Raw genomic sequence first — 56,439 nt, forward strand, 5'->3', positions numbered from 1 at the left:
ATGATCGAGGGCCATTCCCCCCTTTCTGCTGCCAGCGACGCCTCGTCGCTCTGGCTGTCCTGCGTCGACCGTCTCGCCCAGGAAATCCCCGAGCAGCAGTTCAACACCTGGATCCGTCCGCTCTCGGCCACGGTCGCGCCCGACGGGTCGCGCGTCACCGTGGCGGTCGCCAACCGCTTCAAGATGGACTGGATCCGGGCGCAGTACGCGGCCCGGATCACCGCCTTGCTGGAGGGCATCCAGGGTGCTCCCGTGGTACTGGAGTTAGCGCTTGCTCCTCGCGAAGCCACCATCCGAAGCACTCCATCGTCGCGCACCGTGCAGGAACAGGTGCTGGCCGAGCTGCCCGATGTGGCGCCCGCCGAGCCCACCGCAGCCACCGGACCGCGCAGCCGCCTGAACCCGGCGCTGACCTTCGCCACGCTGGTTGAAGGCTCGGCCAACCGCATGGCGCGCGCCGCCGCGATGCACGTGGCCGGCAGCCTGGGTCAGCTCTACAACCCGCTGTTCATCTATGGCGGCGTCGGTCTGGGCAAGACCCACCTGGTGCACGCCATCGGCAACCAGTTGCTGGCCGACAAGCCGCAGGCCAAGGTTCTGTACATCCACGCCGAGCAGTTCGTCTCGGATGTGGTCAAGTCCTACCAGCGCAAGACGTTTGACGAGTTCAAGGAGCGGTACCACTCGCTCGATCTGCTGCTGATCGACGACGTGCAGTTCTTCGCCAACAAGGAACGCACGCAGGAAGAGTTCTTCAACGCGTTCGAGGCGCTGCTGGCCCGCAAGAGCCACATCGTGCTGACCAGCGACACCTATCCCAAGGGTCTGGCCGACATCCACGAGCGTCTGGTTTCGCGTTTCGATTCCGGCCTGACGGTGGCCATCGAGCCGCCCGAGCTGGAAATGCGCGTGGCGATCCTGATCAACAAGGCCGCGGCCGAGAATGCCGTGATGCCCGAGGAGGTCGCCTTCTTCGTCGCCAAGAACGTGCGCTCGAACGTGCGCGAACTCGAAGGCGCGCTGCGCAAGATCCTGGCTTACAGCCGCTTCAACCAGAAAGAGATATCGATCCAGCTGGCTCGCGATGCACTCAAGGACCTGCTGTCGATCCAGAACCGCCAGATCTCGGTCGAGAACATCCAGAAGACGGTGGCCGACTACTACAAGATCAAGGTCGCAGACATGTACAGCAAGAAGCGCCCGGCCAGCATCGCCCGGCCGCGCCAGATCGCGATGTTCCTGGCCAAGGAGCTGACCCAGAAAAGCCTGCCCGAGATCGGCGAGCTGTTCGGCGGCCGGGACCACACGACAGTGCTGCACGCAGTGCGCAAGATCGCGGCCGAGCGCCAGACCAACACGGAGCTGAACCAGCAGCTGCACGTGCTGGAGCAGACCCTGAAAGGCTGACCGGGGGCACCCGGAGCGGTCTGTAAAAACAGGTGAAAATAGCTACGTTTTGGGTTTCGAGGGGGCTGAGAGGCATGCCCGAGGAGAGCGCCGCGACAGAGCGCCAGTCAACCAGTGACGAAAGAGTCTGACATGATCGTTTTGAAGTCTTCCCAGGCCCAGGTGCTGGCCGCGCTGCAGTCGGTCGCCGGCATCGTCGAGCGGCGTCACACGCTGCCCATCCTGGCCAACGTGCTGCTGCGCAAGACCGGAGGCCAGGTGCAGCTGACCACCAGCGACCTGGAAATCCAGATCCGCACCACGGCCGAACTGGGCGGCGACGACGGCAGCTTCGCCACCACGATCGGCGCGCGCAAGCTGATCGACATCCTGCGCACCATGCCGGCCGACCAGGCTGTGAGCCTGGAGCACACCGGTGGCAAGACCATTCTCAAGGGCGGCAAGAGCCGCTTCACCCTGCAGAGCATGCCGCCCGAGGACTTCCCACTGGTGCAGGAGTCGGCCAGCTTCGGCCCCGTGTTCTCGGTGCCGCAAAAGACGCTCAAGAGCCTGCTGGGCCAGGTGTCGTTTGCGATGGCGGTGCACGACATCCGCTACTACCTCAACGGCATCCTGTTCGTGGCCGAGGGTACGAAGCTCTCGCTGGTCGCCACCGATGGCCACCGCCTCGCGTTTGCCAGTGCCGAGCTGGACGTGGAAGTGCCCAAGCAGGAAGTGATCCTGCCGCGCAAGACCGTGCTGGAACTGCAGCGCCTGCTGTCCGACAAGGAAGGCGCGATCGAGATGCAGTTCGCCGCCAACCAGGCCAAGTTCAGCTTCGACGGCATGGAGTTCGTCACCAAGCTGGTAGAGGGCAAGTTCCCCGACTACAACCGCGTCATTCCGAAGAACCACAAGAACATCGTCACGCTGGGCCGCCAGCCGCTGCTGGCCAGCCTGCAACGCACCGCCATCATGACGAGCGAGAAGTTCAAGGGCGTGCGCCTGAACGTCGAGCCGGGCACGCTGCGCGTGGCGTCCAGCAACGCCGAACAGGAAGAGGCGGTCGACGAGCTCGACATCGACTACGGCGGCGACGCCATCGAAATCGGCTTCAACGTCACCTACCTGATCGATGCGCTGCAGAACATGGGCCAGGAAATGGTCCGCATCGAACTGCAGGACGGCAACAGCTCCGCGCTGATCACCAACCCCGAAGACAACGCGTTCAAGTACGTGGTCATGCCCATGCGGATCTGATCCGCAACACCCGCAGCCACCTTGCATGCCAACCCGCTGATCAGCGGGTTTGGCGTTTCTAGAAGTCAGAGAAATTCACCATGTCCGAAGCCAACAAGCCCGCCGATTCCGGAAAAGACGCCGTTCACACCGGTGAAGCAGGCGCCGACAGCTCCAATTTCCAGCCCAAGATCGACGCGAACCAGGCCGGCGCCAGTGAAGGCTATGGCGAGGGGGCGATCCAGATCCTGGAAGGCCTGGAGGCCGTTCGCAAGCGCCCGGGCATGTACATCGGCGACACGTCCGACGGCACCGGCCTGCACCACCTCGTCTTCGAAGTGGTGGACAACTCCATCGACGAAGCCCTGGCCGGCCACTGCGACGACATCGTCGTCACCATCCACACCGACAACTCGATCAGCGTGACCGACAACGGCCGCGGCATCCCGACCGGTGTGAAGATGGACGACAAGCACGAGCCCAGGCGCTCGGCCGCCGAAATCGCGCTGACCGAGCTGCACGCGGGCGGCAAGTTCAACCAGAACAGCTACAAGGTCTCGGGCGGCCTGCACGGCGTGGGCGTGTCCTGCGTGAACGCACTGTCGGTGTGGCTGCGCCTGACGGTGCGCCGCGAAGGCCAGGTCCACCAGATCGAGTTCGCGCGCGGTTTCGTGCAGAACCGCATCGTCGAGATGCGCGACGGCGTCGAGGTCTCGCCGATGAAGGTGATCGGCGCGACCGAGAAGCGCGGCACCGAGGTGCACTTCCTGCCCGACACCGAGATCTTCAAAGAGAACAACGACTTCCACTACGACATCCTGGCCAAGCGCCTGCGCGAACTCTCGTTCCTGAACAACGGCGTGCGCATCCGCCTGAAGGACGAGCGCAGCGGCAAGGAAGACGACTTTTCCGGTGCCGGCGGCGTCAAGGGCTTTGTGGAGTTCATCAACAAGGGCAAGCAGGTCCTGCACCCCAACTGCTTCCACGCCATCGGCGACCGCCAGAGCGACCAGGGCACCAACATCGGTGTCGAGGTGGCCATGCAGTGGAACAGCGGCTACAACGAGCAGGTGCTCTGCTTCACCAACAACATCCCGCAGCGCGACGGCGGCACCCACCTGACCGGCCTGCGCGCCGCGATGACGCGCGTCATCAACAAGTACATCGAAGAGAACGACCTGGCCAAAAAGGCCAAGGTGGAAGTGACCGGCGACGACATGCGCGAAGGCCTGTGCTGCGTGCTGTCGGTCAAGGTGCCCGAACCCAAGTTCTCCAGCCAGACCAAGGACAAGCTGGTGTCCAGCGAAGTGCGCGGCCCGGTGGAAGACGTGGTGGCCCGACTGCTGACCGACTACCTGCAGGAAAAGCCCAACGACGCCAAGATCATCTGCGGCAAGATCGTCGAGGCCGCCAAGGCCCGCGAAGCCGCGCGCAAGGCGCGCGAGATGACGCGCCGCAAGGGCGTGCTCGACGGCATGGGCCTGCCCGGCAAGCTGGCCGACTGCCAGGAGAAAGACCCCGCCCTGTGCGAGATCTACATCGTCGAGGGCGACTCCGCTGGCGGCTCGGCCAAGCAGGGCCGAGACCGCAAATTCCAGGCGATCCTGCCGCTGCGCGGCAAGATCCTGAACGTGGAAAAGGCGCGCTACGAGAAGCTGCTGAGCTCCAACGAAATCCTGACCCTCATCACCGCGCTGGGCACCGGCATCGGCAAGGCCGGCGGCGAGGGGTCGGGCGGGGAAGGCAAGGACGACTTCGACGTCGCCAAGCTGCGCTACCACCGCATCATCATCATGACCGACGCCGACGTCGATGGCGCCCACATCCGCACCCTGCTGCTGACCTTCTTCTACCGCCAGATGCCCGAACTGGTCGAGCGCGGCCACATCTACATCGCGCAGCCGCCGCTGTACAAGGTGAAGAACGGCAAGGAAGAGCTGTACCTGAAGGATGCGCCCGCGCTGGACCAGTACCTGCTGCGCATCGCCCTGAACGGCGCCAAGGTGCAGACCGGTGGCGCCGCCAACACCGTGCTCGAGGGCGACACCCTGGCCGAACTGGCGCGCAAGCACCAGGCGGCCGAGCGCGTGATCGAGCGCCTCTCCAACTTCATGGACGCCGAAGCGCTGCGCGCGATTGCCGACGGCGTGAGCGTCAAGCTCGACACCGTGGAAGAGGCCGAAGCCAGCGCCGTCGCCATGCAGGCCAAGCTGGCCGAGCTGAGCACCACAGGCGTGCCGCCCGAAGTGGCCGGCGAATTCGATGCGCGCAGCGACAAACCCATCCTGCGCATCAGCCGCCGCCACCACGGCAACGTCAAGAGCAGCATCCTCACGCAGGACTTCGTGCACGGCGCCGACTACGCCGCCCTGGCCACCGCGGCCGACACCTTCCGCGGCCTGCTGGGCGAAGGCGCCAAGGCGCAGCGCGGCGAAGGCGACAAGCAGAAGGAAGAAAAGGTCGGCGACTTCCGCCAGGCCATGCAGTGGCTCATCAGCGAAGCCGAACGCACCACCAGCCGCCAGCGCTACAAAGGCCTGGGCGAAATGAACCCCGAGCAGCTGTGGGAAACCACCATGGACCCGCAGGTGCGCCGCCTGCTGCGCGTGCAGATCGACGACGCGATCGAAGCCGACCGCGTGTTCACCATGTTGATGGGGGATGAGGTGGAGCCGCGGCGGGATTTCATCGAAACCAACGCGCTCAGAGCCGGCAACATTGACGTTTAATGTCAGTTGCAACTTGCATTCAGGTCTTCAAATGACAAAAATGCAAGCCATGACTGACAAAATACGGCTTCCCGACGAGTTGGGTGCCCAGTTGCGCTTGCGGCGCGAGGCCTTGGGATTGAGCAAGTCAGAGCTGGCCGCCAAGGCCGGCAAGGTGCGCGAAGTCGTCTATCGGCTGGAGGCTGGTGAGGACACCACAGTCTCCTCCTTGCTGGCGGTCATGGCTGCCCTTGGCCTGTCGTTGAGGCTTGAAAATGCCGGCCTGCCGTCGGCCGCCGAGGTCGCCCGCCGCTTCCAGATGGACGACGAAGACGCGCCAGAGGGCGGGAGCTCCGGCCATGACCCAGCTGCCTGAAAAGTTGCGTCAACTGCAGGTCGCCATTGGCGACCACGCGCAGGCGGGTCAGTTGCTCAAGGGCTCCACCTACGAATTCCGCTACCTCGACGCTGACCCGTCGCAGCTGTCGGTGGCCTTGCTCATGCCCGCCAGCGAACGCCTGACCTGGCAAGACGGCGACCTGTTCCCGCCCATGGACCAGAACCTGCCCGAGGGCGATCTGTTCATGAAGATCCGGCAGCTGTTTCCCAAGCAGCCCATGACGCCCATGCACCTGCTGGCGCTGGTGGGCCGCAATGGCATCGGCCGGCTCGGCTACAGCCTGCCCGACACGCCCGAGCCAGCAACGCCGAGGACGCTGAGCAAAGCCGAACTGCTGCAGACCCGCTACACGCCCGAGCTGTTCAACGATCTCATGGCAGCCTACCTCAGCACCGGCGCCGGCATTGCCGGCATGCAACCCAAGATCATGGTGCCCGACCGGCCCACGGTGCCCATTCCCTCTCTCATCGTCAAAGCCGCCAGCCCCGCCTATCCGGGCCTTGCCGCCAACGAATACCTGTGCCTGAGCGCCGCCCGCCGCGCCGGCATCGAGACGCCGGGCTTCGATCTTTCGCACGACGGGCAGATGCTGATCCTGGACCGCTTCGACCTGGTTCACCACACCGACGGACACATCGAACGTCTGGGCTTCGAAGACATCGCGGCGCTGGCCGGTCTGAGGGTGCGAGATGTGCTGTCGGACCGCAAATACCAGGGCAGCTACCAGCGCGTGGCCGAGCTGCTGCGCCAGCTGCAGCTGCCGGCCCGCGAACTGCACCGCTTCTTCGAGCAGGTGGCCCTGTCCGTGATGGTCCGCAACGGCGACGCCCACCTCAAGAACTTCGGCGTTCTTTACCGCTCCGCCACCGACATCCGCCTCGCCCCGCTGTTCGACGTGGTCACCACCGCCATCTACACCTACACCCAGTACCCCGGCGGGCCAGAGCTGACCGACCGCACGCTGGCCCTGAAGCTGTTCGCCGGCAGGCACCACAGCAAGGCCTACCCCACACGCGACGAACTCATCGACTTCGGGCGCCGCATCTGCGGCGTGAGCCAGCCCGCGCAGACGTTGCAGCGCATTGCCGAGGCGATGCGCGCGACGCTGGAGGAGGCGCGGGGCGATCAGCGGGTGCCGGCGGAGTTGCTGGGGAAGTTGGGGCAGGTGTGGGAAGAAGGGTTCGGGTATGGTCAGTGAACTGCCGCTCCTCAAGGAGCGTCCTCAGCTGAGGGTGCTCCTACCGTCGGCATGATCTGCAACCCAGTAACGCCATGACCAGCCAAGATTGGAACCGCCTCGAAGTTGAAGCCATCGTCGCTGATTACTTGAAAATGCTCAGCCTTGAACTGGCGGGACAGGCGTTCAGCAAGACAGCCCATCGCAGAGCGCTTCAACAAAAGCTCCAGGGGCGCACTGACGGTTCCATTGAGTTCAAACACTGCAACATCAGTGCAGTGATGAGGGATCTCGGATTCCCCACTGTTCGAGGGTATCAACCGCGGTCCAACTACCAGAGCTTGTTGCGCGAAGTCGTTGAAGCGCAAGTCACTCGCCAGACCTCACTCGATTCACTGGCGCTCGCCGCTGTCGAGCAACCGGCTGTAAGCCCGGAGCTGATCGATTTCTCCAAAGTGGTCGCCAATGCACCCAAGCGTCAGCACGTCGCAACGGACGCCGCGCCCTACAGAGACTACGCACCCGTTAAACGTGACTACATCGCCCGAGAGGCCCGCAACACCAGCCTTGGAATTGCCGGAGAAGAGTTTGTGGTTCGTTTCGAGCACTGGCGATTGAATCAGCTCGGCATGACCACGCTGGCAGACCGCGTCGAGCATGTCTCACAAACCAAAGGTGATGGTCTTGGCTACGACGTGCTGTCGTTCGACGCCAGTGGAAGGGAGCGCTTCATCGAGGTGAAGACGACCGCCTTTGGCAAAGAGACGCCCTTCTTTGTGACCCGAAACGAACTGGACTTTTCAAAAGACGCCAAAGACCACTTCGTCCTTTGCCGCCTGTTCGAGTTTCGCCAGGCACCACGTTTGTTTGCCCTCAATGGAGCACTCGATCAGCACTGCGCGCTGGACCCTGTGACCTACCGAGCGAGCTTCGCGTAACTACGCGAGACGCCCTTGCGCAAGGGCTGAACTCAGTCGGCGGCGCCGGTCAACCGCACCTGGTTGGGCTGCTTCTCCGGCTTCAGCTCAAAACTCTGCGGAAACCGTTTGAAGAGGCGCGCACTGGAGGCGCTCTTGCTCAGCAGCTTCTTGTCGTGCAACGCCTTGGCCGCATCCGATATCGGAATCCACTCACCGGTCTTCAGCTTGGGGATGGCCTCCAGCACCATGTCCTTGGTGACCCGGTCAGCGGGTGTGACGGATGCAGCGGTTGCGGCTTTCGCGGCCACCTTTTTGATGGTGGGCGCCTTCTTGGCAGGCGCCTTCTTGGCGGTAGGTGCTGGAGCGGCGGCCTTCTTGGCCGGGGGCGGCGCCTTGGGGGTCGCGGTCGCGTGGGCGGCAGCGGTTCGGCCCACGTAGATCACGCCGTCATAGGCCTTCAGTGCTTCGGGTGCCATCTTGCGGTATTCGGACACGCAAAGAACCTTGATGCCCCGCTCGCGCAAACGCACGACCAGGGGCACGAAGTCCGCGTCGCCCGAACCGACCACCACGGTGTGCGGAGCCGGTGTCTGACAGGCCAGCTCCATGGCGTCCACGGCGAGCGCCATGTCGGTGGTGTTCTTGGTGAGGTAGACGTTCAGGAACGGGCGAATGGCCCAGTCACGCAACGGTTCGGCCAGGCCCTTGAGGTTCTCCGCGCTGCCGTAGGCTCGCCGGACGGCGATGGGGCCTTCGGTGGCTTCGATAGAGTTGATGGCTTCGTTCACCCAGGCGGGCGAACTCAGGTTGTCGGCATCGATCAGGAAAACGATCACGGTAGGCTCTCCCAAGGGCGGGTGTCCATCTTATGCGGGAGCAACGCCTACGCCGTCTCCCGCTGCTCCAACCCGGTCAGCGCCCCCCACGCTCCCGTCCCGCCGATTGCGCACACGGCCGGTGATGCGCAGGTGGTGGGTAACGACGGCTTCGGCATTCATGGGGTTTCGGGCAGCGGCAGCGCCGACGCGGGCAGGCCGAACACCTTGTCGAACGCCCAGTTGAAGACGAAGGTGTAGAGCAGGAAGAACATGGCCAGCCCGATCTCCAGCACCAGCGCGTGCTCCAGGCTGATGCCGAGCCACCAGGCGAACAGCGGCACCAGCAGCACCAGAAAGCCCAGCTCGAAACCGACGGCGTGCGCCACACGGCGCCCGACGCTGCGGCCGCGCACGCTCTGGCGCGACTCCCAGCGCTCGAACAGGGTGTTGTAGACCAGGTTCCACACCACGGCGATCACCGCCGAGACCACCGCGACCACACCGGCGCGCTCCAGGCTGGCGCCGGAACCGGCGGCCAGACCGGTGCTGCTGATGGCGATGGCGAACAGTTCGTAGAGCGTGACGTAGACGATTTTTCGGCGGGCGCCTTGCATGGGAATGGGAGGTGTGGGGTTACTGGAGCCGCGGGGGCGCGGCTATGCTCCCCCGATTGTGATGTCTGGGCTGGAGCGCGCGATGCTGGATGTGGTCTGTCTGTGTGCCGAGTGGTGCAGTGCCTGCCGGGCCTGGCGGCCCGACTGGGACGTGGTCATCGCGCGCCACCCGGAGCACCGCTGGCAGTGGCTGGACATCGAGGACGAGCCGGACCTGATGGACGAGGTGGGGCTGGACATCGAGACCTTCCCCACAGTGCTGATCGCCCGCGGTGGCCAGGCCCTGTTCCTCAGTGCGATCCCGCCGCAGCCGGCGTTTCTGGACCACCTGCTGGCCCACCTGGGCGCCAAAGATGCCGCCCCGCAGAGCGTGGCGCCCGAGGCGGTGGCGCTGGCGCAGCGCCTGGCCGCGCGCCACCGCGCCTGAACACCATTCCTTTCACCGAAGCACCGGAGCACCGGAGCCGGGCGTCGATACACTGCGCGGCGTCGGCTTCAGGCGGTCAGCCCGAGGAAGCTGTCGAGGATGTGGAAGTGGTCGTCGTGGAAGCGGTCTTCCATCGCCGCGAGGTCGGCGATGGGCACCCACTGCGCCGAGCGCGCGTCGTCGCTGCCCTGCACCTCGGGCAGCGGACGCTGGCCCAGGTCGAAGTGGTGGGCGTGGGTGATGACGCGGCCGCGCGCGCTGCGGTCGGGGTGGTCGAACACGCGCACGCCCTTGAGCGCGTGCGCGATGTCGGCCGGCAGCAGGTGCAGGCCGGTCTCTTCGTGCAGTTCGCGCAGGGCCGACTGGTAGACCGTCTCGCGCGGCTCCAGAAAGCCGCCGGGCAGGGCGAACAGGCCCTGGCCGGGCGCACGGTCGCGCACGATCAGCAGCACGTGGCCGGCGCACTGGATCAGCGCGTCGACCGTGACGAACACCGGCGGGTAGGGCGCGCTGGCCCACAAGGCCTTCTCGGCGCGCAGGCTGGCCCACTCCGTCCCCAGTTCGCGGTAGCAAGGCAGCTGGGCCCAGGCGCGCAGGAAGTCGATAGTTGAAGGCGGCACCTGGCTGACCAGGGCCGCGAGCGCGGGCTCCAGCGGGTGTCCGGCGGCGCCGAACAGCGCGTCGCGCACGGCGCTCGAATGCAGCGCGCCCTGCGAGCCCACGTCGTCCAGCAGCCAGCCGGGAAAGTCGTCGAGGTAGGTGCTGGTCGCGTCCTTGTGGTGGCCCACCAGCACGGTCTGGCCCGGCGGCAGGGTGCCCAGCTGCGCCTGCACGCCTTCGCGCACCGCCTGCACCCAGCGCTGGCCGTCGTAGTGGTCGCGCACCGGCAGAAAGCCCACACGCGCCGCCTCGTCGGCGCTCAGTGCCAGGCGGATCATCTCGACGCGCTCGGCCCAGGTGAAGGGGTTCTTGGGGCTGCGCGCCTGGAAGGCGGAACCGATGACGACCACCACGCGCGGTGCAAGCGCGAGGGCGCGGCGGATCACGGCGAGCTGCCCCAGGTGCAGGCCCTGGAAGCGGCCGATGCAGACGGCGGCGGCGAAGGTCGGGGTAGTGGCGTTCATGGTGATCAGAAGTGTTGGGCGGCGATGGGCATCTGGCGGCCGGAGCCGAAGGCACGGGCGCGCACACGGATGACGGGCGGGGCCTGGCGGCGCTTGTATTCACTGCGCGCGACCATGCGGCGCACACGGTCCACCAGCGCCGGGCCCTCGGGCTGCTGCAGCAGACGGGCCACGAAGGTCTCGACCTCGACACGCTCCTCGCGCGCCAGACCGTGGCCTTCGATCAGGTGCTTGAGCACTTCGTCGAGCACCTCGTAGGGTGGCAGGCTGTCGGTGTCCTTCTGGTCGGGCGCGAGTTCGGCCGAGGGGGGCTTCTCGATGATGGCCTGCGGAATGATCTCGCGGCCGGCGGCGTCGTTCAGGTGGCGCGCGAGCGCGAACACCTCGGTCTTGTAGAGGTCGCCGATCAGGCCCAGGCCGCCGTTGGTGTCGCCGTAGAGCGTGCAGTAGCCGACCGACATCTCCGACTTGTTGCCGGTGGTCAGCAGCAGGTGGCCCCAGGTGTTGGAGTACTCCATGAGGACGGTGCCGCGGATGCGGGCCTGCAGGTTCTCCAGCGCCAGGCCTTGCAGCGGCGCGCCGAAAGCTGCCTCGAAGCCGGTGCGGTAGCCCTGCACCAGATCGGCGATGGGGTGGCGGTGCAGGCGCACGCCCAGGCCGTCGCACAGTGCCTGCGAGTCGTCCACCGAGCCCGCCGACGAGAACACCGAGGGCATGGTGATGGCCGTCACACGGTCTGGCCCGAAGGCTTCGGCCGCGAGCGCGATGGTGATGGCCGAGTCGATGCCGCCGGAGGAGCCGATCACTGCCTGTGTGAAGCCGCAGCGGCGCGCGTAGTCGCGCAGGCCGAGCACGATGTGCTCGCGGTAGAAGGCCAGAGTGGACAAGCCCTCGGCGGGCACGGCAGGCAGTGCGCCACCCCGCGCGTCGCGGAAGCCGCTGGCCTCGAAGCGCAGCGTGGTGACGTCCTCGGCAAAGCGCTGCGCCTCGAACACCACGCCGGCTTTCGGCTCCACCGCGAAGGAGGCGCCGTCGTAGACCAGCTGGTCGTGGCCGCCAACCTGGTTGACATAGAGGATGGGCAGGCCGTGGCGGCGGCTGGCGGCCGCGAAGATCTGGTGGCGCTGTTCGCGCTTGCCGATGTGGGACGGGCTGGCGTTGATGGACACCACCAGGTCGGGCGCGGCGTCGCGCAGCCGCTCGAACGGGTTGACCGTGTAGCCGCTGCCGCCGTCGTTCCAGCCGTCTTCGCAAATCAGGAAGCCAACCTGCGCAGTGCCGATGCGCAGCACCTTGGCCACGTCGGGGCCGGGCTCGAAGTGGCGGCGCTCGCTGAAGACGTTGTAAGTGGGCAGCAGCTGCTTGGCGTATTCGAGCAGCACTTCGCCCGCACGCACCACACGCAGCACGTTGCGCAGCGGCTTGCCCGGCCCTTGGTGGGCCGCCGGCATGCCGATCACCCAGTGCAGCGCGGGCATCTGGCGCGAGGCCAGCAGCAGCGCCTCGAAGCCTGCGTCCACGCGGGCCATGAAGTGCGGTTCGTCGAGCAGGTCGCCCGGGTAGTAGCCGGTAAGCGAGAGTTCGGAGAAGACCACCAGCTCAGCGCCCTCGTCGCGCGCACGCTGCGCGGCCGCCACCATCTTGCGCACGTTGCCGTCCATGTCACCCACAGTGACGTTGAGCTGGGCCAGGGTGATGGTGATCATGTGGCCTCCGCAGGCACGTTGAACACCTGGCGCAGGTAGGCCAGGAAGGTGGCGTCGTCGCACAGGGTCTTGCCGGGCGAGTCCGACAGCTTGGCCACCGGCTGGCCATTGGCGCTGGTGAGCTTCATGACGATGTTGAGCGTCTGCAATCCGACGTCGTTGGACAGATGGGTGCCGATGCCGAAGCCCAGCTGCGTGCGGTCGCCCAGCGCGCGGTAGAGGGCGATGGCCTTGTCCACGGTCAGACCGTCGGAGAACACCAGGCGCTTGGTGTGCGGGTCGATGCGCAGCTTGGCGTAGTGGGCCAGGGCCTTTTCGGCCCAGACCAGCGGGTCGCCCGAGTCGTGGCGCAGACCGTCGAACAGCTTGGCGAAATAGAGGTCGAAGTCGGCCAGGAAAGCGTCCATGCCGACCACGTCGGTCAGCGCGATGCCGAGGTCGCCGCGGTACTCCTGCACCCAGTCCTCCAGCGCGGCCTTCTGCGAATCGCGCAGGCGCACGCCCAGCGCCTGGTAGGTCTGCAGGTACTCGTGCGCCATGGTGCCGATGGGCACCAGACCGAGGTCGCACGCCAGCCGCACATTGGAGGTGCCCTTGAACACCTGGGGCAGGCGCGCGCTGAAGGCCTGCACCACCTCGCGCTGCCAGGGCCGCGAGAAGCGGCGGCGCACGCCGAAGTCGAACAGCTCGAAGGGGTGGCGCAGGGCGGGCTGCTGCACGAAGGCCTCGATGGTGGCGATCTTGGCCTCCAGCCGGCGGCGACCCTCGGCCTCGGCCGAGGCGCGGTCGAAGCGGCGGAAGTACAGCTCGTTGACGATGGCCAGCACGAAGATCTCGAAGGCCATGACGTGCACCTGCGGCCCCTTCGCCACGATGCGCAGCTGGTCGCCCTCGGCGAAGGCCTGGATGAAGCCGCGCTGGAAACGGAAGATGCGCAGGAAGTCGACGAAGTCGCTCTTGATGTAGCGCAGGCCGCCGAGGTAGCGCAGCTCGTCCTCGGTGAACGAGAGGGCGCACAGCGCGTCCAGTTCGGCGTTGACCTCGTCCAGCAGTTCGGTCAGCGGGTAGGCCGACTGGTTGCGGCAGACAAAGCGGTACTCCGCCTGCGTCTGCGGATGCCGGTGCAGCATGGTCTGCCACATCGTGAACTTGTAGAGGTCGGTGTCCAGCAGGCTGGTGATGACGGGTTCCATGGCGGCTCCGGGTTCAGGCGCTGGCCTGAAGAAGGGGAAGGACCTCGGCGCAGGTGGCCAGGCGCGCGCCCTGGCGCTGCAGATCCGACAGGAAAGCGGCGGCCTGTGCCTCGAACCCGCTGACCGGGCTCATCGCGTCGGTCAGCAGCACCAGCTTGTCGAGCCGGCGCGAGGGCAGGTGCTGCGCCAGGTGTTCGACCGTGGCCTTGACGCAGTGGCTGCTGGCCTCGCCCGCGATGACGATGCGCTCGGCCTCGTCCAGTCTGGCGATCAGCGCGGTGTTGAGCTGCGTGTCCTCGTCGGCCGCATCGGGCACCTCGGCCTGCAGGGCGCTGTAGTGCTCGGTCCAGGGGTTGCTGCCCTTGGTGACCTTCTGCACCACGCCCAGGCGCCGGTCTTCCCAGCGGTTGTAGGCGGCCTTGACGGCGGGGTGCACGTTGTGGCCCCAGCTGCCGATCTCGCAGTGCACGGGCCAGACCATCAGCGTGTAGCGGCCGGCCTGCTCCAGCGCGTCGAGGTAGGCGAGCGTGCGGGGCAGGGCGCTCGCATCGCGCGGCCGGTACTCGCCTGCGCGGACCTGGGCCGCGGTGATGGCGGTGAACGGCGCCACGGCCGCGCCTTCGCCGGTCTGCCAGAAGGTGGGGTGGGCGATGTCGTAGCGCTGGTGCGAATCGAGGGTGACGACGATGCGGTGAATGCCACCACCCCCGGCGTCGATCAGCGCGGCCAGGCGCAGCATGTCGGCGTGGGCGCCGCTGACCGGCAGCGCAGGTGCGGCGGGGGTCTGGCGCAGCGGGTCCACGGCGCGCCATTCCTCGGGCAGGTCACAGAAGTCGTTCTGCGGGTCGATGACCAACAAAGTGGTGCAGCTGCTCATGGTGTCCTCCTGGGTCGATGGTAGGTGAGGGCGCGCCTTTCCCCGGGCGCTGAGCCCTGCCCGGCGGTTTGTCGACGTGCTCCAGGGCGCCTCGCCGCAAGCCTGCGCGGGTGATCGGCGGCGGCAGAATGAGCCATTTTTAAAACCAGTAAAAATAAAAAACTGGCTTTTTATTTACATAAGGCATATGATTCGCCGGTGAGCGGGGTTCGCTGGCATGCGCCAACCGAAGCCCCAAGGCTGGCAGCCCCTGTGCCGCACAGCCCGTCTCCCTGCCCGGCGGCCTTGCGGCTCCTGCGGCATCTGTCCTCGCGGCATCCTTTGAAGCCGCTTCTCTCTGCGCCACCGGGGCTGTGTCCCGACCACGGCGCCACTCTCTGAAAGGCTCGCCATGAGCACCAAACTGTACGTGGGCAACCTGCCCTACTCCGCCGACGACCATTCGTTGCGCACCAACTTTGCCGAGTTCGGCGACGTGGCCTCGGCCAAGGTCATGATGGACCGCGACAGCGGCCGCTCCAAGGGCTTCGGCTTTGTGGAAATGGGCTCGTCCGAGCAGGCCGAAGCCGCCATCAAAGGCCTGAACGGCCTGTCCGTCGGTGGCCGCAACATCGTCGTCAACGTGTCGCGCCCGAAAGAGTCGACCGGCGGTGGCTACGGCGACCGTGGCGGACGCGGCGGCTACTGAGCCCCCACGCTCCTCGCAAAGAAGCCGGCCCACTGGGCCGGTTTTTTTTCGTCGATCGTTGGCCGATGGCTTCAGGCCTGAACCGCGCGGTCCAGCGCCTGGTCGATGTCCCAGAGGATGTCGTCGATGTGCTCCAGGCCGACCGAGATGCGCACCATGTCCGGCGGCACGCCGGCCGCCAGTTGCTGGGCTTCGTCGAGCTGGCGGTGGGTGGTGCTGGCGGGGTGGCTGATGAGGGTGCGCGTGTCGCCGATGTTGACCAGGTGGCTCATGAACTGCGCGCTCTCGATGAACTTCACGCCCTGGGCCAGACCGCCCTTCACACCAAACGCGAGCAGGCCAGAGGCGCCGCGCATCTGCCGCTTCATCAGCTCGTGCTGCGGGTGGTCGGGCAGGCCGGGGTAGTTGACCCAGCCCACGCGCGGGTCGTCCTTGAGGTACTGCGCGACGGCCAGCGCGTTGGCGCAGTGGCGTTCCATGCGCAGCGGCAGGGTTTCGACGCCCTGCAGGATCTGCCAGGCGCTGGTGGGCGCGAGCGCCGCGCCGAACACGCGCAGGCCTTCCATGCGGCAGCGCATGGTGAAGCCGAAGTTGCCGAAGGTCTCGTAGAACCTGACACCGTGGTAACCCGGCGAGGGCTCGGTCATGCCGGGGAACTTGCCGTTGTCCCACGGGAAGGTACCGCTCTCGACCACCACGCCGCCCAGCGTGCTGCCATGGCCCGCGAGGTACTTGGTGGCGCTGTGCACCACGATGTCGGCGCCAAATTTGATCGGGTTGCAGAGGAAGGGGCTGGGCACGGTGTTGTCCACCACCAGCGGCAGGCCGTGGGCGTGCGCCACGGCCGCGATGGCGGTGATGTCGAGCACCACCATGCTGGGGTTGCCCAGGGTCTCTGCGAACAGGGCACGGGTGTTGGGGCGGATGGCGGCGGCGAAGGCCTCGGGGTCGGTAGCGTCGACGAAGCTGGTCTCGATGCCGAACTTCTTGAGGTTGACGGCCAGCATGGTCACGCTGCCGCCGTACAGCGCGCCGGCCGCGACCACGTGGTCACCCGCCTGCAGCAGCGTGGTCAGCGCCAGCGCCTCGGCCGCCATGCCGCTGGCCGTGGCCACCGCCGCGCGCCCGCCTTCGAGCGCGGCGACGCGCTCTTCCAGCGCCGCCACCGTGGGGTTGGACAGGCGCGAGTAGACGTTGCCGAAGGTCTGCAGGTTGAACAGGCTGGCCGCGTGGTCGGCGCTGTCGAACACGAAGCTGGTGGTCTGGTAGATCGGCAGGGCGCGCGCGCCGGTGGCGGCGTCGGGGATCTGGCCGGCGTGGATGGCCAGCGTCTCGGGCTGGAAGTTGCGGTCGGCCATGTTTCAGACCTGCTTCGGCCGGTGGGCCGAGATGACCTTGGTGTTCACGCCGGCCCAGTTCAGGCCACCGAAGAGGCGCGCGTGTTCGATCTTCACGCAGCGGTCCCAGACCGAGTCGAGCCCGCCCTCGGTCGCGATGCGGTCGGCCTCCTCGCTCATCAGGCCCAGCTGCTGCCACAGCGTTTTTGCGCCGATGGCGACCGCGCTCCTCGCAATCGCCGGGATCTCCTCGACCTTGCGGAACACGTCCACCATGTCGACCGGGAAGGGGATGTCCTCCAGCCGCGCATAACTCTTCTCGCCCAGGATCTCGGGGTAGCGCGGGTTCACCGGCACGATGCGGTAGCCGCGCTCCTGCATGTACTTGGCGGCGAAGTAGCTGGGGCGGTGCCATTCGGCCGAGAGGCCGACCACGGCGATGGTGCGGTCGCGCGCGAGGATGCCGCGCAGGGTGGGGATGTCGTCTTGCATGGCCCGACACAATACCGCCATGGCGAGCGAACGCAAGGCACTGCCTGTCATCGACACGACCCGCTGCACCGGCTGCGGCTGGTGCGTGGCGGTGTGCCCGCCGCACGTGCTCTCGCTGGCGGTGGTGCCGGGCTGGCAGAAGAAGAGCACGCTGCACGACGAGGCCGGCTGCACCGGCTGCGCGAAGTGCGCGGTGCGCTGCCCGTTCGAAGCGATCGCCATGCAGCGCCTGGGCGGCGGTCCCTTGGACGAGGGATGAAGCCCCCGCGCGAGCGTCCTACAGTGGCCCTCCGGCTTCCTAGGGGAAGCGTTTCACATCGGAGGTTCCATGGACATCACCGACATGATCCGCGCCGTCCAGGGCGCGCTGGGCATCGAGACCGACGGCCGTGCCGGACCACAGACCTGGGGCGCCATCTACGCCGCCCTGGTCAAGCCGACGATCAACCGCAAGCCGCCCGAACAGGCCCTCTCCGCGGTGGACCCGCGCAGCGAAACCGCCATCGCCACCCTGCTGCCGGAAGCCCGGCCCATGGCGCGCGCGCTGGTGCAGAAGGCGGCCGCCAGCGGCATCCAGATCAAGGTGATCAGCGGCACCCGCAGCTTCGAGGAACAGGACGCGCTGTTTGCCAAGGGACGCACCGCACCGGGCCCCAAGGTCACCAACGCGCGCGGCGGCTTCTCCAACCACAACTTCGGCATCGCCTTCGACATCGGCGTCTTCAGCGGCAACAGGTACCTGCCGGAGTCGCCCAAGTACAAGGCGGTCGGCGTGCTGGGCATGGAGCTGGGGCTGGAGTGGGGCGGCAACTGGACCACCATCGTCGACCAGCCCCACTTCCAGCTGCGCCCGGCCTGGGCGCAGGACCTCCCGGAACGCGAGATGCTGGCGAGCCTGCGCGAGCGGCTCGCCAACGGGCAACCGGTGTTCGCCTGAGCGACACCGGCCGCCGGCTCAGGCCGGCATGGGCACGATGAAGGCCGGCCCCGACTGCTGGCCGGTCTGCCCGGGCACCGGCTGGCCCAGGTTGTTGTAGCCCGTCACCGTGAAGCTGTAGGTGAACGGCCCGCCACCGGCCGACGGCGGCTGCACCAGCACCACGGTCTTCTCTTCGAGCTGGCTGGGCGTGAACAGCACGCTGGCGAAGTCGGGCTCGTCGCCCGGCCCGCGCAGGTCCACCTTCAGCGCGATCAGCGCACCCAGCGTGGCCTGGGGCAGGCGCACCCGGATGCGCTGCGTGACGCCGACGCCGTCCATGATCACCGCCACGTTGCCGTCGGCCGCCACCTGGCCGGACTCGAACACCGAACCGTCGCCGCGCACCACCGTGGTCTCGTAGGTGAAGGGCGGTGGCTCGGGCACCAGGGTGGGGATGCGCAGCGAGCGGCGGTCGAGCCGGGTCTCGTCGTAGATCTCCTGGAACTCGCGCCGGTAGCCCGAGGACGGCTCCTGGTAGCGGATGTCGACCACCGCCTCCATCAGGTTGGTCTGGTCCAGCAGCGGAATGAGGCGGATGTTGAGCTCGCCCTCGAAGGGCTCGTTGATGATCACCGCCGGGTCGGCCGTGGTGACCCAGTCTTCCTGCACGCGCAGGTTGCCCGACTTGAGGAAGTAGCGCGCCCGGTAGCGGAAGCTGCGGGTGGCGTTGTTGGCCAGGCGCAGGCGCCAGTGCTTGGTGGCCTCGCCGGGCTTGAGCAGCAGGGTCTTCTCGACGCGGAAGGCGTTGGACGGGTCGTCGTAGACCAGCTCGACCTCGACCTGCGTGATCTCGCCGCTGTCCATGTCGCCCAGCGACACCTCGACGTCCATCAGCTCCACGTGGTCGAGCGGCGCGATCACCAGCTGGCGCGCGCGCTCCACCACCCAGCCGGTGGAGACCTGCGTGTTGGCCGCCGTCCAGTCGCTGTTGGGCGTGAAGGTGATGTCCAGCTTGTAGCGGTAGCTCAGGTCGCGCCGGTCATTGAGGAAGGTGGTGAAAGTGCGCGGATCGGTCTTGCCGGGCACGAACAGGAAGCCGTCGACGTGCTGGGCGTCCTCGTTGGGCGGGCGCTCGCCGGGGTACTCCAGGTTCACCGCCACGCTGGCGATGCCGGCCTGCGCGAGGTCGGTGCCCATCGACACCGTGGCGATCAGGCGCTGGAAGAAGCTGTCGTCCAGGCTCACGCTGCGGATGCGGTCGGCCAGGTTGAAGCCCGCCACCACGGTGCCGAACATGCCCTGCGGTGCGGCCGTGCGCGCCTCGGCCGACTGCATGGAATAGTCGAAGGTGCGCACCTGCAGTTCGTCCTGGTGCACGAACTTGAGCGAGAAGGCCACCTGGAACGGCGAGATCGAGCTGTTGCCCGCCGGCCCCGCCGCGCCCCCGCTGCCGGCGTTGGCGGCCGCCGCGCTGCGGTTGACGGTGCTGGTGGACGGCACGCCCTCGGACGGCCCGTGCACGGCGGGCGCGGTGGTGGGCGTGGCGGTGGACGGCGCGCCCATGGGCGGCGCCAGGGCGGTGCCGGTCTGTGGCCCGGTCAGGCCGCCGAACAGCGACTGCAGCTGGCCCAGCATGCCCAGGTTGCCCGACTGGCGTGTCATGAAGCTCGGTGGTTCCAGCGCCGATTCGAAGAAGTCCTCCAGCAGCTTGGTCTGGAACCACTGCCAGGCGTCGTCGGCCTTCTTGCGCAGGTCCTCGTCGTCGGTGAAGTTCATCACCTCGATCTGCACCGAGCCGTTGTCGCGCAGCTTCTGGAAAGCCACGCCGATGTCGGCCGCCAGGCTGACCATGCCGATGGAGCCGCGGGCGCCGAGTTCGGCCTCCAGGGTCTCGTAGACGCGCTTGTACTCGGCGCGGATCTTGATGCGGAACGAGGGGCGCAGGCCCAGGAACTCCAGGTTGTAGATCACCCCCACCGGGCTGATGCCGGTGCGCAGGCCGGCCTCCATCAGGGTGGCGGCCTCGCGGTCGAGCATCATGGCGAAGGTGGCGCGGTTGAAGCCGAACAGCGAAGGCTGGGTGGCGCCGTACACCTCCTCGTAGAGCTTGAGGCCGCGCGCCGCGGTGGGCGATGGCGCCGGTGCGCCCGCGGGCGGGTCCTCGGCGGCGTCCTTGACCACCGACAGCCTCACGCTGCCCTTGCGGAACTGGATCGGCACCAGCTTGACGTCGCCGTCGGCGAAGCGGCCGAGCTCGCCCTTGATGCTGCCCAGCGTGCGGTCGTCGACGCCGAGGTCGACGGTGAAGGCCATGAAGCCGCCGCCCAGCGACTGGCCGCCCGCGTCGGGGTCGAAGTCGGGGTTGTCGGTGATGTCGCGCCGGTACTTGAGGAACAGGAACTCGGGCACGCCGTCGTTGAGGGCGAGCCGGGGCCGCTCGGGCACGTAATAGAACAGGTTGGTGTCTTCGTGATCGCGGTAGATCATCAGGCCACGGATGGGGCCGATCGGTGCGTCGAGATACAGCATGTCAGGCTCCTTGGTGGTCAGGCGGGGTGGTGGAACCAGCGGATCCAGTCGCCCAGGTCGTTGTCGCCCATGGACTCCAGCGCCTGGGCCGGGTCTTCGTAGCGACGGGGCGGGGCGGCCGCGCCGCCATTGGGTGCGGCGCCGGCGGGTGGTGAACTGCCTGCGTACTGCGGGTTCTTGAAGAACACCCGGCCCGACTCGCCGCGCAGCGCCACCACCGCATGCAGACCGGTGTGGGCCGCGTCGCTGGGCGGCGCGCCCCAGTGCACCACCAGCAGCATCGGGTCGCGCGCCTGCTGGATGCGCTGCACGAAGTCGTTGCGCAAGGCATCGGTGGGCTGCGGCGCCTGCTGCGTCGAGTGAGCACGCCCCAGCAGCCCGCTGAGCGCCCGCTGCAGCTGGGCCGCCGTCACGCCGCGCCGCATGGTTTCCTGGAACACCGTGTTCACGCCGTTGGGCGCATCGGGCGGCGCCGAGGGGTCGTACTCGGGCCAGGCGCTGCCCCGCGCATAGCGCAGCACCGCCGACTGGAACCCGAGTTCGGCGTTGGTGCGCACGAAGAAGGGCAGCGACGCGGCGCCGGCGTAGCGCGCCACCTGATACACACCGGGCGGCACCTCGACCGGGTCGCCGTTGGCCAGCGTGGCCCTGGCGTCCCGGCCGAGCAGGCCACGCAGCAGGCGCACGTATTCCGAGGCGTTGGTGTTGATCAGCAGCGTCTGCACGCTGGTGGGCCCGCAGGTGCTGGCCGTGCCCTGGTTGGTCTGGCCGTTGGGGTCCATGATTTCGGTCAGCGCGTCGTCGACCAGCTGTTCGGCAGCGGTGACACCGGCGATGTCGGGGTGCGGATCGATCTGCAGCAGCGCCAGCAGGTGGTCCACCAGCAGCTCGCGGTCCTTGAGGTCCGGCTGCTTGAGGATGGACATCTCCAGGTTGGCGGCGTTGCGAAAGCGCGTGTCCAGCAGGGTCGGCAGCTTCTGCCGCGCGCCCGGCCCGGCGAACAGCCACAGCATCAGGATCTTGCCGCGCGTGGCGGTCTCGATCTCGTTGGTGAAGAAGCGGTGGCTGAACACCCCTGCCAGCGACTGGCGGTCGGGCGAGTCGTCCGGCAGGTTGTTCCACAACCATTGCAGGAAGGCCCCCCAGGGCACCGGCATGGCGTCGACCGCGGCCTGGTCCGGGGCCACCTGGGAAGCGGCCGAGAGGCGGGTCTGGATGATGGCCAGCCGCTGCGCCATCGGGTCGTTCTGGAAGCTGGCGTCTGGCGGCCAGATCAGCACCGAGGCCGCGCCGGTGGGGTTCAGGCGCACGCGGTAGTAGAGGTTGGGCGACATGGTGGACTGGCCCGCCCGCGCCTTGCGCAACTCCTCGCGGTAGCCGTCCCACAGGGCCTGGGGCATCTGCCAGCGCGCCCGGTTGCCGGCCAGCCGGATCACCTGCACCGGCAGCTGGATGGTCTGGTTGCCGCCCGCGGCCTTGGTGATGGTGACGTCCAGCGCCTGGCCGGTGTTGTAGTAGCGCAGCGGCACATAGCCGGTGCTGGGCGCGAGCAGGGCCTGCGGGTCCCAGGCCAGCTCGATCACCGCCTCGCCGTTCTCGTTGGCGCTGATCTCGAAGGTCGGCGGCGTGTCGGCCTCGGTCCAGTTGTAGAGCATGGTGCGGATGCGCACCCAGTTGCGGCTGGCAAAGGCCGGGTAGTTGTAGGCCACGGCGGCCTCGATATCGAGCTTGCCGTGGCCCCAGTTGTTGTTGGGCACCGCGCTGCCGGTGCCGGTCTGCGCGTCCTTGCGCGCCGTGGCCTGCAGGCCCAGGCGGATCTGCTCCTGGCGCAGGGTCGGGTTCTTCTCCAGGATCAGGGCTACGGTGCCCGCAACCATGGGCGTGGACATGCTGGTGCCGGCCATGAGCTGGTAGGTGCCGCTGGCGTCGGTGGTGCCGGGGCTGCTCTCGTCGACCGACATCGCCGACATGACGAACTCGCCCGGCGCGCTCAGGTCGGGCTTGATACGCCCGTCGCGCGTGGGCCCGCGGCTGGAGAAGTCCGACAACGTGCCCTTGTTGCCGCCGGCATCCGCGCCGGCGCCGGTCTTGGTGCGGTAGCAGCCCACCGCGATGGCCTCGCGCGCACTGGCCGGGATGGCCACCGACTTGCTGACCGTGTCGGGGCTGCCGGTCCAGACCGGGTTGCCGTCCACCGGGCGCTCGATCCAGGCGTCGAACGGCACGGCGGTGGTGCCGGCGTTGGTCAGCGTGATGCGCCAGGTGCCGCTGGCGATGGACGCCGCCGTGCCCCGGGTCAGCCGGATCAGGATCTCGTTGTCGTGGTTCTGCACGCTGTCGATGCGCGAATCGATCGCCACCACATTGCCCCCGGCCAGGGTGTGGACCAGCGTGGTCGGCGCCGCGGCGCTGGCCGGCGGCACCACCACCGGCGTGGCCACGCCCGCCGGGTTGGTCAGGGTGACCGACAGCCGCTGGTTGCCGGGGTACCAGAGGTCGATGGTGTCGTCCACCACGTCGCCCGCCGGCACGCTGAAGGTCTGCACCAGGTTGCCCGAGGCCGGCACACTGCCGCTGACGGCGATGGCGTTGTCGGCCTGGTTGCCCGACGAACAGACATAGGCCCGGCCGGGGAAACCCAGCTCGCGGTTGATCGCCTGCTCCAGCAGGGTCGTGCCGTCGTGGGGGCCGACGTTCATGCTCTGGCTCTGGTTGACCACCACCGGCCGGTTCAGGGCGGCCGCCACGCTGTAGATGTAGTGCAGGGCGTCGACCGTGCGCACCGAGTTGGCCAGCTGCAGCGTGCCGTCGCTGCCCCGGCTGTCGTTGCGCACCATGATGATGTCGGCCTCGGGCGCGACCCCGGCGAAGGTGCCGGCCGCGCGGCCGTTGCCCGCCGCGATGCCCGCCACGTGGGTGCCGTGGGCACCCCGGTCGCGGTGGCGCACCACGCTGTGGGGGTTGGCGTTGCCCAGGGCGCTGTTGATCTGGGTGTCGGTGTACTCGACGCCGTAGCTGTAGCCGGCCGGCGCCGCCTCGCCCGCCGCCGGCACGAGGAACTGGTCCCAGATGCGCAGGATGCGCGTGCTGCCGTCGGCCCTGCGGAAGCTGGCGTGGGTGTAGTCGATGCCCGAATCGATCAGGCCCACGATCACGTTGCGCCCCCGGTAGGCGGTGGGCGGCGTGCCGATGCCGGGACTGCGCGTGTTGCCCAGGTGGGCGTCGGCCGTGGCGATGTCGAGCATGGGATGCATCAGGCGCGCGCCCTCGATGCGGACCACACCTTCAAGGACCGCGAGGGCGTCGATGGCCGACACCGCGATGTCGCCCGTCAGCACGTCGTCGGTCCGGCTGGCGATCTGCAGGCCGGCCGTCACGAGCGGGCCGGTCTCGCCGTTGAACTGCACCAGCACCGACACGCGCTGGCCGTCGGCCGAGAAGCCGTAGCGGTCCAGCAGGTCGGCCGGCAGCTGGTTGCCGGCCTTCAGCCGGAGGTTGAGATTCAGGGAGGCGTCGATCTTGCTCATGATGGTGTTCTCCAGAGATCGAAGGGAGGGCGGGTGCGCCGGCCGTCAGGGGTTTGGCCGGACGCCGTCGGCGGGTGGCCCGCCGTCCGTGTCCGGTGCCAGCGGCGCGGCGGCCGACAGCGCGCGGACCGATGGCAGGCGCGCCAGCTCGGCCAGCGCCCGCAGCGGCAGCCGCAAGGTCTGCAGGTCGGTGGGCGCGGGGCCCGCCGCGGCCGTGGGCGGGCGGTTCCAGACACCGCCGAGCCGGGCCACCTGATCCAGGTCGGCCGCGGTGGGCGTGGACGCCCATTGCAGGAGCACGTCGACCACCGGGTTGTCCTGCGGCGCCAGCAGGCGGATCTGCAGGCTGGTCGGTGCGTCGATCTTGTTCAGGTAGGAGGTGTCGTCGTTGTCCATGGGGCGCTCCGGTGGTCAGTGAAGCGGCGGCGCGTGGCCGCCGTGGTGGAGGGTCTGCTTGGGGCCGCGCAGCACGAAGTGCACCGTCTCCAGCGAACCGTCGGGGTGCAGGCTGATTTCAAGGGCCGCGCCGATCACCTGCGACGGCGGGTCCGGCAGGTCCGGTGCCAGCAGCTTGTAGAGCGCCTGGGCGAAGCAGCCGTCGCCCCCCAGGCTGTGCACCGCCTCGGTCAGCCGGTCGCACTTGTCCCGCGTCTCCGGCACCAGCGCCCACAGGCTGCTGGCCACCCGCAGCGCGGGCTGGTCGCCACCGGGACCGCGCAGGCCCAGGCTCCAGGGCCGGCTGCGCGGCGGCAGGGGGCGGCCCAGCAGGGTCGCCCAGACATCGGCCACCGTCGACCAGGCCCTCGACAGGCCCAGCAGGCGCAGCGCATCGGCCGCGTCGGCCTGGCGCGGCAGGTGGTAGGAAAACCAGGGCTCGGTCTTGTGGTCGGCGTCGATGCGGTAGAGGGTCGCCAGCGCGCCCACGCGCTGGTGCAGGCCCTGCTGCGGACGCTCCCAGCCCCATTCCTGCGGCTGCCAGCCGGGGGCACCGATCACCACCTGGCCCACCTCCTGGCCGTCCAGCCAGTGGGTCCAGCGCTGCGCACCCGGGGCGGACGGGCGCCGGGTCCAGAGGTTGAGTCGGCGCGCGCCCGGCGCCTGCACCGACACCAGCGCGCCGCTGCCGGCCTCGATGCAGGTGCGGAAAGACAGGTCGGTCGCCAGCGCGTCGCCCTCGACCCGGGGCACGAAGGCGCGCGGCCCGAGTCCGGCCAGCAGGCCCGCGTGCTGCATCCATGAGGGTGTGGTCTGCATGATTCAGCCCCTGGGTGGAACGGTCGAGAGCATGAGGAAGCGGTCGCGCGTCGAGCGCCGGCCGGAGCTCTTTTCAAAGCCGGTGTTGAGCACGTAGGTCAGCTCGTAGGTGTAGTCGCGCAGGGACGCGTCCTGCAGCTTGACGCGCCAGGGCGCGCCGATGCCGGGTTGCACGAAGGACTGCTGGTCCTCCTCGTGCACGTTGTTGGCGTCGTCGTCGTAGCGCAGGGTCAGCACGATGCGCTCGACGCCGTTGACTGACAGCGGCGGCCCCACCAGCTCGGGCTGCACCTCCATCAGCTTGACGAAGGTCTCGCCCACGGTGAGCGTGCTCTTGTCCTCCTGCTGGAAGCCGGTGGACGTGACGTTGCCGTCGACGTCGATGATGGTCTGGCCATACTCGTAGCGGCGCTTGGCCGGATCGACCACCGGGATCTCCCACACCTGGGCGGTGTGGATGTTGCTGGTGTCGAACACGACGGACTCGCTGGCGGCGACGCCGTTGGCCGGGTCGCTGTAGCGCAGGTCGACGATCAGGTTGAGGATGCGCGTGCGGTCGCCCGCCACGACGATGCGCACCTTGGGGCGCGGCGGCATCGGGTCGCGGATGATCACCAGGTCGCTGGACGTGCGCTGCCAGCCTTCCTCCACCGTGCCGCCACCGGCCTTGAGGTAGCTCAGCCGGTAGTCGATGCCCGGGTCCGCCGCCTTGTCGGTGCGCAGCGCCATGCGGAAGCTGCTGTCGCCCTTGTGCAGCAGCTTGGAGTCCTCGTGGGTCCACGCCCCGGTGCTGTGCCGCAGGTGCACGAACACGCCGGAGTAGCGGTCCCATGGGAAGCTGGTGTCGACCTGCACCTCCAGCGCCAGCCGCCGGTACAGCTCGTCGGGCGAGATCACCAGCAGCTGCGAGTCGTGCGGGCGCCAGCCGCTGCTCACGCTGTGGGTCGGGCCGGGCAGGGCCGAGGGCTTGAAGAAGACGCTGTAGCGGTAGAAGTACTGGTGCCCGATGTCCGGGTTGTACCAGGAAGAGCGTTTGACACGGTCCTCGGGCGAGTCGAACAGGAAGGACCATTCGGCGTCCGGGTCGGCCAGCGGATCGAACTGGTCGGGCGCGCGGTACTGCACGTCCAGCGCCACACTGTGGATGGCGTCGCCGGCGTAGTCGGCGTTGACCAGCGCGTCGAAGCTGGTGGTGTTCCAGAGCGCGTCGTTGCCGTCCACCACGGTCACCACGTCCTCCTTCGTCAGGCCGAAGTCCTCGAAGAACAGGCTGATGTGCGCCTGCGGGGCGATCTTGCGCGAGACCGCCTTGTTGACCGTGTAGTCGACCTGGATCGAACGCAGCTCCTCGGTGCTCACCTCGCGCCGGCTGTAGCCCGCGCTGGGCCAGAGGTGGACGATGTTGCGGACCTGGCGCGCGGTGCTGAGCACGGTGCTCACGGTCTGGTCGTCGGGTGTGGCCTCGTTGGGGTTGGGCACCGGCTCGAAGAACTTCTCCAGCACCAGCTCGGTCAGGTCCTTGCGCACCTGGTTGAACTCCTCCTCCACCACCGCCGCTTCTTCGCCTTCAAGCTCCAGCGAGGCCGTGATGTTGATGATTTTTTTTTCCTCCAGCCGCTCGACGATGTCGTCCAGGTCGACCGTGACGAACACGAGGTCGAGGCCGAAGTGCTCCTGGATGAAGTGGTAGGCCTGTTCCCAGTCGGCCTGCACGTCGACGCGGTAGGCGGTCTGCATGCCCACGAACTCCAGGTTGTAGACCACGCCCGCCGGCATGAAGCCCTCGAAGGCCCCGTAGAGCAGCTTGGTGGCCTTTCGGCTGAGCATGGCGCTGAAGATGGCCCGGTTGTCACCGTACAACGAGGGCACGCCGCTGGACTTGAGGAAGGGCACCCAGCGCTGCTGGGCATCGACCGGGTCGGCCGGCGGTGGCGGCGGGTTCGGGTTGGTGGGGTCCACCGGCTTGGGCAGCTCGGTGGTGCGGTCCAGAAAGGTCAGCTGCACGGTGCCGCCCTTGTAGGGCAGGGGCGCCAGCCGCGGCGTGTCGGCCAGGTCCATCTCGCGCTTGATGAAGCGCTCGGCCTTGCGCACTGCCTCGCTGTCCCAGGCCAGGTCGGTGTCGAACACCAGGAAGCCCGCCACGTCGTCCTCGGCGGCCGTGCCGTCGGGGTTGCGCTCGATCTCGTCCTGGGCTTCCTTGAGGATGATGAAGCGGATCGCGGGGCGGCCCTGCTCGTCCACCGAGAGCTTGGGCCGGTTGGGGAAGTAATAGAACTGCAGAGGGTCGTGAAAGTCACTCATGACCGTCATCCCCTCGACCTGGAAATAGGGTGGGCCGAACGAGAGCATGGTGTTCTCCTGTCAGGGGTCAGGGCTGGGGCGCCAGCTCGGGCACGAACCTGGGCAGCGGAAAGTGCTTCTTGTCCGTGCGCACCGGCGTCTGCGGGAAGGCCGTGCCGTCCTTGTTGAAGTAGGTGATCTGCAGCTCGTACCCGGTCGGCGAATCCGCCCGCACGGGGATGCGGAACACCTGGTCGACCGGCTCGGTGAACAGGAAGGAATCGTTGAAGCGGATCTGGTTGGCCGCGTCCTCGTAGCGCACGCTCACCTCCACCACCGGCGTGTCGATGAAGCTGACGAAGCGCGGCAGCAGCGTGACCTTGATCTCGGGCGTGAGCAGCCGGGGCAGCACCACCTCGGTCCGGTCGTCCACCACCTCGGGCTCCTTCACGGTGCGGCCGTCGGCGGTGTGGAAGGTGACCTGGTAGCGGTACTGGCGCGGGCTGTTGTCGGCGATCGGCACGCGCCACTCCTCGATCTTGTCGCCCTTGACGAAGGTGAAGGTCTCCACCTTCTGGATGCTGTTGGCCGCGTCGGCGTAGCGCATCGTGGTCTCCACCACCGGGCTGGTGTCGAAATCCACCACGTTGGGCAGCAGCTTGACCACCAGCTGCGGCACGGTGCGCACCACGATGGGCAGGGCCTGGTCGCCGTCCATCCGGGTCCACTCCCCCTCGCGCAGGTCACCGTTCTGGAAGGTGGTCAGCACCTTGTATTCGAACTGGCGCACCTGGCTGTTGCGCAGCACCACCGACCAGGTCTTGAACTCGTTGATGGCCTTGAGCGAGAAGGCCTCGTCGGCGCGGTAGTTGTTGGCCGCGTCCTCGTAGCGCAGGCTCACCACCGACTGCACCACGCCGGCCCAGTCGCCCGTGGGCACGAGCCGCACGTCCAGCTTGTCGTACAGCGGCGCGTTGATCAGCAGCTGCCGGGCCGTGGTCTCGGTCCAGTCGGTCTCGATGCGCTGGCCGTCCTTGAGGAAGAAGTGCGAGCGGTAGCGCACCGGCCGGTCCCAGTTGGTGAAGATGACGCGGTTGTAGGTCTGTTCCTGCTGGCCGTCGAGCAGGCGGAAGGTCTCGATCTCCTCGTTCACGCCCGAGCTGGTGTCGGCGTAGGCCACCTCCACCTGCACCTGGTCGACCGTCTGCGCGAAGTCGATCTGCCCCGCCAGCAGGCGCACGTGGACCCGGCCCGCGTCGGGTATCGAGAGGTTGAGCTGCGGCGATCGCTCGCGCTCCCAGCGCGTGAACTCGCCGGGCGGCTTGCCCTGGAAGGCGATGCGGTAGCGGTACTGGTACTCGCGCTTGGCACCGATCAGGCTGGGGTCCCACTCGCCGCGCGTGCTGTCCTTGCTGAAGGTGAAGGTCTGCTGCTTCTCCACCATGTCGCCGTTCTCGTCGCGGCCTTCGTACTGCACCTGCGCCTCGACGAAGGCAATCGGGTTGTGCTCCCAGTCGGCGAAGGCCGAGACCTTCAGGCCCAGCGTCATGAAGAAGGGGTCGTTGAGGTCGGCCACGCGCACGTACTTGCCGATCTCCTGGGCCGACATGCCGGCGAAGAAGGACTGCATGGTGCCCTGCGGGTGCACCGGCCACTCGGCGATGCTCCTGATCTCCTCGTGGTAGGCGATGGAGGTGAACTCCATCTCCTGCTCGGACTTGAAGAAGTACACCTTGCGTTCGTCGTCCATGGCCACCGGGTCTTCGGTGGCGGCGGGCGCGTCCTCCTTCTTGAAGAACTTCTCTTCCATCAGGTTGGTGACGATCTCCATCGCCGTGGCGCGCAGCTCGTTGACGAACTTGTCGTCGAGCTTGAGCGTGCCGGTGTCGAAGCTGATCTTGATCAGGTTGGACTCCACCGCCATCTTCAGGTGCTGGTCGAAGTGGTAGAGCTCGTCCTCGTTGCATTCGTTGCCCTCGAAGTCGTGCATCACCGCGCGCAGGCCCTGGTAGACGCTGCGCGTGTCGGCCTCGATGGACAGGCGCACCGGCGGCAGGCGGGCCCACATCTTGAGGTCGAAGCGCACCTGGATCGGCGTCAGGTCGCTGCCGCCCGTGCCGTCGCGGTTGACCAGGGTCTTCTCCATGAAGGTCGCGCCGGCCTCGGTCAGGTCCATGTTGGCGCTGGCCACGTTGCTGCCCACCAGCGACAGCGGGCCTTCGACCACGCGGTGGCTGACCAGCGAGGCGGCCTGCGGCGCGCTCACGCTGAACGTGCCTTCGGTCCAGGTGGGCACCGAGAGGATCACCGTGGGCGGCTTGTTGCCGGGCGGCGCTTCGGGCGCGTCCGGCCGCAGCCCGAGCTTGACGTCGTGGATCGACAGCGAGGTGCTCATGGACCGGTTGTTGGCGTAGGCCCAGCTGCTCAGGCGCATGCCCTCGACCCGTTCGTTGTGGGCCTCGGCCAGGGCCTTGAGGCGCCGGTACTCGTCGTCCACCAGGTCCTGCAGGCGCTGCACCAGCGCGGCCTGGTCCTGCTCGGCCACCCGCATTTCCACGTCGAAGGCCATGAAGCCGCCGCCGCGCCCCAGCGCCGGGTTGGCCACCCGGTCCTGGTCGCCGAAGGCGTACTTGATGAGCAGGAAGACCGGGTTGTCGTTCTGGTCGCGCCGGACCGAGATGTAGTCCGGGATCACGTAGAACTTCCAGAACATGGTGTCGTCCTGGTAGACGGTGACGCGCAGGTCTTCGAAATACGCGTAGGCGGGCACTTTGAGCATGGTGGTTCTCCTGGCGGTGGGTGTGCGGTGGGGTCAGGGTGCGGGCTGCCAGCGCGGAATCACCAGCAAGGGCTTGTCGGTGTGGGCCAGCGGCAGGGTGTGGGGCGTCTGGTCGGGCGCCACGAAGTAGGTGATCTGGTAGCTGTAGAAGCGGCGACTGAGGTCGCCAACCTCGACCGTCCAGCTCAGCGTCGCGCGCTCGCTGAAGGCCACCGCGTGGCTGGCGTCGATGCCGTGCACCTCGTCCTGGTAGCGCAGGTCCACCGTCACCAGCGGTGTCTGGGCGAAATCGATCAGCGCGCCGACCAGCTGCACCGTGAGCGAGCCCGGCCGGGGCGGCTGGTAGGGCGGCAGCACGAGCACCGGGTCCTCTTCCTCGAAGGGCGGCAGCACCACCGGGTCGCCGGTGGCCGGGAAGTGCGTCACCTGCACGCGGTAGCGCACCGGTGTGCCGGCGGGCACGTCCACGTTCCACACCACCGGCTGCTTGGCCCGGAACACGAAGGTCTCCTGCCGGCCGGTGGGCAGGTGGGTCAGGCCGACCTCGGTCAGCGGCGCGGCGGCCAGATCGAGCCGGTCGGGAATGATCTGGATCTGGTGGCGCGGCGGCGCCTGGACCACGATGGGCAGGGTCTCCTCGCCCGTGTGGCTCTGCCACGGTCCCTGCTGGAAGCGGCCGTCCTTGAAGCTGGCGTGCACGCGGTACTCGAAGCCCCGGCGGTTCTGGTCGCGCAGCGCCGCTTCCCAGGTGCGGAACTCCTGGCTGGTCTTGAGCACCAGGCTTTCCTCGCGCCGCAGGCCATTGGGGGCGTCCTCGTAGCGCAGGTCGACGATCACCTGGGCCACCGCGTCCCAGCCGTCGCCGGCGGGCAGCAGGCGCACGCGCAGCAGGCCGCGGGCCGGCTGGTTGACGATGAGCTGGTGGCCGGAGAGTTCCTGCCAGTCGGGGTCTTCCACCACCTCGCCGCTGAGCATCCGAAAGCGCTGGCGGTAGAGCACCGGGCGCGCGCGCGGTTCAAAAATCTGCCGGTCGTACACACCGCTGGTGCTGGTCTTGTCCAACAGCACGGTCTGTTCCTGGCGCGGCACACCGGCGGCCGGGTCCTCGTAGGCCAGCAGCACCTGCACCTGGCGCACCTGGTTCTCGAAGTCGATGTCGCCCGCGCGCACCTCGACGAACACCCGGCCGGCGGCCGGCACGGAGATGTTGAGGTCGTTGCGGCTGGCGGCTTCCCAGCGGGTGAACGAGCCGAACGCCCGGCCGGCGAACTTGAAGCGGTAGCGGTATTCGTAGCCGCGCTCGTCGCCGATCAGCTTGGGTTCCCACTTCTGCGGCTGGTTGCCGGTGAAGGTGAAGGTCTTGAGCTTTTCCTGGCGGTCGCCGTTGGCGTCGCGGCCGGCGTAGCGCACTTCGACCTCGACCGCTTCCAGGCCCGCGGCGTCGAAGGGCGCGAACACGCGGGCCGTGAGGTTGAGCGACTGGAACACCGGATCGTCCAGCACCACCACGCGCACGAAGTTCGCGATCTGCGCCGCCGACATGCCGCGGAAGAAGGTCTGCAGCGTGCCCTGCGGGTGGATGGGCCAGGGCACCACGCTGTTCTGCTCCAGGCTCAGTTCCAGCTTCACGTGCATGCTGTCCTGCTGCTTGCGCAGGTACTTCTTGGTCTTGTCCCGGCGGCCCGAGAGCGCCTCGTCGGGCACGTCGCCCGAACCCGAGGGCCGGTGCGCCTCGGCCGGGTCGTCGGTGAAGAAGTTCGACTCCACCAGCTGCTGCATCACCTCCAGCGCGTAGCGCCGCAGCTCGGCGATCACCGCGTCGTCGAGCGAGCCGCTGCCGGTGTCGATCTGCACCGTGATCAGGCCGGCCACCTCGGCCGAGGCGGTGTCGATGTCGCTGTGCTGGAAGTCGTAGGTGGTGCAGTGGTCGACGCCGGCGCCGTCCATGATCTTGCGCACCTGCTCGTACATGCGCTGCGAGTCGGCCTTCACATGGATGCGCACCGGCGGCAGGCGGGCCCAGAAGCTCAGGTCGTAGCGCACCTGGATCGGCGTCAGGTCGGAGGCTCCGGCGGCCCCGCCACCGCCGGTGAGGGTGCGCTCCATGAAGGTGGCGCCCTCGCTGGTGAGGTCCATGCTGAACACCGAGACGTTGTCGGCCAGCAGGGACGGCGCGCCGCTGGCCACGCGCTTGCTCACCAGCACGCTGGTCTGCGGCGCGTCCATGGCCACCGTGCCGCCGGTGTAGGTGGGGGTGCCGAAGTCCACCGGCGGTGGTGCGGTCATGCCCTGCACCGAAGCCTTCTCCTCGGCACTGCCGGCCTGGCGGCGCGCGAACTCGGTGTCCACCCAGGCCTGCAGGTTGGCGCGCACTGCCTCGCGCTGCGCGTCGTCCAGCTCGAACACCACGTCGACGTTGAGGTAGCCGCCGCCGCGCGGCAGCGTGGGGTTGCGCGCCAGCTCCTCGTCGGACAGCGCGTACTTGACCAGCAGGAACACCGGCTGGCCGTCGGCGTCCAGGCGCACCCGGGGCTGGTCTGCCACGGGGTAGAAGCGGTGCCAGAGCGTGTCGTCGGCGTAGACGGTGACGCCGTCGACGGTTCGGAAGGCGGGGACTTTCAGCATGGGGTCACCTCTGTGGAGGGTGGGCGCACCGGGGCGGTGGGGCGCGGGTTCATGTCGGCACCTGCTCGACGAGCAGTTCGGGGGTCTGGTCCACGCGCCAGGGGCCGACGCGCAGCGGGCGGGTGGCGCCAGTGGCCGGGTCGCGGCCGACCCAGTGCAGGCGCCAGGCGTAGGAACGGGGCTGCAGCAGGCTGCGGCGCCAGTAGGACCAGCGGCGTGCCTGCCCCGCCTCCAGCGTCAGCAGGGTGCCGCTGGCGCCGTCGGCGGGCACGGTGTCGCTGGCCAGCAGCTCCACCGCCACCAGCGCCGTCGCCCCGGCCAGCGGTTCGGCCAGGCGCAGGTCGACCGTTTCTGGCGCCGTGGGCTCCAGCGCCCAGCCGTTCAGGCGCAGACCCTCTGTCGGCAAGGTGCCGGACCAGCAGGGTTGCTCCGCGCCGTCGCCCGCGCGGGCCATGGCCTGGGCCGTCACCGGGGTCAGGCGCTCGTCGCCGGTCAGGCACACCCAGGCGTCCGGGGTCTGCGGGTTCAGTTCGATGGATCGGGTCGGGCCGCTGGCGGGAGTCACCACCAGCCGCACCGCCACGGCGTGGGCCCAGAGCGAGGGGTCGGCCGCCACCGGCACCGGGCGCACGCCGGCCTCCGCCTCGCCGATCACCAGTTGCAGGCCCTGCACCGGCACGAAGTCCGGCGACGACAGCGTCAGCGGCAGCTGCCCTTCCCGGGCCACCACCGCCAGCGTGCGGTGCGACAGTTCCAGGCCGGCACCGAAGGCGGGGCCGACCACCGACAGGGCGTGCAGCCCGGTGCGGGCATCGAAGCGGAAGGTGTGGTGCACCCAGGCCCCGCTGGGACCGCGGTAGCGCAGCTCCACGTCCAGCTGGGCCAGGCCGCGGGGGTGCAGGGGCAGGGCGCAGAGCACGTGCACCGTGACCCGCTGCATGGGGCGGAACGGCGTGACCACCGGAAAGGCCAGGGCGTTCCCGGCCCATTGGCGGTGGGCCTCGCTCACCGACCAGCCCAGGCGCCGCTCGACGGTGTCGGGCAGGGGCAGGTCCAGGCGCCACGAGAGGCCGTCGACCGCGTCGGTCAGCGGCACCCCGGGGTGCCACTCGAAGCCCTCGCCCACGCGGCGGAACAGGCTCTGGCGCGCGCTGCGCGCGGCCTGCAGCGCCAGTGCTTCGGTGTCGGCCGGTACCGCGTCGTCCAGCAGCGGCTGCCAGCGCAGCAGGCCCGCTGGCAGGCTCAGGAAGGCGCGGTCGAGGTCCCGGGCGCTGGCCGGCGCATCGGCGGGCAGCAGGGCCTGCAGCTGGTCGTGCAGGGTGGTGCCGGTGGTCGTCACCACCCAGGGCAGGCCGGGCCGCAGCCCCGGCACGCGCAGCCGCAGCTCCAGCTCCACCGGTTCCGGCCCGCCGGCCTCGGCCTCGCGCACCAGTGCCGTGACGATGCGGGTGTCGTCCGGGCCCAGGTGATGGGTGAGCGAGAGGGCATCGGCCGAGCCCACGGCCACGGGCTGCCACTGACCGGACGCCTGCACCAGGTCGCCCGACACGCCGCGCAGCACCAGGCGGGCCTCGGCCTGCGCCACCGGCGCGGGCTCCAGCGCATGGCCGGCCAGCGACGGCTCAAGCGCCAGGGCGTCGAGGCCGGCGTGGTCCAGCGCCAGAAAGGCCTGCAGCAGCCCGCCGTCCTGCGCCGTGCCGTCGTCCGTCGTGCGGCGCAGCAGCGTGAAGCGCGGCAGGCCGTCGGCGTCCAGCGCCAGTGCCACGCGGTCCGGCAGGACATACAGCCGGTGCGCGTCCCGGTGGTCGGGGAACACGTCCGGGAAGTCGGGCAGCGGCCGGGTGAGCATCATGGTCACTCCTGCGGCAACGTCACCTGCAGATGGCCGACCCCGGCCAGTCCGTCGTGCACGCGTTCGCCACCCCGCGCATCCACCGCCACCAGCCGGTAGCGGTAACCAGGCTCCAGGCCCAGGATGCGCGCCACCACCGGCTTGCGCAGGCTCACCGTCTGCACCAGCGTGCCGGCGTCGAGCGTCACCACCGGACCGTCGTCGAACTTGACCCGCAGCGACGTCAGCGCACCGGGACCGAAGAACAGCGGGCTGGCCGACACCTGCACCTCGAACGTGGCCTCGGTGAAGGCCTCGGTGACGGTGAGCTGGCCCATGAGCCGGGCGAGGTCGGGCTGGATGTCCAGGTCCAGCGCCGGGCTGACCGACAGCAGCGGGAAGGCCGCGGGCTCGACGGCCAGGCGCAGGTCCAGGGTCTGGCCCGGCGCCACCGCAGCGACCGGTGGCAGCTCCAGGGGGCGCACGGTCACGGTCTGCGCGACACCGGTGGCCGGGTCGGTCCACACGCCCAGCTCCTGCGGGTGGACCCCGTTGACGCGCACCGGGCTCTCGATGCGGTTGCGCAGGGTCACGACGTGGTGGCCGGGCACGCCGTCGGGGTCGGGGCGCAGCAGCTGGGGATCGAACACGCTGCCGGTGTTGTCCTTGAGCGAGACCACCAGCGGGATGTCGACCTGCGTGCCGTCGCTGATGGTGGCCGTCACCCAGCCCTGCATGCCGATGCCCGCGGGCGACTGGAAGGCGGCCGCCAGGCGCACGAACTGCGCCTCGTCCAGCGACAGCTCGTCGGTGATGCCCTCGTCGAAGCGGATCACCGCGTCGGGCCGCTCCTGCAGCGCCGGGGGCGCGCCGTCGGCGGTCGGCACGCCCAGGGTGAGCCGGGCCGACCGGGGGGTGAGCGCGGTCAGCCGCGCCGCGGGACCAAAGCGCTGGCGCGCCAGCAGCAGGAAGGCCTGACCGAGGTGCGGCCGCGCCTGGAACGCCAGGCGCACCCGGTAGGACAGCGCCTCGCTCTCGGTGGCCACGTCGGTGATGGCGAACACCAGCGAGGGCAGGAAGGGGCTGGCGTCGCTGCGCGCGAGCCGAAACTCCTGCGGCTCGTAGTAGACCTGGTCGCGCACCAGCGAATCCTGGAAGAAGGTCACGCTCTGGCCCTCGGCCACCAGGTCGTGCTTGAACAGCACATGGGCCTGCGAGGGGTCGCGCGGCGCATCGAGCATGTAGCCGTCGGCCTGGGGGTCGAAGGTGCAGGCCAGCGACTGCGTGCATTCGACCTCGCGCCGCACCAGCACTGGCCGGCCCTTCTTGTCGATGGCCACGCGCCGCGGCAGGGTGCGCAGCACGCGCGCCGTCTCTTCCCGGGACAGCGCCTCGTCCAGATCGGGGTTGTGGTGCGGGCGCCGTACGCCCCGCGCGAGTGCCCGCGTGGCGGTGCTGGCGCGGTCGGCCCGCAGGCTGGCGATCGCGGGCATCCGCGGCCCCGCCGCCGCCACTGCCAGCGGCTGGGTGCGCAGCGTGCTCAGCACCGCGGGGCTGATGCGAACCATGTCGATGTCCGGCTGCAGCGGGGCCACCGCCGGCCGGTCGTGCAGCCACCACTGCTGCCAGGTGCGCTGGCCGATCGTGGCCTTGCACACCACCTCCAGCCGGGCGCGGTGCACCGGCGAGGTGATGATCTGGTGGATGCGGTCGTAGTCCTCCTGGGCATGGAAGGGCAGCGTGCAGCGGTGCATGCTGCCGCCCAGCGGGTTCAGCGGGCCGAGCGCCTCCCAGATCAGCGGCTGCGCCGGCGCGGCGGCCACCGAGCGGGCCATGACGTAGTTGCTCAGGCGGTCGGTGCGGCCATCGGCGTCGGTGTAGTCGTCCAGCACGTCCACCACCAGCGTCTGGCCGCTGCGGCGGGCGGTGAGGGTGGTGACCTTGAAGCCGAAGGCGTAGACCCCGGTCAGCGCGTCGCCCGAGGGCATGGCCGTGGTCTCGCCCCAGTCGCAGTCGCTGGGGTGGCACTTGCCGAAGCCGTGCATGAACCAGCCGCCGTCGGCCCGCCGCCCGATCAGCAGGCGGGTCATGCCCCGCGTGGCCGCATCGGTGTTTTCCCACTGGCCCTCCCAGGTCGGCGGCGCCGGGTCGGCCGCCGCCACCACCGGCATTTCGTAACCCAGCCGCAGCGTGGCGGTGTGCTCGAGCGTGCGCATGGCAAAGCGCGCATCGACGGCGTGCACCGCCAGCAGCTCGATGTTCAGCCAGCCCAGCGGACCGAGCGGGTCGTCGTCGGCCGTGCGCAGGCGCAACCGGGAGGTGTGGCGCCCGCCCACCGTGTTCCATTCGTAGCGCGGCAGCTGGTACCGGGCGCCGGCATCGTCCGATGCCTCGTAGAGCACCTGGGGCTGAAGGGAGCCGTCCGGGCTCACCGGCACCGGGGCCTGTGCAGCCGCTGTCGTCACCGGATGCACCTTGGGCGTGAGCAGCAGCGTCTTGAGCTCGAAAGCTTGCAGCTGGTTGCTCATCAACAGAACCTGCTCGTCGCTTGCCATGTCCGCTCCTGCAAGAGGTGCCCCCGGTGGCCCTGACCCGGTGGACGGACCAGCGCGGCGGGGGGAGGGGACCCAATGTAGGAGTGCAGAACGGCGGTGACATCCTTCCGACTAGGGACCGGCGGCCGCAGGGATCACCCGTTTTGAGGACAAGTCCGCGCCCGTATAACCGATCCGCCGCCGCGCCGCCGGGCGGCAGGAACAAAGGCGTTCCGGTTCCCGTTTTCCCCGCGGGCGCCAGCGCTGTTTGCTGCACCGCGTCATGATTTCCTCATGTGCCCGCACGGTGCGGGCGCCCCACCTCCCCGGAGCACCCTTTTCATGAGCGACCTGTCGCAACCCACCCACGCCCCCGTCCTGCTGGACAAACTGCAATGGCGCTACGCCACCAAGAAGATGGACCCGGCCCGCGCCGTGCCGCAGGACAAGGTGGACCGCATCGTCGAGGCCGCGCGCCTGGCGCCCACCTCCAGCGGCCTGCAGCCTTTTGAAATCATCGTCGTCACCAGCAAGGCCGTGCGCGAACAGATCCAGCCCATCGCCTGGAACCAGGCCCAGATCACCGACGGTTCGCACCTGCTGGTGTTCGCCGCCTGGGACACCTACACGGCCGAGCGCATCAACCACATGTTCGACCTGGTGAACACCGAGCGCGGTTTCACCAATGAGGGCTGGGAGAACTACCGCCAGATGCTGCTGAACAGCTACCCGCAGCGCGACGCGCAGGTGAACTTCGAGCACGCCGCCCGCCAGGCCTACATCGGCCTGGGCGCCGCTCTGATCGCCGCCGCGTTTGAAGAAGTGGACGCCACGCCGATGGAAGGCTTCGACCCCGCCAAGCTGGACGAGATCCTGAAGCTGCGCGAGCGCGGCCTGCGCAGCGTGGCCATCGTGCCGCTGGGCTACCGCGCCACCGACGGCGACTGGCTGGTGAACCTGAAGAAGGTGCGCCGCCCGCTGGAACAGTTCGTCACCGAAGTGAAGTGATCCGCCCGGGCGGCGGCGGGCCTCAGGCGGCCTGCAGCGCCCGGCGGTCGATCTGGAACGCCGCCACCGAGGCCACCAGCTCGCGGGCCTGGTCGTCCAGGCTCTGCGAGGCCGCGGCGGTCTCCTCCACCAGGGCCGCGTTCTGCTGCGTGGCCTGGTCCAGCTGGGTGATGGCCTCGCCCATCTGGGTCACGCCGGTGCTCTGTTCCTGCATGGCAGAGGCAATATCCACCACCAGCTGGTTCACCCGCCGGATGGATGCCACCACCCCGGTCATCGCCGCGCCGGCCTGGTCGGCCAGTGCGGCGCCCGAGCCCACCTGTTCCACGCTGGCCTCGATCAGCTGCTTGATCTGCCGCGCCGCGTCGGCCGAACGGCCGGCCAGCGCCCGCACCTCCGAGGCCACCACGGCAAAGCCGCGCCCCTGTTCGCCGGCCCGCGCCGCCTCCACCGCCGCGTTGAGCGCGAGGATGTTGGTCTGGAAAGCGATGCCGTCGATCACGCCGATGATCTCGGCGATGCGCCGCGAGGCGTCTTCGATGCTGCGCATGGTGCGCACCACCGAGGCCACGGTCTCGCCGCCGGCTTCGGCCGCCTGTGAGGCGTCGGTGGACAGCGTGCGGGCCGCCTGCGCGCTGTCGGCGTTCAGGGCGATGGCGCTGCTGAGCTGCTCCATCGACGCGGCCGACTGTTCCAGCGCGCTGGCCTGCGCCTCGGTGCGGGCGCTCAGGTCCTTGTTGGCGCTGGCGATCTGCGCCGAGGCCGAACCCACATGGTCCACCCCGCGGTGCACCTGGCCCACCAGGCTGCGCAACCCGTCCTGCATCACCCCCAGCGACTGCAGCAACTCGGCCACCTCGTCGCGGCCCTGCACCGGCACGTCCTTGGTGAGGTCACCGGACGCAATGCGACCGGCCACCGCCACGCCTTCGCGCAGCGGCCGCACGATGCTGCGGGCCAGCACCACCGAGGCCAGCAGGCCCAGCACCAGCGCCGCCACCCCCAGGCCGATCTGCAGCAGCTGGGCACCGCCGATGGAGCGCCCCACGGCCTGGCCATGTTCCTGCGCCAGGCGGTCCTGCAGTGCGCGCAGGGTGTCGATGGGTTGCTGCAGGCGCGCCAGCGCCGGCAGGGTCTCGCTGCGCAGCAGCTGCTGGGCCTCCTCAATGCGGCCTTCCTTCGCCAGCGGACCGACCTTGACGAACGAGGCCACATAGGCGGCGCGGGAGCTGCGCAGCTCGGCCAGCGCGGCCTTGCCTTCGGGCCGTTCCACCAGCCGGTCCAGCGTGAGCAGGGCCTCGTCAATGGCCTTGCGGTTGGCGTCGATGCGCGCCTGCACCACGGGTATCTGCGAGGGCTCCACCAGCAGCAGCTCGGCGGTGTTCAGGCCGTTGGCCCGCGTGGCCGTGTCGATCACCGACACCGCCGCCACCTTCACCATTTCGCGCTCGATCAGCTGGCTGTTTTCCTGCCCGATCAGCCGCAACGACAGCAGCGACGAGGCCACCAGCCCCGCAATGAGCAACAACATCAAACCGAAACCGGCCGCCAGCCGCGCACCGATCCGGAACCTGGACACTCCCCACATGCTGAACTCCTGGCGCGCGCACACCGCGGCCTGATGCGGAGTTCTTCGGCGCGGGGCGGGCGGGCTGAATAGTCCTGAAGAACTATGGCGGGCCTAAGATCCGGGACACCTCGCCACCCACCGCCGCCGACACGCCATGTCCCAGGAATCCCGCCGCACCAGCCAGACCGGGGTCGTGCTGCGCCTGGGCAGCACGCAGACCCTGGCCTGGGCCTCGTCCTACTACCTGCCTGCCCTGCTGGCGGCGCCGCTGGCCGCCGAGCTGGGCCTGGCGGTCACCCAGGTGTTCGGTGCCTTCACGCTGGCACTGGTGATCTCGGCCCTGGTCGGGCCGGCCGCGGGCCGCGCCATCGACCGCCACGGCGGGCGCGCGGTGCTGCGGGTCACCAACCTGCTGTTTGCCGCCGGCCTGGCGGCGCTGGGCCTGGCGCAGGCCGGGTGGCAGGTCTGGGCCGCGTGGTGCGTGATCGGCGTGGCCATGGGCAGCGGGCTCTACGACGCGGCCTTCGCCACGCTGGTGCGGCTCTACCCGGTCAGCGCGCGCAACGCCATCACCGGCATCACGCTGATCGCCGGTTTCGCCAGCACCGTGGGCTGGCCACTCACGCAGTGGGGGCTGGACACATTCGGCTGGCGCGGCACCTGCCTGGGCTGGGCTGCGCTGCACCTCGTGCTGGGCATGCCGCTGCACAGCCTGCTGCCGCGCGGACAGTTGGAAGAGGCGCCGCCGGTGCGCGCCGAGTCCGCACCCAGCGCACCCGACTCTCGCGTACCGACGCAGGCAAACGCGGGCAATGGCGTGGCCCTCGTGCTCGCCGCCGTATTCGCCATCGCCTGGTTCACCAGCACCGCCATGGCCGCCCACCTGCCGCTGTTGTTGCAGGCGCAGGGCCTGTCGGCCTCCACCGCGCTGGGCGTGGCCATGCTGGTGGGGCCGGCGCAGGTGGCGGGGCGGCTGCTGGAATTCGGCTTCCTGCGCCGCGCCCACCCGCTGCTCTCCAGCCGCTTCGCCACCGCGGGGCACCCCATCGGCGTGGCGTTGCTGGCCCTGGGCGGGCCGCTGGGCGCCTGGCTGTTTGCGGTGATGCACGGCATGGGCAACGGCATCCTGACGATTGCCAAGGGCACGCTGCCGCTGGTGGTGTTCGGCGCCGCGGGCTACGGCGAGCGCCAGGGCTGGCTGATGGCGCCGGCCCGGGTGTCGCAGGCGTTTGCGCCGCTGCTGTTCGGCCTGGCCATGGCGCACTGGGGCGGCCACGCGCTCTGGCTCACGGCAGGGCTCGGGCTGCTGGCGCTGGCCCTGCTGCAGGGACTGGCGCTGCACATGGCGCGCCGCAGCGCGGCCGTGGCGCCTACGAGCCCACGGCCTGACGCGCCAGCTTGAGGAAGCGCGCCCGGTCTGCCTCGCCCAGGGACGCGAGGATCTCGTCCTGCAGGTTGCGCACCACCGGCACCAGCGCCTGGAGGATGCGCTCGCCCTCGGCCGTCAGCGACAGCACGCGCGCGCGGCGGTCGCGTTCGCTGACCACGCGGTCGACCCAGCCCTTCTGCTCCAGCCGCTCGATCACGCCGCCGATGGTGGCGCGGTCGTAGGCGATCAGCTCGGCCACGGTCGCCTGGTCCGTGCCCGGGTGGTGGCCGATGGCGTCCAGCGCTGCGAACTGCACCGGCGTCAGGTCGAAGCCCGCCGCCTGCGTGCGCTGCACGAACACCTGCGTGGACAGCTGGTGCAGCCGGCGGATCAGGTGCCCCGCCATGTCGAGTGAGTCCATGCCTGCGCTCCGTTTTCAAGTCGATTGATAAGTATACGTACCGTATTGACACGAATTAGTAAGCATAGATATCATTTGCTCCCACCCATCGCCCCCGGGCGACCTTCCCATCAGGAGACACCCCATGCAGTTCTACAAAGACGGTTTTCGCGGCGGCAACCCCGACATCAAGCAGGCCGCGCCCAACCGCCGCAACCGGGGCGTCAACGAACCCCTGCCCGAAAAGGTGGACGTGCTGATCGCCGGCACCGGCCCGGCCGGCCTGTGCCTGGCCGCGCAGCTGGCGGCCTTCCCGGAGATCGACACCCTGATCGTCGAGCGCATGGCCAGCAACATCATCAAAGGCAAGGCCGACGGCATCAACACGCGCACCATGGAAATGTTCCAGGCCTTCGGCTTCGCCGACAAGGTCAAGCGCGAGACCTACTGGGTGAACCAGACCGCGTTCTGGATGCCCGACCCCGCCAACCCCTCGCACATCCGGCGCGTGGGCCGGGTGCAGGACGTGGCCGACGACAGCTCCGAGATGCCTCACATCCTGATCAACCAGGCGCGGCTGCACGAGCTGTTCCTGGAGGTGATGGCGAACTCGCCCTCACGGCTGGCGCCCGACTACGGCTGGGAAATCGTGGGCCTGACCATCGACGAGACCACCGACGACCACCCGGTGACCGTCACGCTCAAGGACTCGACCGGCATCAACTGGGGCGCCACGCGCACCGTGCGCGCCAACTACGTGGTGGGCTGCGACGGCGCGCACTCCGCGGTGCGCAAGGCGATTGGCGGCGTGCTGCACGGCGACGCAGCCAACCAGGCCTGGGGCGTGATGGACATCCTGGCCAACACCGACTTCCCCGACGTGCGCCAGAAGTGCCTGATCTCCTCGGCCAACGAGGGCAACGTGCTGATCCTGCCGCGCGAAGGCGGCTACGTGTTCCGCATGTACGTCGAACTCGACAAGCTCAAGGACGGCGAGAAGGCCGCGAGCAAGAAGTTCACGCAGGACGACATGATCGCGGCCGCGAACCGCATCATCAAACCCTATTCGCTGGACGTGAAGGAGATCGTCTGGTGGTCGATCTACGACATCGGCCACAGCATCACCGACAAGTTCGACGACGTGCCCGAAGGCAGCGACCGCGCCCCGCGCGTGTTCACCGCCGGCGACGCCTGCCACACCCACTCGCCCAAGGCCGGCCAGGGCATGAACGTGTCCATGCAGGACACCTTCAACCTCGGCTGGAAGCTGGTGCATGTGCTGCAGGGTCGCGCCGACCCGAGCCTGCTGCGCAGCTATTCGAAAGAACGCCTGACCGAGGCCAAGCGCCTGGTCGAGACCGACCACGAGTGGTCGCGCATCATGTCCGCGCCGACCACGCAGGCCGAGCGCGAGGGCACCGAAGAGCCGCGCATCATCCGCCAGTTCAAGGCCAACCTCGAATTCACCGGCGGCACCGCGGTGAAGTACGACACCTCGACCCTGTTCGCACCCGGCACCCACCAGGCGCTGGCCAAGGGCGAAGAGATTGGCCGCCGCTTCCACTCCGCGCCGGTGGTGCGCCTGTCGGACGCCAAGCAGATGCAGCTGGGCCATGCGGCCGAGGCCGACGCGCGCTGGCGGATCTACGCCTTCGCGGGCCAAGGCGACGTGGGCCAGTCCGGCGCACCCATGGCCCGCCTGGCCGACTGGCTGGAGAACGACCCTCAGTCACCGGTCGTGAAGCACACGCGCAAGGGCGAAGACATCGACGCCATCATCGACGTGCGCGCCGTCTTCCAGCCCACCTTCGACCAGCTCGACTACGGGCAGATGCCCTCGCTGCTCAAGCCGAAGACCGGCAAGCTCGGCCTGCAGGACCACGAGAAGGTCTTCTGCGTGGACCACAAGGGTGCGGGCGACATCTACGACATGCGCGGCATTCACCGCGAGCGGGGTTGCCTCATCGTCGTGCGGCCCGACCAGTACGTGGCGAACGTGCTGCCGCTGGATGCGCGCGAGGAACTCTCGGCGTTCTTTGCCGGGGTGTTGCGCTGAGGTGGGGCGGCGCGGCCAGCGACGGGGCCGGCCTCAGAGCCGGCGGGCGTAGATGAACCGGCCGTTGGCCTGCCAGAGCAGGGTGAGTGCGCCCCACCGCTCCAACAGACCCAGGGTGGACGAGCGGTCGGCAGCCGTCACCGACCACATCTTGCTGCCCTCGTCCTCGAACACGGGCGCGCCGAACAGGGACCGCAGCGTCTCCTCGGCGTTGGCCTTGTGGATGCCCTGAAGCCGTTCCAGCAGCACCCGTTCATCGGGCGTCATCGCCGCCACCGCCTGCGCGTTGCGCGCTTCCAGCAAGCCCGAGGTGTCGGCGCCGTGGCGCCAGGAGCTCAGCAGCCCGTCCGAACTCTCGATGCCGAAAATGTCCATCAGCTCTTCGAGGTAGCCGACCAACCGGTCCTGGTCCTCGCCTTCGGCAGGGTCGAACTTCTTCATCACCGGCTTGAACAGGCCCAGCACGACCGGCTTGGTCTGCCGTGAAGGCGGCAGCCTGCGCAGGTCGCGCGCCAGCTGGTTCACCCAGGCTTCGTACCGGAGCCGGTCCGCTTCCTTCAGGTCCACGCGGTAGAACGGCTCGTTCACGAACTTCTTTTTGGCGATGAAGCGGTCCAGGGCCTGACGGCGGTCCTCGGCGGCCGAACTCTGAGCTGCGGGGTCGGCCCAGGAGGGGATGGACGCCGCGCTCAGCAGGGCGGAGAGGAGAAGGGCGCGGCGGGAGGGGAAGGTACAGGCCGGCATTGCTCGCCCAGGAGGGTGTGGTGGAGGTTCGGAGGTGAACAAGTTCGCCATTCTTGCGACGGTGGGGCCGGGGAATGCGCCGCCTCAGCGGCCGGCGCCCGGCGCCACCAGTCCACGGCGCGGGATGGGCGTGGAAAACACGATCGAGGTCCGTGTCTCGCCGTAGCCATTGATGGACGAGAGAAACCGCTCCAGGTCTTCCAGGCTGCGCGCCACCACGGTCACCACATAGGAGTCCGCCCCTGCGACGTGGTGGCATTCCAGCACCTCGGGCGCCCGGCGCAGCTTGTCGATGAACGCCTTCTTGCCCGGCTGCTGCACCGTGATGCCCACGATGGCGCGCACCGGATAGCCGGCCAGCGCCGGGTCCACGTCGGCGCTCACCGCACGCACCACGCCCGCGTCCTTCAGCCGCTTCAGGCGTTCGACCGTGGCGGGCACGGACAGACCCGCGGCCATGGCCAGGGTCTTGAGCGGCGCCCGGCCATCGGCCTGCAAAGCCATCAGCAGCGCCCATGCCTTGGTGTCCAGTTCCAGCGTCATCTCTGCCATACACGCCTTTCACCTGAAAAATCGATGGTAAAAGAGATTTTCACCTGAGACAACGCCTGTGCAGCGCGCCGGGGCCTGCGGACAATCTGGCCCATGGACACGTTTCATTCTTTTCCCCTGGCCGGGCTGTTCGTTCAGTCGATGCTGATCGGGCTGTCCATCGCGGCACCGGTCGGGCAGATCGGCATCCTGGCCATCCAGCGCACGCTGGACCACGGCCGCGCCGCCGGCCTGGCCACGGGCCTCGGCGCCGCGTTGGCCGACGCGGTCTACGGCGCCATCGGCGCGTTCGGTGTCTCGGGCCTCATCAACTGGCTGCTGGGCCTGAAGCTGTGGCTGGGCCTGTTTGGCGGCGGGTTCCTGCTGTGGCTCGCGTGGCGCATCGCGCACAAACCGCCGGTGCGGCGCAGCGGCCAGCACCCGCCACCGGGCACCCTGCTGCGCCACGTTTCGGGCACCTTCCTGCTGACGCTGTCGAACCCCACCACCATTCTGTCGTTCATGGCGGTGTTCGGTGCGCTGGCGGGCGGTGCGCCCGTGCTCTCGCCCTGGGTGATGGTGCTGGGCGTGCTGCTGGGCTCGGCCCTGTGGTGGCTGATCCTGTCCACCGGTGTGGCCTGGCTGCGCGAGCGCTTCGACGAGCGCTGGCAGCGCGCGGTCAACCTCGGCTCGGCCGCGCTGCTGGCCGCCCTGGGGCTGTGGCAACTGGGCCAGCTCGTGACCTAGGGTCGACAATCGGCGGAGCCTCATCCACGGCCCTTTTTCAGGAGTGTCATCAGTGGACATCCCCCGCATCTTCAACATCACCGAAAGCGCCCACCGCATCCACAACCCGATCACGGCGGACAAGCTGACCACGCTGGGCGCGGCGCTTCGCATGGCACCGGGCACACGGGTGCTGGACCTGGGCAGTGGTTCGGGCGAAATGCTGTGCACCTGGGCGCGCGACCACCAGATCGTCGGCACGGGCATCGACATGAGCCCGCTGTTCACCGAACAGGCGCAGCAGCGGGCTCAGGCGCTGGGTGTCGCGCACCAGGTCCGCTTCATTCACGGCGATGCCGCCGGCCATGTGGCGGACGAGCCGGTCGACGTGGCGGCCTGTGTCGGCGCCACCTGGATCGGCGGCGGCGTGGCCGGCACCATCGCGCTGCTGAAGCGCAGCCTGCGCGACGGCGGGATGCTGCTCATCGGCGAACCCTTCTGGCGCCAGCTGCCGCCCAGCGATGCGGTGGCACAAGGCTGCCAGGCGCACGCGGTGTCCGACTTCCTCACCCTGCCGCAGCTGCTGGCCTCGTTCGCCGAGCTGGGCCACGACGTGGTGGAAATGGTGCTGGCCGACCAGGACGGCTGGGACCGCTACGAAGCGGCCAAGTGGCTCACCATGCGCCGCTGGCTGGAAGCGAACCCCGGCGACGACATGGCCGCAGAGGTGCGGGCCCAGTTGCACTCGGAACCGGTGCGCTACGCGACCTACACACGCGAGTACCTGGGCTGGGGCGTGTTTGCGCTGATGGCGCGGTAGGCGCGGGCGCCACGGCCTCCGCTACTGCGGCACCAGCCCGGCGGACTTCACCAGCTCCGCGTGCAGCTTGATGTCGCTGGCGATCAGGCGCTGCAGTTCTTCGGGCGAGCTGGTCGCCACCTCGATGCCGCTCTCGGCCAGTTTGGCCTTGAGCTCGGGGTCGAACGCGGCCTGCACCGCGCGGTTGAGCTGGTCGACGATGGGGCGCGGCGTCTTGGCCGGTGCCAGCAGCGCCATCCAGGCCGAGAGGTTCATGTCGGCCACGCCCGCCTCGGCCATGGTCGGCACCTGCGGCATCACCGGCGAGCGGGTCGGGCTCATCACGCCCAGCGCGTGCAGCTTGCCCGAGGCCACGTGCGGCACCGCCTCGGGCATCACCGCGAACATCACGTCCACCGTGCCGGCCAGCGTGTCGTTGATGGCCAGCGCGCCGCCCTTGTAGGGCACGTGCAGCATCTTCACCTTGGCGCGCGATTCGAACAGCAGGCCGCCCAGGTGCTGGGGGCTGCCATCGCCGGACGACGCGAAGGTGATGCCGCCCGGCTGGGCCTTGGCCGCCGCGACCAGCGCCGCGACCGAGGGGTACTTCTGCTTGTCCTTCACGATCAGCACCATGGGCTGGTTGACCAGGCGGGTGACCGGCGTGAAGTCCGCCTCGGGGTCGTAGGGCAGTGTCTTGAACACGCTCTTGTTGGTGGTCAGGAACGAGGCCGGCGACACCGCGAGCGTGTGGCCATCCGGCGCCGCCCTGGCCACCACGGGCATGCCGATCTGGCCCGAGGCGCCGCCGCGGTTGTCCACGATGAAGGGCACGCCCAGCGACGCGTTCAGCTTCTGGCCCAGCGCCCGTGCGATCATGTCCACACTGCCGCCAGCGGGCAGGGCCACGACCAGCTTGACGGTCTGGTCCGGGTACTTGCCCTGCGCGGCCGACAGGCCGGAGAAGGACAGGGCGGCGAGGGCGGCGGCACAGGCCAGGGTGGTGCGGCGGTCGGGCATGAAGGGCTCCTGAAAAGCGGGGTGGGGCGCGCACCGTGCCAGTGCGCGTGTGTGCAGTGCCTGCAGCCCCATGCAAGACACGCGCCCAGCCGCCGGCCGCGTGCTGCCCCCCGCCCTGGTCGCAGGCTCAGGCCTTGCCCCCGGCCCCGGACTGGTGCGTGTGCACGCCCTGCATCCAGGCCATCAGGTCGACATGGCCGGAGGCGGGCGCGGCCCTGGCGCTGCGCGGGGCCTCGTCGTCCGGTGCCAGGCGGCGGCGCCTGGGTTTGACGAAGCGCGCCACATGGCGCGGCGCTTCCGGGCTCTCGGCGGCCAGGTTGTCCAGGATCGCGCAGTGGGCGTGGTCGTCGCCCGCGCAGGCGCGCACCAGCCCTTCGAGCCCGGCCTTCATCTCGGCGATTTCCCTGAGCTTCTCGTCCAGATCCGCCAGATGGCGCAGGGCGATGGTCTTGACCTCGCGGCTGGTGCGCCGGTCGTCGCCCCAGCGGCCGATCAGCTCGGCGATCTGCGGCACGGAAAAACCCAGCCGCCTGGACTGGCGGATGAAGCGCAGCACCGACACCTCCCGCTCGCCGTACAGGCGGTAGCCCGATTCGGTGCGCTCGGCCGGCGGCAGCAGGCCGGTCTGCTCGTAATGGCGGACCATCTTGGGCGAGACGCCGGCGGCTTTGGCGGCTTCGCCGATGTTCATGAGCGGGTTCATGGGAAGGCTCCTCGGAACAGAAAGGACACGGTGGCCCGGACTGTCGTCCTTGCCACCGTGTCAAGGTCAAGTGACCATGGGACGCCCATGGTCTGCGCGCTCAGGCCGGCGGGTAGCCGGCGTCGGCCAGGGCCTCGGCCAGCACCGCGCGGTCTTCGTCGCTCTGCACGGTGACCTTGCGCGCCGGCAGGTCCACCTGGAACTTGCAGGCCGGGTCGGCCAGGTGCAGCGTCTGGCCGACCACCCCCGCGCAATGGCCGCAGGTCATGTCGGGCAACTGGAATTCATGCATGTCGCACTCCTGAAAAAAAGTTGAGGAGCGGCCAGTCTGGGCATTGCCACAGCGGCAAGGTCAAGGGCCGTGGCCCGGCGCGGAGGGCGTTTGACCTTGCCACTGCGTCACACCCGAGAGTGCGGACTCCCCCTCACACCAGGAGATCGCCATGCAAGCATCCGCCACCCTCGCCCCGCCGGTCGACGCCCGGCCCGGCACCGAGTTCGAACTGCCCATCGAGGGCATGACCTGCGCGTCCTGCGTCGGGCGCGTCGAGAAGGCCCTGAAGGCCGTGCCCGGCGTGCAGGACGTCACCGTCAACCTCGCCACCGAACGCGCGTCGGTGGTGGCCGGGCCCGGCGTGTCGCTCCCCGCGCTCACCGGCGCTGTCGAGCGCGCGGGCTACTCGGTCGCGCAGCCCGCCGAAGAAGACCGGCCCGCGCCGGCCTCCCACCCCTGGTGGCCGGTGGCCCTGTCGGCCGCCTTCAGCTTTCCGCTGGTCCTGCCCATGCTGGGCATGCTGTTCGGCCAGGACTGGTCACTCAACGGCTGGGCCCAGTGGCTGCTGGCCACGCCGGTCCAGTTCTGGCTGGGCGCGCGCTTCTACCGCGCCGGCTGGAAGGCCCTGCGGGCTGGCGCCGGCAACATGGACCTGCTGGTGGCCCTGGGCACCTCCGCCGGCTACGGGCTGAGCGTCTACCTGCTGTTCAAGCACGCCGCGCACGGCACGCCGCACCTGTACTTCGAGGCCTCGGCGGTCATCATCACCCTGGTGCTGCTGGGCAAGTGGCTGGAGGCGCGCGCCAAGCGGCAGACGACCGCGGCCATCCAGGCGCTCAACGCCCTGCGCCCGGAGGTCGCACGCGTGCGCACCGCCTCGGGCGATGTGGACCGGCCGCTGGCCCAGGTCCGCGTGGGCGACCTGGTGGTGGTCCGGCCCGGCGAGCGCATCCCCGTGGACGGCACCGTCACCGAAGGGGCCAGCGAGGTGGACGAGTCGCTGATCACCGGCGAGAGCCTGCCGGTGGCCAAGCACCCGGGCGACAAGGTCACGGGCGGCGCGGTCAACGCCGAAGGCCTGCTGCTGGTGATGACCACGGCCATCGGCGCCGAATCGACCCTCTCGCGCATCGTGCGCATGGTGGAGTCGGCCCAGGCGAAGAAGGCGCCCATCCAGCGCATGGTCGACCAGGTCAGTGCCGTGTTCGTGCCCGTCGTGCTGGCGCTGGCACTGGCCACCCTGCTGGGCTGGGGCCTGTCGACCGGTGACTGGGAGCGCGCGATCCTGAACGCCGTGGCCGTACTGGTGATTGCCTGCCCGTGTGCGCTGGGCCTGGCCACGCCCACGGCCATCATGGCCGGCACCGGCGTGGCGGCGCGCCGCGGCATTCTCATCAAGGACGCGGAGGCACTGGAGATCGCCCACAAGATCGACACCGTGGCCTTCGACAAGACCGGCACGCTCACCCAGGGCAAGCCCACGCTGGTGGCCCTGGAGGCGGCCGCCGGCCACGAGGCCCAGCTGCTGCCGTTCGCCGCCGCCATCCAGAACGGCAGCGAACATCCGCTGGCCAGGGCGGTGCTGGACGTGGCGCGCGAGCGGGCCGTCGCGGTGCCTGCGGCGCACGGTGTCGCGGCCGTGGCCGGGCGGGGCATGCGCGCGCAGGTGAAGGGACGCGACATCCACCTGGGCAGCACGCGCTACATGAACGAACTGGCCGTGGACCTGTCGGCGATGGAGGCCGCGGCCAGCGCGTTGCAATCGGAAGGCCGCACCGTCTCCTGGCTGGCCGACCTGACGGACGCCCCCCGCCTGATGGGCCTGCTCGCCTTCGGCGACGAGCTCAAGCCCACGGCCGCGCACGCCGTGCGGCAGCTCAAGGCGCTGGGCATCCGGACCGTGCTGGTGACCGGCGACAACCAGGGCAGCGCCCAGGCGGTGGGCCGTGCACTGGGCCTGGACCACATCCGCGCCGAGGTGCTGCCGGCCGACAAGGCCGGCATCGTGGCCGACCTGCGCCGCGGCGGCGACCGCGTGGCGATGGTGGGCGACGGCATCAACGACGCCCCCGCACTGGCCGCCGCCGACGTGGGCATGGCCATGTCCACCGGCACCGACGTGGCGATGCACGCCGCCGGCATCACCCTGATGCGGGGCGACCCCTCGCTCATCGGCGATGCCATCGACATCTCGCGCCGCACCTACGCCAAGATCCGCCAGAACCTGTTCTGGGCCTTCGCCTACAACGTCATCGGCATCCCGCTGGCCGCCCTGGGCTGGCTCAACCCGATGGTGGCCGGCGCGGCGATGGCGCTGAGCAGCGTGAGCGTGATCTCCAACGCGCTGCTGCTGCGCCGCTGGCACCCTACCAGCGAACCCAGCTGACCGGGACGCCCGTTCTCAGCGTGTTGTGCACCTCGGCCACGGCATCGGTCTCGCGCAGCAGGCGCTCCACCGCCTCGGGCGGTGCCGGCGACTGGACCCGGGCCCGGTAGCGGACATCGGACGCGGCCAGGCCCACACCCTCGAACGACGCCGTGGCCTCGACTTCGACCTGGGTCAGCTCCATGCCCAGGCGGCGTGCCTCGCGGTAGAGGTCGTTGGCGTAGCAGGTGGCCAGGGCCAGCATGAGGAACTCGCCGCCGTTCACGGCCGAGCCGCCACCGGCCCTGGGCGGCACGGCCAGCGGCTGCTCCGCATCGCCCGTGCGCACCGACACGGCGTGCTGGCCGGGTGCACTGACAACGCGGGCGCTGATCTGCACGGTGGGCTCCTTCTCAGACGAGCGTGACCTCGACCCGCGATGGGATGGCCCGGCGCACCGCATCGCCCACCGGGGAGTGCGCCTCGGCCCAGGCGACGATCTCGTGCAGCTGTTCCGGGGAGGCGCCGTCTGACGCAATGCGCACGCGGATGCTCACGCTCTGCGGTCCCGGTGGCACGCCATCCCCCAGCCCGAGGATGCCCCGGTCGTCGGAGATGCTGTCCACCGTGACCTCCAGCCGGCTCAGCACGATGCCCAGTTGCGCGGCGCGCAGGGCGATGACGGTGGCGTCGCAGCTGGCCAGGGCCGCGCGCAGATACCAGCCGGGTGTGGGCGCGCTCGCGGCGCCGCCGATGCCCTTGGGCATGTCGCTGACCAGGGTCTCGCCGCCGGGGCCGGTGGCCACGCAGCGCAGGCCCTGCTCGACGACGGCCGTGGCGGCCTTGTCGGTGGACAGCGCCTTCTCCGGGTGCTCGGCAAAGTACCTCGTCACGCCCTCGATCGATTGCTGGATGTGTGCAAGCGTCATGCGGTTTCTCCAGTGGCGGCCAACCGGTGCCGGAAACGGCGAACCAGTCTAGCCGGGACCCGGCCTGAGGTGAAGCCTTGGCCCGCCCATCACCCGCCAAGCCACGCGGGGCGCCACGCTTCGGCGCAGCCCGAAGCATCCGGGGCCCGATCTGGCGGACAGTCAACCCCTGTTCCACACCGGTACCCGCACCATGCCCATCACCTGCTTCATCCGCTACCAGATCGACCCCTTCCAGCGCGAGGCCTTCCGCCGCTACGCCGAGGCCTGGGGCCGCATCATTCCCCGCTGCGGCGGCAACCTGCTCGGCTACTTCCTGCCGCACGAAGGCAGCAATCACATCGCCTGGGGGCTGATCGGCTTCGACGACATGGCCGCCTACGAGCGCTACCGCGCCGTGCTGCGCGCCGACCCCGAAGGCCGCGCCAACTTCGAGCTGGCGCAGGCGCAGCGCTTCATCCTGCGTGAGGAACGCAGCTGGCTCGAAGACGTGGCCGGCACGGTCCATCGGCCGCGGCAGGTGGCGCCGTGATGGTGGAAGCATGGCCCACTGCGTTACGCTGAGGCCCATGAGCCGCAACACCCCGCACGAACCCCGCCTCGCCCGCGTGGCCGCCATGGTGGCCGACCCGGCGCGCTCGCGCATGCTGGCCTACCTGCTCAGCGGCGAGTGCGCCAGCGCCAGCGAGCTGGCCAAGGCCGCGTCCGTCACGCCCGCCACCGCCAGCGGCCACCTGGCCCAGCTGCTCGAAGCGCGCTTCGTGGCCTGCGAACCGCGCGGCCGCCACCGCTACTACCAGCTCGCCGACGCCGACGTGGCCCACGCGCTCGAAACCCTGGCCGTGGTGGCCGAGCGCGGCGAACACGACAGCGAATGGGCCTCGCCCGAACGGGCGCGCCTGCGCGAGGCGCGCTGCTGCTACGGGCACCTGGCGGGGCGCCTCGGCGTCCGGCTGTTCGACGGCCTGATGGCGGCCGATGGATTGCAGCCGGTGAGCAACGGCTACGCCCTCACCGACAGCGGCCGCGCGTGGTGCCAGCGTCTGGGCTTCGAGCCACCGGAGCCCGGCAGGAAGCGGCGCTACGCCTACCCCTGCCTGGACTGGTCCGAGCGGCGCGACCACCTGGCGGGCGAACTGGCCGACCGGCTGTACCAGCACCTGGTGGCGCAGGGCTGGGTGCGGCGCGGGGCGGGTCGCGATGTGGCGGTCACGCCAGTGGGGCAACAGGAACTGATGGCCTTGCTCACCACCCCATGAACCCCACACGCAAAGTGCTGCTCGCCGGCGCCACCGGCCTGGTGGGCGGACAGATGCTGCAAGCCCTGCTGGCCGACCCGACGGTGGCGCAGGTGCATGCGCTGACCCGCCGCGACCTGAACCTGCACCACCCCAAGCTGCAGCCCCTGCGCGTCGACTTCACGCGCCTGCCTGCGCTGCCACCCGCCGACGAGCTCTACCTCGCGCTGGGCACCACCATCAAGGTGGCGGGCAGCCAGGCGGCCTTCCGCGCGGTGGACTTCGACGCCAACCTCGCGGTGGCGCGCGCCGCCGTGGCCGCGGGCGTGCGGCGCGTCGGGCTGGTCAGCGCGGCCGGCTCCAGCGCGCAGTCGCCGGTGTTCTACAACCGCGTCAAGGGCGAGCTGGAAGACGCGCTCCGCACGCTGGACCTGCAGGCCCTGGTGCTGGCACAGCCTTCGCTGCTGCTCGACCTGCGCGACGGGCTGCAACAGCCCCCGCGCTTGGGCGAACGCATCGCCATTCCCATCGCCCGCGTGCTTGCGCCGCTGATGCCGGGTGCGTATCGACCGGTGCACGCGCGCGCAGTCGCGCTGGCCCTGGTGCGCACGTTGCCCACCGCGCAGGGCGTGGTGGTGCTGGCGTCGGACGAGCTGGCCCGCATCGGCCGCTGAGGCGCCCGCGCCAGACCGACGCCTTCCAGTGCGCGGCCTTCCGCCGCTACGCCGCGTGCGCGCGCAGCCAGGCCACGATGTCGGCGGTCACCTCGTCGCGGTTGGTCTCGTTCAGGATTTCGTGGCGGCCGCCCGGGTACAGCTGCACCGTCACGTCGGCCAGCCCCGCGTCGCGGTAGCGCTGGCCCAGCAGCTGGATCAGCGCGCCGCCACCGGCCAGCGGGTCGGCGTCGCCGGAGGCGATCAGCACCGGCAGGTCGCGGCGGATGCCGGCCAGCAGCGCCGGGTCCGCCACGCGGGGTGCGGGCTCGAACAGGGCGGGGATCACATCGGCCGGCACGTCCCATCCGCACCAGGGGTTCGCCACGTAGGCGTCCACCTCGGCGGGGTCGCGCGACAGCCACTCGTAGCCCGTGCGGTGCTCGAAGCCCGCGTTGAAGGCTTCGAGGCCAGCAGGCGCATCCGCGGGCGCATTGGCCATGGTCGCGCCGAACGCATCCAGCGCGGTCGAGCCGGACAGCACCACGCCCGCCCAGGTGGCGAAGTGGTCGAGCATGGCCGCCTGCGCGGCAAACGACCCCATCGAATGCGCGAACAGGAACACCGGCAGGCCGCCGTGCTGCGCGCGCAGCACGGCGCCAAACTGGGCCACATCGGCAATCAGCCCGCCGAAGCCGGCGGCGCCGAAGTCGCCCAGCCGCCCGTTGGCTGTGCGCCCGTGCCCGCGGTGATCGACCGCGTGGACCACGAAGCCGGCCGCGTTGAGCGCCCGGGCAAAACGGTCGTAGCGTTCACCGTGTTCGGCCAACCCGTGGGCGATCTGCACCACGCCAGCGGGCGGGCCGTCCACGTCGGCCCATGTGTAGGTCGTGACCTGGGTGCTGTCTGCGTCGGAAATGAAGGAGGAAGTTGAGGTGCTCATCGCTTCATTCTCACCCCGCACCCCTCCAGCCCGACCTAGTGAAAACGGCAGGAAGCGCCGCAGCGGTCAGGCGTCGATCTGCATCGCCGGGCGCGCCTGCACCTTCTGCAGCCAGGCGTTCGTGGTCGGGTGGTCTGCCACCGGCGCACCCAGGTAGACGCTGTAGCCAATCACCGACGCCACGATCAGGTCGGCCAGCGAGTAGGCGTCGCCGAGCAGCCAGGGGTGCTGGGCCAGGCGCCCGTCGAGCACGCTGAGCAGTTCGTCCAGGGCCTTGTGCGCCGCGGTGCCGTGGGCGTCGTCGGGCGTGCCCATGTTCTTTGCGGACTGCAGGCGCACCAGCTGCGCGCCGTAGGTCACGTAGGACCAGGTGCTCCAGGACATGGCCTGCAGGTGTTCCGGTGTGCCGCCGGCCGGCCACAGGCCGCTCTTCACGCCATAGGTGTGGCCCAGCCAGAGTTCGATGGCCAGCGCCTCGAACATCGGCGCGCCGTCCACCGTCAGGGTGGGCACCTTGCCGTTGGGGTTCAGGGCCAGGTAGTCGGGCCGGCGCTGCTCGCCGGTGGTGATGTCGACCTTGACGCGCTCGTGCGGCACGCCGAGTTCGGCGAGGGCGCAGGCGACCGGGGTGGCGCTGGACATGGGGTGCCAGTAGAGAACGATCTTGGACATGTTGGGCTCCTTGAAGACGGTGGTTGGCGGGCCCGGCACCGCGCCGAACCCGTGGCTGCAATGTCGCGCCCATTGCGGACAGCTTCGGCCCTCAATAAAAGCTAGAGTGCCACCATGCTTTCATCGTCCTCGCGCCTGCTGCGGGTGCTGTCACTGCTGCAGACCCGCAGCCACTGGGCCGGCCCCGAACTGGCCGAGCGGCTGGCCGTGCACCCGCGCACGCTGCGGCGCGACATCGACCGGCTGCGCCAGCTCGGCTACCCCATTCACGCCAGCAGCGGCGTGGCGGGCGGCTACGCGTTCCGCGCGGGCCAGTCGCTGCCGCCGCTGCTGCTGGACGACGAAGAGGCGCTGGCGGTGGCCATTGCCCTGCAGATCGCCGCGGCCGGCACCGTGAGCGGTGTGGAAGAAAGCTCGCTGCGCGCGCTGGTGAAACTGGAACAGGTGATGCCCACCCGCCTGCGCCGCCGCACGGGTGCGCTGCGCTCGGCCATCGTGCCGGTGCAGCGCATGGGGCCGACCATCGACGCCAGCGTGCTGGCCACGCTCGCCACCGCCTGCCGCGACCAGCTGCAGGTGGGGTTCAGCTACCGCGACCTGCGCGGCCAGGCCAGCGTGCGCCAGGTGCAGCCGCACGGGCTGGTGCACACCGGCCACCACTGGTACCTGGTGGCCTGGGACCCGGCGCGCGACGACTGGCGCACCTTCCGCATCGACCGCGTGCAGGGCACACCCCGCAGCGGCGCGCACTTCGCGCCGCGCCCACCGCCCGCGGGCGACCTGCGCGCCTACGTCACCGGGGCCATGGCCGGCGTGCACCAGCAGGGCGAGCAGGCGCGCGTGGTGCTGCACCAGCCGCGCGAGGTGATGGCGAAAACCATTCCCCCATCCGCCGCCACGCTGGAAGCCATCGACGACGCGCACTGCCTCATGCTCTGCGGCACCGGCCAGCTGGACTCGCTGGTGTACTGGCTCATGGCGCTGGACGTGGAGTTTGATGTGCTGGAGCCACCCCTGCTGAAGGAGCGGCTGCGCCGGGCGAGTGAGCGGGTGGG

The 56,439-nt window shown here is 69.3% G+C and carries 48 protein-coding genes (1 of these 48 only partly in view); 20 read left to right on the forward strand and 28 right to left on the reverse strand.

Annotated elements, in window-relative coordinates; all coding sequences use genetic code 11:
* The 6 genes from dnaA to HPF_RS00030 all read left to right on the forward strand — a co-directional run bounded on the left by dnaA (position 1) and on the right by HPF_RS00030 (position 7,848).
* Positions 1-1,407, forward strand: a complete 1,407-nt coding sequence (gene dnaA / locus HPF_RS00005; protein ID WP_079366253.1) for a chromosomal replication initiator protein DnaA — start codon at positions 1-3, stop codon at positions 1,405-1,407.
* 132 nt (positions 1,408-1,539) lie between these two features.
* Positions 1,540-2,646, forward strand: coding sequence for a DNA polymerase III subunit beta (dnaN, locus tag HPF_RS00010; RefSeq protein WP_066160732.1), 1,107 nt, complete (start codon positions 1,540-1,542; stop codon positions 2,644-2,646).
* Between the two features lie 80 nt (positions 2,647-2,726).
* On the forward strand, positions 2,727-5,354 hold the full coding sequence (gene gyrB, locus HPF_RS00015; RefSeq protein ID WP_207959257.1) for a DNA topoisomerase (ATP-hydrolyzing) subunit B: 2,628 nt from the start codon (positions 2,727-2,729) through the stop codon (positions 5,352-5,354).
* Between the two features lie 49 nt (positions 5,355-5,403).
* Positions 5,404-5,709 (forward strand): helix-turn-helix domain-containing protein, encoded by a 306-nt coding sequence (locus tag HPF_RS00020; RefSeq protein ID WP_133155348.1) that lies wholly within the window; start codon positions 5,404-5,406, stop codon positions 5,707-5,709.
* Positions 5,693-6,931, forward strand: a complete 1,239-nt coding sequence (locus HPF_RS00025; RefSeq protein WP_133155349.1) for a type II toxin-antitoxin system HipA family toxin — start codon at positions 5,693-5,695, stop codon at positions 6,929-6,931. Before HPF_RS00020 ends, HPF_RS00025 begins: the two co-directional genes overlap by 17 nt.
* A gap of 74 nt (positions 6,932-7,005) precedes the next feature.
* Positions 7,006-7,848: a protein NO VEIN domain-containing protein gene (locus HPF_RS00030; protein ID WP_243721656.1), complete on the forward strand. Its 843-nt coding sequence runs from the start codon at positions 7,006-7,008 to the stop codon at positions 7,846-7,848.
* Positions 7,849-7,880: 32 nt separating this feature from the next.
* On the opposite strand, the gene HPF_RS00035 is transcribed toward HPF_RS00030, so the two are convergent.
* Both HPF_RS00035 and HPF_RS00040 read right to left on the reverse strand, forming a co-directional pair.
* Complete coding sequence (locus HPF_RS00035; protein ID WP_165961632.1) at positions 7,881-8,666, reverse strand: NYN domain-containing protein; 786 nt, start codon at positions 8,664-8,666, stop codon at positions 7,881-7,883.
* Positions 8,667-8,824: 158 nt separating this feature from the next.
* The gene (locus HPF_RS00040) at positions 8,825-9,262 is read right to left on the reverse strand and encodes a PACE efflux transporter (RefSeq protein WP_133155351.1); all 438 of its coding nucleotides are present in this window, start codon (positions 9,260-9,262) and stop codon (positions 8,825-8,827) included.
* Between the two features lie 61 nt (positions 9,263-9,323).
* On the opposite strand from HPF_RS00040, the gene HPF_RS00045 reads away from it, so the two are divergent.
* Positions 9,324-9,689, forward strand: coding sequence for a thioredoxin family protein (locus HPF_RS00045; protein ID WP_133155352.1), 366 nt, complete (start codon positions 9,324-9,326; stop codon positions 9,687-9,689).
* Between the two features lie 68 nt (positions 9,690-9,757).
* Here the strand turns inward: HPF_RS00045 and HPF_RS00050 are convergent, their stop codons facing one another.
* The 4 genes from HPF_RS00050 to HPF_RS00065 are packed head-to-tail and all read right to left on the reverse strand — an operon-like array spanning position 9,758 to position 14,589.
* The gene (locus HPF_RS00050) at positions 9,758-10,813 is read right to left on the reverse strand and encodes a bifunctional nicotinamide-nucleotide adenylyltransferase/Nudix hydroxylase (protein ID WP_079366278.1); all 1,056 of its coding nucleotides are present in this window, start codon (positions 10,811-10,813) and stop codon (positions 9,758-9,760) included.
* Between the two features lie 5 nt (positions 10,814-10,818).
* Positions 10,819-12,519 carry an NAD+ synthase gene (locus HPF_RS00055; RefSeq protein ID WP_133155353.1) on the reverse strand — a complete coding sequence of 567 codons (1,701 nt, stop codon included), beginning with the start codon at positions 12,517-12,519 and terminating at the stop codon, positions 10,819-10,821.
* Positions 12,516-13,712 (reverse strand): nicotinate phosphoribosyltransferase, encoded by a 1,197-nt coding sequence (pncB, locus tag HPF_RS00060; RefSeq protein WP_133155354.1) that lies wholly within the window; start codon positions 13,710-13,712, stop codon positions 12,516-12,518. The genes HPF_RS00055 and pncB overlap by 4 nt, the downstream gene beginning before the upstream one ends.
* 13 nt (positions 13,713-13,725) lie before the next feature.
* Positions 13,726-14,589, reverse strand: a complete 864-nt coding sequence (locus HPF_RS00065; protein WP_133155355.1) for a cysteine hydrolase family protein — start codon at positions 14,587-14,589, stop codon at positions 13,726-13,728.
* A 391-nt stretch (positions 14,590-14,980) separates the two neighbouring features.
* Between HPF_RS00065 and HPF_RS00070 the strand changes: the two genes are divergently transcribed.
* Positions 14,981-15,277, forward strand: coding sequence for an RNA recognition motif domain-containing protein (locus HPF_RS00070; protein ID WP_079366282.1), 297 nt, complete (start codon positions 14,981-14,983; stop codon positions 15,275-15,277).
* A 71-nt stretch (positions 15,278-15,348) separates the two neighbouring features.
* On the opposite strand, the gene HPF_RS00075 is transcribed toward HPF_RS00070, so the two are convergent.
* Positions 15,349-16,635 carry an O-acetylhomoserine aminocarboxypropyltransferase/cysteine synthase family protein gene (locus HPF_RS00075; RefSeq protein WP_133155356.1) on the reverse strand — a complete coding sequence of 429 codons (1,287 nt, stop codon included), beginning with the start codon at positions 16,633-16,635 and terminating at the stop codon, positions 15,349-15,351.
* A 3-nt stretch (positions 16,636-16,638) separates the two neighbouring features.
* Positions 16,639-17,106, reverse strand: a complete 468-nt coding sequence (locus HPF_RS00080) for a CoA-binding protein (protein WP_066151869.1) — start codon at positions 17,104-17,106, stop codon at positions 16,639-16,641.
* A 19-nt stretch (positions 17,107-17,125) separates the two neighbouring features.
* Here HPF_RS00080 and HPF_RS00085 point away from each other — a divergent pair, with 19 nt between their 5' ends.
* Positions 17,126-17,365, forward strand: a complete 240-nt coding sequence (locus tag HPF_RS00085) for an ATP-binding protein (protein WP_133155357.1) — start codon at positions 17,126-17,128, stop codon at positions 17,363-17,365.
* A 69-nt stretch (positions 17,366-17,434) separates the two neighbouring features.
* Positions 17,435-18,043 (forward strand): M15 family metallopeptidase, encoded by a 609-nt coding sequence (locus tag HPF_RS00090; protein WP_133155358.1) that lies wholly within the window; start codon positions 17,435-17,437, stop codon positions 18,041-18,043.
* An 18-nt stretch (positions 18,044-18,061) separates the two neighbouring features.
* On the opposite strand, the gene HPF_RS00095 is transcribed toward HPF_RS00090, so the two are convergent.
* From HPF_RS00095 to HPF_RS00135, 9 genes are read right to left on the reverse strand one after another with little or no spacing between them, the layout of a single operon-like run.
* Positions 18,062-20,554 carry a hypothetical protein gene (locus tag HPF_RS00095; protein WP_133155359.1) on the reverse strand — a complete coding sequence of 831 codons (2,493 nt, stop codon included), beginning with the start codon at positions 20,552-20,554 and terminating at the stop codon, positions 18,062-18,064.
* Between the two features lie 17 nt (positions 20,555-20,571).
* Positions 20,572-24,081 carry a S8 family peptidase gene (locus tag HPF_RS00100; protein WP_133155360.1) on the reverse strand — a complete coding sequence of 1,170 codons (3,510 nt, stop codon included), beginning with the start codon at positions 24,079-24,081 and terminating at the stop codon, positions 20,572-20,574.
* 45 nt (positions 24,082-24,126) lie between these two features.
* Complete coding sequence (locus HPF_RS00105) at positions 24,127-24,477, reverse strand: hypothetical protein (RefSeq protein WP_127806600.1); 351 nt, start codon at positions 24,475-24,477, stop codon at positions 24,127-24,129.
* 15 nt (positions 24,478-24,492) lie between these two features.
* Positions 24,493-25,335 (reverse strand): hypothetical protein, encoded by an 843-nt coding sequence (locus HPF_RS00110; RefSeq protein ID WP_133155361.1) that lies wholly within the window; start codon positions 25,333-25,335, stop codon positions 24,493-24,495.
* A gap of 3 nt (positions 25,336-25,338) precedes the next feature.
* A complete protein-coding gene (locus tag HPF_RS00115; RefSeq protein ID WP_133155362.1) occupies positions 25,339-27,684 on the reverse strand; it encodes a hypothetical protein in 2,346 nt (781 codons plus the stop codon).
* Between the two features lie 19 nt (positions 27,685-27,703).
* Positions 27,704-30,394, reverse strand: a complete 2,691-nt coding sequence (locus HPF_RS00120) for a hypothetical protein (protein ID WP_133155363.1) — start codon at positions 30,392-30,394, stop codon at positions 27,704-27,706.
* Positions 30,395-30,427: 33 nt separating this feature from the next.
* Positions 30,428-33,019 carry a hypothetical protein gene (locus HPF_RS00125; RefSeq protein ID WP_133155364.1) on the reverse strand — a complete coding sequence of 864 codons (2,592 nt, stop codon included), beginning with the start codon at positions 33,017-33,019 and terminating at the stop codon, positions 30,428-30,430.
* 49 nt (positions 33,020-33,068) lie between these two features.
* Positions 33,069-34,871 (reverse strand): hypothetical protein, encoded by a 1,803-nt coding sequence (locus HPF_RS00130; RefSeq protein WP_133155365.1) that lies wholly within the window; start codon positions 34,869-34,871, stop codon positions 33,069-33,071.
* Positions 34,872-34,873: 2 nt separating this feature from the next.
* Positions 34,874-37,405, reverse strand: a complete 2,532-nt coding sequence (locus tag HPF_RS00135; protein WP_133155366.1) for a hypothetical protein — start codon at positions 37,403-37,405, stop codon at positions 34,874-34,876.
* A gap of 321 nt (positions 37,406-37,726) precedes the next feature.
* On the opposite strand from HPF_RS00135, the gene HPF_RS00140 reads away from it, so the two are divergent.
* A complete protein-coding gene (locus tag HPF_RS00140; protein WP_133155367.1) occupies positions 37,727-38,392 on the forward strand; it encodes a nitroreductase family protein in 666 nt (221 codons plus the stop codon).
* 22 nt (positions 38,393-38,414) lie between these two features.
* Here HPF_RS00140 and HPF_RS00145 read toward each other — a convergent pair whose 3' ends face one another.
* The gene (locus tag HPF_RS00145) at positions 38,415-39,980 is read right to left on the reverse strand and encodes a methyl-accepting chemotaxis protein (protein WP_133155368.1); all 1,566 of its coding nucleotides are present in this window, start codon (positions 39,978-39,980) and stop codon (positions 38,415-38,417) included.
* A gap of 136 nt (positions 39,981-40,116) precedes the next feature.
* Between HPF_RS00145 and HPF_RS00150 the strand changes: the two genes are divergently transcribed.
* Positions 40,117-41,364 (forward strand): MFS transporter, encoded by a 1,248-nt coding sequence (locus HPF_RS00150; RefSeq protein WP_133155369.1) that lies wholly within the window; start codon positions 40,117-40,119, stop codon positions 41,362-41,364.
* Here the strand turns inward: HPF_RS00150 and HPF_RS00155 are convergent.
* Positions 41,333-41,752: a MarR family winged helix-turn-helix transcriptional regulator gene (locus tag HPF_RS00155; protein WP_133155370.1), complete on the reverse strand. Its 420-nt coding sequence runs from the start codon at positions 41,750-41,752 to the stop codon at positions 41,333-41,335. The genes HPF_RS00150 and HPF_RS00155 overlap by 32 nt on opposite strands.
* Before the next feature lie 124 nt (positions 41,753-41,876).
* Here HPF_RS00155 and HPF_RS00160 point away from each other — a divergent pair, with 124 nt between their 5' ends.
* The gene (locus tag HPF_RS00160; RefSeq protein WP_133155371.1) at positions 41,877-43,787 is read left to right on the forward strand and encodes an FAD-dependent monooxygenase; all 1,911 of its coding nucleotides are present in this window, start codon (positions 41,877-41,879) and stop codon (positions 43,785-43,787) included.
* A gap of 33 nt (positions 43,788-43,820) precedes the next feature.
* On the opposite strand, the gene HPF_RS00165 is transcribed toward HPF_RS00160, so the two are convergent.
* Together HPF_RS00165 and HPF_RS00170 are read right to left on the reverse strand one after the other, a co-directional pair.
* On the reverse strand, positions 43,821-44,531 hold the full coding sequence (locus tag HPF_RS00165) for a DUF4844 domain-containing protein (RefSeq protein WP_165961633.1): 711 nt from the start codon (positions 44,529-44,531) through the stop codon (positions 43,821-43,823).
* Between the two features lie 84 nt (positions 44,532-44,615).
* Positions 44,616-45,083, reverse strand: a complete 468-nt coding sequence (locus HPF_RS00170; RefSeq protein ID WP_207959261.1) for an Lrp/AsnC family transcriptional regulator — start codon at positions 45,081-45,083, stop codon at positions 44,616-44,618.
* A 93-nt stretch (positions 45,084-45,176) separates the two neighbouring features.
* Between HPF_RS00170 and HPF_RS00175 the strand changes: the two genes are divergently transcribed.
* Positions 45,177-45,809: a LysE family transporter gene (locus HPF_RS00175; protein WP_133155373.1), complete on the forward strand. Its 633-nt coding sequence runs from the start codon at positions 45,177-45,179 to the stop codon at positions 45,807-45,809.
* Positions 45,810-45,861: 52 nt separating this feature from the next.
* Positions 45,862-46,608, forward strand: coding sequence for an SAM-dependent methyltransferase (locus tag HPF_RS00180; RefSeq protein ID WP_133155374.1), 747 nt, complete (start codon positions 45,862-45,864; stop codon positions 46,606-46,608).
* A gap of 21 nt (positions 46,609-46,629) precedes the next feature.
* Here the strand turns inward: HPF_RS00180 and HPF_RS00185 are convergent, their stop codons facing one another.
* The 3 genes from HPF_RS00185 to HPF_RS00195 all read right to left on the reverse strand — a co-directional run bounded on the left by HPF_RS00185 (position 46,630) and on the right by HPF_RS00195 (position 48,602).
* Entirely contained in the window at positions 46,630-47,607 is a 978-nt protein-coding gene (locus tag HPF_RS00185) for a Bug family tripartite tricarboxylate transporter substrate binding protein (RefSeq protein ID WP_079366304.1), read from the reverse strand.
* A 127-nt stretch (positions 47,608-47,734) separates the two neighbouring features.
* Positions 47,735-48,310 carry a Cu(I)-responsive transcriptional regulator gene (gene cueR, locus HPF_RS00190; protein WP_307173024.1) on the reverse strand — a complete coding sequence of 192 codons (576 nt, stop codon included), beginning with the start codon at positions 48,308-48,310 and terminating at the stop codon, positions 47,735-47,737.
* A gap of 100 nt (positions 48,311-48,410) precedes the next feature.
* Positions 48,411-48,602, reverse strand: coding sequence for a heavy-metal-associated domain-containing protein (locus HPF_RS00195; RefSeq protein WP_133155375.1), 192 nt, complete (start codon positions 48,600-48,602; stop codon positions 48,411-48,413).
* A gap of 151 nt (positions 48,603-48,753) precedes the next feature.
* Between HPF_RS00195 and HPF_RS00200 the strand changes: the two genes are divergently transcribed.
* Positions 48,754-50,970, forward strand: a complete 2,217-nt coding sequence (locus tag HPF_RS00200) for a heavy metal translocating P-type ATPase (protein ID WP_133155376.1) — start codon at positions 48,754-48,756, stop codon at positions 50,968-50,970.
* On the opposite strand, the gene HPF_RS00205 is transcribed toward HPF_RS00200, so the two are convergent.
* Positions 50,951-51,349 carry an OsmC family protein gene (locus HPF_RS00205; RefSeq protein WP_133155377.1) on the reverse strand — a complete coding sequence of 133 codons (399 nt, stop codon included), beginning with the start codon at positions 51,347-51,349 and terminating at the stop codon, positions 50,951-50,953. The two genes, HPF_RS00200 and HPF_RS00205, sit on opposite strands and share 20 nt — an antisense overlap.
* 13 nt (positions 51,350-51,362) lie before the next feature.
* Entirely contained in the window at positions 51,363-51,878 is a 516-nt protein-coding gene (locus tag HPF_RS00210; RefSeq protein WP_133155378.1) for an OsmC family protein, read from the reverse strand.
* A 193-nt stretch (positions 51,879-52,071) separates the two neighbouring features.
* Here HPF_RS00210 and HPF_RS00215 point away from each other — a divergent pair, with 193 nt between their 5' ends.
* Genes HPF_RS00215 through HPF_RS00225 form a run of 3 tightly spaced genes read left to right on the forward strand, consistent with a single transcriptional unit; the run spans position 52,072 to position 53,790 of the window.
* Positions 52,072-52,410: an NIPSNAP family protein gene (locus HPF_RS00215; protein ID WP_066151934.1), complete on the forward strand. Its 339-nt coding sequence runs from the start codon at positions 52,072-52,074 to the stop codon at positions 52,408-52,410.
* Between the two features lie 37 nt (positions 52,411-52,447).
* A complete protein-coding gene (locus HPF_RS00220; RefSeq protein ID WP_133155379.1) occupies positions 52,448-53,137 on the forward strand; it encodes an ArsR/SmtB family transcription factor in 690 nt (229 codons plus the stop codon).
* Positions 53,134-53,790 carry an NAD(P)H-binding protein gene (locus HPF_RS00225; protein WP_133155380.1) on the forward strand — a complete coding sequence of 219 codons (657 nt, stop codon included), beginning with the start codon at positions 53,134-53,136 and terminating at the stop codon, positions 53,788-53,790. The genes HPF_RS00220 and HPF_RS00225 overlap by 4 nt, the downstream gene beginning before the upstream one ends.
* Positions 53,791-53,836: 46 nt before the next feature.
* Here the strand turns inward: HPF_RS00225 and HPF_RS00230 are convergent, their stop codons facing one another.
* Positions 53,837-54,712 carry an alpha/beta fold hydrolase gene (locus HPF_RS00230; protein ID WP_133155381.1) on the reverse strand — a complete coding sequence of 292 codons (876 nt, stop codon included), beginning with the start codon at positions 54,710-54,712 and terminating at the stop codon, positions 53,837-53,839.
* A gap of 66 nt (positions 54,713-54,778) precedes the next feature.
* Positions 54,779-55,384 (reverse strand): glutathione S-transferase family protein, encoded by a 606-nt coding sequence (locus HPF_RS00235; protein WP_133155382.1) that lies wholly within the window; start codon positions 55,382-55,384, stop codon positions 54,779-54,781.
* Between the two features lie 114 nt (positions 55,385-55,498).
* Between HPF_RS00235 and HPF_RS00240 the strand changes: the two genes are divergently transcribed.
* On the forward strand, positions 55,499-56,439 hold the 5' portion of the coding sequence (locus HPF_RS00240; RefSeq protein WP_133155383.1) for a helix-turn-helix transcriptional regulator. 28 nt of this gene lie beyond the right edge of the window; the window shows 941 of its 969 coding nt (coding positions 1-941); its start codon is at positions 55,499-55,501; the stop codon falls past the right edge of the window.

The organism is Hydrogenophaga pseudoflava, assembly GCF_004353865.1.
Taxonomy (GTDB): Bacteria; Pseudomonadota; Gammaproteobacteria; order Burkholderiales; family Burkholderiaceae_C; genus Hydrogenophaga; species Hydrogenophaga pseudoflava.

Excerpts from the sequence above, each read along its gene's own strand:
- HPF_RS00105 (WP_127806600.1), bottom strand. The coding sequence starts at position 24,477 with ATGGACAACGACGACACCTCCTACCTGAACAAGATCGACGCACCGACC.
- HPF_RS00040 (WP_133155351.1), bottom strand. The coding sequence starts at position 9,262 with ATGCAAGGCGCCCGCCGAAAAATCGTCTACGTCACGCTCTACGAACTG.
- HPF_RS00200 (WP_133155376.1), top strand. The coding sequence starts at position 48,754 with ATGCAAGCATCCGCCACCCTCGCCCCGCCGGTCGACGCCCGGCCCGGC.
- HPF_RS00025 (WP_133155349.1), top strand. The coding sequence starts at position 5,693 with ATGACCCAGCTGCCTGAAAAGTTGCGTCAACTGCAGGTCGCCATTGGC.
- HPF_RS00215 (WP_066151934.1), top strand. The coding sequence starts at position 52,072 with ATGCCCATCACCTGCTTCATCCGCTACCAGATCGACCCCTTCCAGCGC.
- HPF_RS00160 (WP_133155371.1), top strand. The coding sequence starts at position 41,877 with ATGCAGTTCTACAAAGACGGTTTTCGCGGCGGCAACCCCGACATCAAG.
- HPF_RS00115 (WP_133155362.1), bottom strand. The coding sequence starts at position 27,684 with ATGCTCTCGTTCGGCCCACCCTATTTCCAGGTCGAGGGGATGACGGTC.
- pncB (WP_133155354.1), bottom strand. The coding sequence starts at position 13,712 with ATGGAACCCGTCATCACCAGCCTGCTGGACACCGACCTCTACAAGTTC.
- HPF_RS00225 (WP_133155380.1), top strand. The coding sequence starts at position 53,134 with ATGAACCCCACACGCAAAGTGCTGCTCGCCGGCGCCACCGGCCTGGTG.
- HPF_RS00020 (WP_133155348.1), top strand. The coding sequence starts at position 5,404 with ATGACTGACAAAATACGGCTTCCCGACGAGTTGGGTGCCCAGTTGCGC.
- HPF_RS00140 (WP_133155367.1), top strand. The coding sequence starts at position 37,727 with ATGAGCGACCTGTCGCAACCCACCCACGCCCCCGTCCTGCTGGACAAA.
- HPF_RS00235 (WP_133155382.1), bottom strand. The coding sequence starts at position 55,384 with ATGTCCAAGATCGTTCTCTACTGGCACCCCATGTCCAGCGCCACCCCG.
- HPF_RS00120 (WP_133155363.1), bottom strand. The coding sequence starts at position 30,394 with ATGCTCAAAGTGCCCGCCTACGCGTATTTCGAAGACCTGCGCGTCACC.
- HPF_RS00085 (WP_133155357.1), top strand. The coding sequence starts at position 17,126 with ATGGCGAGCGAACGCAAGGCACTGCCTGTCATCGACACGACCCGCTGC.
- HPF_RS00185 (WP_079366304.1), bottom strand. The coding sequence starts at position 47,607 with ATGCCCGACCGCCGCACCACCCTGGCCTGTGCCGCCGCCCTCGCCGCC.
- HPF_RS00045 (WP_133155352.1), top strand. The coding sequence starts at position 9,324 with ATGTCTGGGCTGGAGCGCGCGATGCTGGATGTGGTCTGTCTGTGTGCC.
- HPF_RS00080 (WP_066151869.1), bottom strand. The coding sequence starts at position 17,106 with ATGCAAGACGACATCCCCACCCTGCGCGGCATCCTCGCGCGCGACCGC.
- HPF_RS00095 (WP_133155359.1), bottom strand. The coding sequence starts at position 20,554 with ATGCTGTATCTCGACGCACCGATCGGCCCCATCCGTGGCCTGATGATC.
- HPF_RS00165 (WP_165961633.1), bottom strand. The coding sequence starts at position 44,531 with ATGCCGGCCTGTACCTTCCCCTCCCGCCGCGCCCTTCTCCTCTCCGCC.
- HPF_RS00195 (WP_133155375.1), bottom strand. The coding sequence starts at position 48,602 with ATGCATGAATTCCAGTTGCCCGACATGACCTGCGGCCATTGCGCGGGG.
- HPF_RS00125 (WP_133155364.1), bottom strand. The coding sequence starts at position 33,019 with ATGCTGAAAGTCCCCGCCTTCCGAACCGTCGACGGCGTCACCGTCTAC.
- HPF_RS00150 (WP_133155369.1), top strand. The coding sequence starts at position 40,117 with ATGTCCCAGGAATCCCGCCGCACCAGCCAGACCGGGGTCGTGCTGCGC.
- HPF_RS00145 (WP_133155368.1), bottom strand. The coding sequence starts at position 39,980 with ATGTGGGGAGTGTCCAGGTTCCGGATCGGTGCGCGGCTGGCGGCCGGT.
- HPF_RS00055 (WP_133155353.1), bottom strand. The coding sequence starts at position 12,519 with ATGATCACCATCACCCTGGCCCAGCTCAACGTCACTGTGGGTGACATG.
- HPF_RS00075 (WP_133155356.1), bottom strand. The coding sequence starts at position 16,635 with ATGGCCGACCGCAACTTCCAGCCCGAGACGCTGGCCATCCACGCCGGC.
- HPF_RS00175 (WP_133155373.1), top strand. The coding sequence starts at position 45,177 with ATGGACACGTTTCATTCTTTTCCCCTGGCCGGGCTGTTCGTTCAGTCG.
- HPF_RS00210 (WP_133155378.1), bottom strand. The coding sequence starts at position 51,878 with ATGACGCTTGCACACATCCAGCAATCGATCGAGGGCGTGACGAGGTAC.
- gyrB (WP_207959257.1), top strand. The coding sequence starts at position 2,727 with ATGTCCGAAGCCAACAAGCCCGCCGATTCCGGAAAAGACGCCGTTCAC.
- HPF_RS00230 (WP_133155381.1), bottom strand. The coding sequence starts at position 54,712 with ATGAGCACCTCAACTTCCTCCTTCATTTCCGACGCAGACAGCACCCAG.
- HPF_RS00100 (WP_133155360.1), bottom strand. The coding sequence starts at position 24,081 with ATGAGCAAGATCGACGCCTCCCTGAATCTCAACCTCCGGCTGAAGGCC.
- HPF_RS00070 (WP_079366282.1), top strand. The coding sequence starts at position 14,981 with ATGAGCACCAAACTGTACGTGGGCAACCTGCCCTACTCCGCCGACGAC.
- HPF_RS00090 (WP_133155358.1), top strand. The coding sequence starts at position 17,435 with ATGGACATCACCGACATGATCCGCGCCGTCCAGGGCGCGCTGGGCATC.
- HPF_RS00155 (WP_133155370.1), bottom strand. The coding sequence starts at position 41,752 with ATGGACTCACTCGACATGGCGGGGCACCTGATCCGCCGGCTGCACCAG.
- HPF_RS00135 (WP_133155366.1), bottom strand. The coding sequence starts at position 37,405 with ATGGCAAGCGACGAGCAGGTTCTGTTGATGAGCAACCAGCTGCAAGCT.
- HPF_RS00110 (WP_133155361.1), bottom strand. The coding sequence starts at position 25,335 with ATGCAGACCACACCCTCATGGATGCAGCACGCGGGCCTGCTGGCCGGA.
- HPF_RS00170 (WP_207959261.1), bottom strand. The coding sequence starts at position 45,083 with ATGGCAGAGATGACGCTGGAACTGGACACCAAGGCATGGGCGCTGCTG.
- dnaN (WP_066160732.1), top strand. The coding sequence starts at position 1,540 with ATGATCGTTTTGAAGTCTTCCCAGGCCCAGGTGCTGGCCGCGCTGCAG.
- HPF_RS00220 (WP_133155379.1), top strand. The coding sequence starts at position 52,448 with ATGAGCCGCAACACCCCGCACGAACCCCGCCTCGCCCGCGTGGCCGCC.
- cueR (WP_307173024.1), bottom strand. The coding sequence starts at position 48,310 with ATGAACCCGCTCATGAACATCGGCGAAGCCGCCAAAGCCGCCGGCGTC.
- HPF_RS00065 (WP_133155355.1), bottom strand. The coding sequence starts at position 14,589 with ATGAGCAGCTGCACCACTTTGTTGGTCATCGACCCGCAGAACGACTTC.
- dnaA (WP_079366253.1), top strand. The coding sequence starts at position 1 with ATGATCGAGGGCCATTCCCCCCTTTCTGCTGCCAGCGACGCCTCGTCG.
- HPF_RS00030 (WP_243721656.1), top strand. The coding sequence starts at position 7,006 with ATGACCAGCCAAGATTGGAACCGCCTCGAAGTTGAAGCCATCGTCGCT.
- HPF_RS00050 (WP_079366278.1), bottom strand. The coding sequence starts at position 10,813 with ATGAACGCCACTACCCCGACCTTCGCCGCCGCCGTCTGCATCGGCCGC.
- HPF_RS00130 (WP_133155365.1), bottom strand. The coding sequence starts at position 34,871 with ATGATGCTCACCCGGCCGCTGCCCGACTTCCCGGACGTGTTCCCCGAC.